Consider the following 54,612-nt stretch of genomic DNA (forward strand, 5'->3'; position numbering starts at 1 on the left):
TGCTCTTCGTCAAGGCGCGCTGCGGCGAAGCGGTATCATCGCTGTGGATGAAAAGCCGGAAAGCGAGGGTGCCGGGGGTTTGCCGCCGGGCGGAGATACGAGTCGGCGGTGCGGCGTGTTGAAGGGCGGGGCATCGCGCCGGGACCCGGGGGGACCGGGCGTGGAGCGGGGGTGGGCCGGGCAGCCGTGAGCCCGGCTATCGCATCCCGAGCCATGATTTCCGCTGAAACCCATCGGCTCCCGTTGCATGGGACCTTTCCCTCATTGGCTGCCTGATTGCGGGGCTCGGCTCGCCTAATGCCGTCAACCCCTTGGCAGGGGTTCGCCCTCGCATGCGCTCGGTGACGGCGGCTCACGGCCCCTCCTTCTGGCGCCATCGGGGATGGTCCCCGAGCATCAAAGGAGACTGAACATGGGTACCACCATCGGAAATCTGACCCTCAAGGATGACGGCAGCTATGAAGGCACGCTCGCGACCCTGATGGTCACCGTGCCGATCGCAATCGTCCCGAACGGCCGCAAGATGAAGGAAAGCGAGCCCGATTTTCGCGTCGTCAGCCGGCGGAACGGATTCGAACTCGGCGGCGGCTGGGTGAAGACCGCACGCTCGACCGGCGCCGAATATATCTCGGTGTCGCTCTCCGCCCCCGAACTCGGCGAGATCTTCTGCAACGTCGCGAACGCGCCGGGCGACGATCCCTCGAAGAAGGTGCTGATCTGGAACGCCCCCGGCAACTGACCGGACAGCATCGCGGCCCCGCCTTCGGGCGGGGCCGCATTCGCATGTTCGCATCACGCTTTGTCGGGCGCGGCCTCTATCGCGTCGAGAATACCTTCCAGCTCCTGCGACATATAGCCGCCTTCGTCGCTGGCGCGGTGGACCAGGTTGCCTTCGTCGCGGATGCGGACGAGCGAGCTGAGCGCCTGGCGCAAATTGTCATCCATCGGGTCGGCCTTTTCAGTCGAGCGGAGCGAAACAAGCCTGTGCGGCAACATCGGTCCGCCTCATCATCGGGCAGCCATCGCCATATTTCAACGGCAACCGGGAGGAGGGGCATGGCACGGCTACTGCCGCCGCGGCACCAGTCCCGCTCTCGATTGCCGCTATTCCCTTGGCCGAGGCCCGGCCTCCTACAGTCAACCCTTTCAGGGTCCCGGCGCAAGCTTGGGCCGCGGCTTTGCCGCGGTGACTGCGGCCTGTCCCCGTCCGGCGGGGCGACTGTCGAGCGGGAATGGTCCCGCTCCCGATGCAGGAGCCCCGATATGTCGCTTTCCACCGCCCAATCGCTTGGCTGGAACCTTGCCCGCACGATGATGACCATCATCGTCCTGATTGAAACATCGGCTGGATATTCGGTCATGCCGCTCGACGAGTTCGACGGCGATCCCGCTTGCATCGTCTGCGAATATGACCCGTTCAATCGCTGACATCGCGCAAGATTTCGCTCCAAGGTGGACCCGGTTCCGGTTTCACCTTCGGGGCGATTTCGCTATGCCCGCCAGGCAGATTGCGCTGTGGTGGTGGTGGAGAGCGCGTCCGACAGGAGGACGCCCGTGACCTTCATTCTCCTCCTCGGCGGCGCGGCCGCCATCTATATCGCCATGCTGATGTTTCGCCTCGCTGCGGTGGCGCTTCCGCTTTACGCCGGCATCGGCATTTCGATTTACCTCATCGGCCGCGACTTCGGCTATCCGGCCTCGATCGCGGCGGGATTGCTGGTGGGAGCTCTCATTCTCGTTGCCGGACGCGCACTTTGCGCTGTCCTGCCGCCCTACTATCGCGCGATCGTCGCGGGAGCATTTGCCGGTCCCGCCGGCTTTGCCGGTTATCAGGCCGCGAAGGGGCTGGCCGGGCTCGCGATCGGCGGAGGATATGCGCTTGAGGTGCTCGGATTTGCAGGCGCTCTCGCGGCAGCCGTTGCAGCCTGGCGGGGGCTCGGGACAGCTGGGAGGCATCGCACGCGCGACGGAGCGATCGGCACGACTTGAGCCTGATTTCATGAATCAAACCGGGTCCGCTCAAATACCCGAACTCGCGTCGAAGCCTCGCAGCATCACCGCACCAGCCCGGCCTCCGATCTGCGCCATCTGCCGGCAAGACGCTGACGCTGGATCGCTGGCCGCAACGGCGGGCCCGCGACTTTCTTCCCCCGGCGTTCCGCCGTTCCTCGCGAGCCAAGAAACTCTTTGCCCGCCGTCCTCCGCTTCGCTTCGGGCCTGGCGGCTGCGGCGCGCTCCCTTGCCGGCGGTCGATGCGCATCGAGGCCGCGCTGGTGCGGCCCGACATGCAGCAAAGGACATCGTCATGAGCAAGATCGGCAGCTTCAAACTCGCCTCGGGTGAATATCAGGGCGAGATCGTCACGCTTTCGGTGCAGGCCAGATCGGTCCGCATCACCCCCGAGCAGAACCACAGCGGCAACGCCCCGAGCCACCGCGTCTTCGTCGGCGACGCCGAGGTCGGTGCAGCCTGGGCGAAGACGAGCCAGGACAAGCGTCCCTATCTTTCGGTCAAGCTCGACGACCCGAGCTTCATCGCCCCGATCTTCGCGCAGCTCTTCGCTGGCGAAGAGGGCGAATATGACCTGGTCTGGAGCCGTCAGTCCCGCCGCGGCGACAATTAATGCCGCACCATCGCCCGGCTTCGGCCGGGCGATGTTACATCCAGATTGAGGGCTTTAGCGTGCGTAGCTCGGACATTTTTGCGCTAAGCCCATGATGTATGCGCCGGTAACCACGCCGCCATTGGCGGGCCAAAACCGGCCGAAAGCGGCGGTTTATTCTCCTCAAACGGGTCGGAGGTGCGAATGGATCAGGCAGTCGGATGGCAGTCGCCATATTTTCCGAAAATATTCGAGCGATATGATCGTGCGGACTTCGCGCAGGAATTCCTGCGGCGAAGCCCCGCCTATCGCAGCAGCTATGCCGCCGCCGCGGCGGCGCCGGGCGCCGACCGCGCGCGACTCTTTCGGCGGCTTGCCAGCCGCTGGGGGTTGGTCTTTCGCCTTCGATCCTGATCTTCCCGCCGCGGCCGCACCCGCCCTGTGGCGGCCGCAGGCCTGCGCCTTCGTCACGATCGCACGGCCGGCGCCCAAGGGCTTTGCCGCGCTGCGCCTCGCCGAGATCGTCGGCGGACCCGAGATTGCCGCCGAGCTGCTCTCGTACCGCGACTGGCATATCGTCCTGCTCGCCGGCGGACGGCGCTATCGTCTGCTGATCCGGCGCTGCCGCGCGAACGAGCGGCTGGCGTATCTCACACCCGCCGATGGGCAGGCCGGCCTCCGTGCCTCGCTGATCATGGCGCTGCACCGTGAACTTCTCGATACGGGTGGCACCCGTCCCGCGCCGGACAGCGTCCCGGGCGCGACCGAGCACTGGCGCCTCGTCCAATGGCTTCGCCTTCTCGACGCCATGGCCGAGGGCGCATCGGCCCGCGACATGGCGGCGGCGCTGCTGCTCGCCGAGGCGCGCGACTATTCCGCCGCCGAATGGGACGCATCGAGCGAACGTCGCCGCATTGCGCGCTGGCAGCGCGCCGCCGTTGCCATGCGCGACGGCGGGTTCAACGCGCTGCTCGGCGCAGCCTGATCGGGACATTCCGACGCCCTTCGCTTTGTCCGTTCCGAATCCTCCGCTTGATTTTCCAAGAACGCCTCCTCGTTCCTGAACCCTGATCCGGGTTCCGGTCCTTGGCAGGAGGCCCCATTGTCCGATCGTCCCACGCCCGTTGTCGCCCGCTATCTGAGGACACCGGAAGCAGCCGTCCACTTGAGCCTCTCGGCGGCGACCCTCGAGAAGCATCGCTGCTACGGGACCGGGCCGCGCTATCACAAGCTGGGCGGCCGGGTCGTCTATGCAATCGCCGACCTGGACGCCTGGGCGGCGATCGGACGCAAGACATCGACGTCGGATCCCGGCGTTGGCGATATCTCGCCGCTGCGCCCGGGTCGCCGCTGATGCGCGCGCGAATGGCCTCGGCTTTGCCGTCGCCCATGCCGGCGGCCGCCCCTCCGCCTGTCGGCTTCCGGTTGCCCGCAAGCGGCCTGACCGACGTCGAGCTGACCTGGATCGAGGGCCGTCTCGAACAGCAGCTCCGCTTCGGGCGGGTTGCCGCCGAGCGATCCGGCGGTCCGCACAAGCGCATCGCATCTTTCCGACCGGGGGCGAGCTTCGGGCTGATCGGCTGCACCGTGAACGATCTCGGATACGTGTTCTGGAGCCTTGCCATCATCAGGGCAGTCGCGCCCGGTGCGCCCTTTGGTACCCATCCGGGTGTTCGACCGGGAGGGGAAATTCTTCTCAGCCTTTCCAACCCCGAACTGATCCGCGCGGTGTGCCGCGAGATCGACATGATCGAGGCCTCGGGCGTCGATGTGTGCGACGTGTCGCCCGATCACTGGCGCCATATCGGGCAGCGGCTCGCCGCCGCGCTGCCGTTCCGCTCCTACTCGGCCGAACGCCATGCCGCGTGGCTGCGCCGCGGCGAAGCCCGGCCATGAACCGGCGGTGGCTCCGCACGACCGCGGCCTGCGGCGCGCTATCTTGCGGGCTGTTCGGCGCGGCCGCGATCCTCGCGCCGCAGCCGCGGCTCATCTGGAACGCGAGCGCCAGTGTGCCGACCGGGCTCTACGCCATCGACGTCGGCGCTCAGCCTTCGCGCGGCGACCTCGTCGCCATTGCGCCGCCCGCGCCGCTCTCTGCCTGGCTTTCGGAGCGCGGCTATCTGCCGCGCGGTGTGCCGCTTCTGAAGCGCGTCGCCGCAACGAGCGGCGCGTTCGTCTGCCGCAGCGGCGTATTCGTCACGATCGACGGCGCGCCTGCGGCGCGCGCGCGATCTGCCGACCGCATGGGACGAACGCTACCGCTCTGGCTCGGCTGCCGCCGGCTGGGGCGCGGCGAGCTCTTCGTCCTCGGCCTGTCTCCCGACAGCCTCGACGGCCGATATTTCGGGCCGCTCCCGGCATCCGCCGTCATCGGCACCGCGCATCCCATTCTCACCCGCGACGCCTCCGGCGCGCCGCTTCGCTGGCGCCGTAACGGCGCGCGGCATTCCACCAACTTGCCGGACAAGGAACAGACATCATGATGATCGGAAGCTTTCAGACCGCAGGCGACGGATATGCAGGATCGATCCGGACCCTCCAGCTCGACGCAATGATCGCGATCGTTCCGGCTGCGCCGTCCGACGCGGAAAACGCGCCCGGTTGGCGGGTGCTGCTCGTCGAGGCCGACGATGGCGTCGAGATCGGAGCGGGCTGGGACCGCAGCGGCGAGCGCGCCGGTTCCTATATCGCGCTGCAGATCGGCGACCCGGCCTTGCCCGCGCCGCTGCGCGCCAATCTCATTCGCTCCACGCGAAACGAGGATGAATATCATCTCCTGTGGTCGCGCCCGGCACCGCAGGCGAAGGGCTGAGTGATGCGGCCTTCGGCTCGCTCGGCGCGCTTCCGCGCCATGCGCCTCGCCGCTGCCGCCTTGCTGGCGCTCGCGGCGCTGCCTGCCGGTCCGGCGGCAGCCCGTGAGCAGGCTGCCGCCGCGCCTGCCGCTCATCCTTATGCACCGCATGTGAGCGAGGCTTCGCAGCGGTTCGCCATTCCCGAGGCATGGATATGGCGCGTCATGCACGTCGAAAGCCGCGGCCGATCGCGCGCTGTGTCGCACGCGGGGGCGATGGGATTGATGCAGATCATGCCCGCGACCTGGGCCATGTTGACTGCGCGATATGGGCTGGGACCGGACCCCTTCGATACGCGCGCGAATATCCATGCGGGTGCAGCCTATCTGCGCATGATGTGGGACCGATATGGCGACGTCTCGCTCATGCTCGCCGCCTATAATGCGGGTCCCGGCCGCGCCGACGCCTATGCGGCAGGACGGCGCCGACTTCCCGCCGAGACCATCGCTTATGTTGCCGCGATTGCTCCGGCGATCGGCGCATCGGGCGTCGCTTCGCTCGCCCCCGCGCCGACACCGACGGCACCGTCCTGGCGCAGCGCTTCGCTGTTCGCCGAACGCCCCGGCGACGATGCGGCTGCGCAGCCCGGTGCAGCTCCGCTGCAATCCGGGCGCAGCGCAAATGCAGCGGAAGCTGCATCACCTCGCGCGCCTGCGGCGCTCTTCGTTCCGCTTTCCGGCCGCGACCAATGACGCATCGCGCCTCGCCTTCGATGGCTTGCCGGGACCTGTTGGCTCGGGGGTTTTGGCTCGTCGGGGAGGAAAAGGGGGCATGGCAAGATAAAAGACCGGCCAGCTCGCTGGCGGTATGTGGTTGGTTTGTATCGGCTTTTGCGTATGGCACATCGTCCGCCGCGCCATATTTGATGCGGGATACGTCTTCCTTTCAACGGCTTGCCGTCTGGCACGCAGTCGATGAGCGGTGACGACAATGATTTCCGGGTCAGGCCGGGACGGGGGAGAGACGCGGGGGCGGGTTCTGCTGCCCGCGGCAAGCGGCTCGCGGCGGAAGTGCGGCGCGCGGCCGCGCGTTCCGGCGCCACGCGGCTCCGGCGCGCCGGGCCTTCGCGCGGCGGGACCGGCCGCCACGGGCGCGGTCGCCGGGCGCTTGCGGTCATCCGGCGCGGCGCGGCGATGCGCCGTGTCACCGTGATGGCGCGGATCGTCCGGCATCGCGGGGCGGGTTTTCGCGCCGCCCCGCTCGGACGTCACATAGCCTATCTCGAACGCGACGGCGTGACCCGTGACGGACGCGACGCCTCTATGTTCGATGCCGCCGGCGATGAGGCCGATCGCAGCGCCTTCGCTGAGCGCTGCGGCGGCGATCGTCACCACTTCCGTTTCATTGTCAGTCCCGAGGATGCGGCCGAGCTTGGAGACCTGCGCGGCTACACGCGCGACCTGATGCGCCAGCTCGAGATCGATCTCGAGACGCGCCTCGACTGGGTTGCGGTCGATCATTGGAATACCGACAATCCGCACATCCATGTCCTGGTGCGCGGCGCCGCCGCAGACGGCACCGATCTCGTTATCGACCGGGGCTATATGGCAGAGGGTGTGCGCGACCGCGCGTCGGAGATCGCGACTTTGGAGCTTGGCCCCAAGAGCGAGCTTCAGGTCGATGCGGCCCTGCGCCGCGAAGTCGAGGCCGAGCGCTGGACCAGCCTCGATGCCGAACTCGCGCGGCGATCGCGCGAGAATGAAATCGTCGACCTCCGTCCGATCGCGGGGCGCGAGGCGGGAACCAACCAGCACCTGTTGGGGCGCGTCGCGAAGCTCGAAGCGCTGGGGCTCGTATCCCGGGTCGGCCCCGCCCAATATCTCATCGATCCGGCGGCCGAGGAGAGGCTTCGCGCCATCGGGGAACGCGGCGATATCATCAAGACCATGCACCGCGAGATGTCGGCGCGCGGGATCGCATTCGATCCTTCGGCCCTGGCAATCGGCGAACAGGGCGAACGGGCAGTCATCGGCCGCCTCGTCGCACGCGGGCTCGACGACGAACTCGCGGGCTCCGCCTATGCGATCGTCGACGGGGTGGATGGCCGAACCCACCATATCCGCTTTCCAGACCTCGAGTGGACTGGCGACGCAAAGCCTGGCGCGATCGTCGAACTGAGGCACTGGGACGGCAGCGACGGCGCCCGCCACATGTCGCTCGCGGTTCGCTCGGATCTGCCGCTCGGCGAACAGGTCGAGGCGCGCGGCGCGACCTGGCTCGATCGGCAGCTTGCCGCGCCCGATCGGTCGATGCGCTCCCAAGGCTTCGGCCGCGAGGTCCGGGATGCGATGAAGGCGCGCACCGCCTTTCTCGAGCGCGAGGAATTATCGCCGCGCGGCATGGAGCGCCAGTCGTCCCGTGAGCGGATCGAGATGCTCCGCCGCAGCGAGATCGACGCAGCGGTGGACGCGATTGCGGCGCGAACCGGACTCGAGCATCGGCCATCGGCGCCGGGCGAGCATGTGAGCGGCATCTACCGCGAGCGCGTGCAGCTCGCCTCGGGACGCTTCGCGATGATCGACGACGGGCTCGGCTTCCAGCTCGTGCCCTGGCGGCCGGCGCTCGAGCCGCACCTCGGCAAGCATATCAGCGGAGCCGCGACGGCGACCGGCGGCATCGACTGGTCGCTCGGCCGCGGCCGCGGGATCGGCATCTGACCGGACAGGAGAAGACCCATGAACGACCGCATCCTCTGGGGGCAAATCACCGTCATCTTCCTGATCGTCCTTGGCGCGGTTTGGACCGCGACGCAGTGGACGGCATGGGAGCTTGGCTATCAGGCGGCGCTCGGCGACCCCTGGTTCTACCTATCGGGCTATCCCGTCTATCCCCCGCCGGCCTTCTTCTGGTGGTGGTTCGCCTTCGATGCCTATGCGCCGCCGGTCTTCTATCGCGGCGCGGCGATCGCCGCCTCGGGCGGCTTCCTGTCAATCATCGTCGCCATCTTCATGTCGATCTGGCGCGCCCGCGAGCGTCGCCGCGCCGAGACTTACGGCTCGGCGCGCTGGGCGAGCGAACGCGAGGTTCGCGCCGCCGGCATGCTCGGCGAGGACGGGGTGATCATCGGGCGGCTTGGCAAACGCTATCTGCGCCACGATGGCGCCGAGCATCTCCTTTGCTTCGCGCCGACGCGGTCGGGGAAGGGCGTCGGCCTCGTCATCCCGACGTTGCTGACATGGCCCGGCAGTTGCATCGTCCATGACATCAAGGGCGAGAATTGGGAGCTTACCGCTGGCTTCCGCGCGAAGCACGGCCGCGTGCTGCTCTTCGATCCCACCAACAAGGCCTCGGCCGCCTATAATCCGCTCTTCGAGGTCCGCCGCGGCGAGTGGGAGGTGCGCGACGTGCAGAATGTCGCCGACGTTCTCGTCGATCCCGAGGGCAGCCTCGAGAAAAGAAACCACTGGGAGAAAACGAGCCATGCGCTGCTTGCGGGCGCAATCCTCCATGTCCTTTATGCCGAGGAGGACAAGACGCTCGCGGGCGTCGCCGCCTTCCTGTCCGACCCGCGCCGCCCGATCGAGACGACGCTGCGGCGCATGAAGACGACGAAGCACCTCGGCACATCGGTCCACCCGGTGGTCGCGGCAGCGGCGCAGGAACTGCTGAACAAGAGCGAGAATGAGCGGTCGGGCGTGCTCTCGACGGCCATGTCCTTTCTCGGCCTCTACCGCGACCCGGTCATCGCCGCTGTCACCGGATCGTCCGAATGGCGGATCGCCGACCTCATGGAGGATGATGTCCCGGTCTCGCTCTATCTCGTCGTGCCGCCGGGCGACATCAGCCGAACCAAGCCGCTGATCCGCCTCATTCTCAACCAGATCGGGCGGCGCCTGACCGAGGAACTCAACCCCGCGGCGCGGCCGCGCCGGCTGTTGCTGATGCTCGACGAATTCCCGGCGCTCGGGCGGCTCGACTTCTTCGAAAGCGCGCTCGCCTTTATGGCTGGGTACGGCATCAAGGCTTTCCTGATTGCCCAATCGCTCAACCAGATCGAGAAGGCCTATGGCCAGAACAACGCGATCCTCGACAATTGCCATGTCCGCGTCAGTTTCGCGACCAACGACGAGCGAACCGCCAAGCGCATATCCGACGCACTCGGGACCGCCACAGAACAGCGCGCGATGAAGAATTATGCCGGCCACCGGCTCTCGCCATGGCTCGGTCACCTGATGGTATCGCGTACCGAGACGGCCCGCGCCTTGCTCACGCCCGGCGAGGTGATGCAGCTCCCGCCCGACGACGAGATCGTGATGGTCGCGGGTCTTGCGCCGATCCGGGCGAGGAAGGCGCGCTATTTTCTCGATGCCCGGTTTCGTGCGCGGATCATCGCGCCGCCGGACCGAAAGGACAGTCCAATGAAGCCGAATGATTGGAACGACCCGAATGCAGGGGCGACGGCGCCTGCGCGGCCTGCCTTACCAGCGCCCGCGGCGAAGGAAGAGCCCGATAGCGGGAGCGACGCGGCGAACGGCGGGATCCGCCAGGAGCCCGAGCTTCCCCCGCATGAGGATGTCTTACCGCCAAGCCGCCCGGTGCAGGGCGAGTTCGACTATGCGGACGACGACGCGCAGGCCGACGCAGCCCGCGCCCGGGCGGCTGCTGATCGCCGCCTGTCGCGCGCGGCGCGCAATGCCTCGCTCGATCCCGGTGACGGGATCGACCTGTGAGCCGCGCTCATATCAAGCAGACGTTCCGCCTCGACGCTGGTCTGGTGCGAAGCGTGGAAGATCGGGCCCGGCAGCGCGGCACCACCAAGACCGAGGTCGTGGAGGCCGCGCTTACCGCCTTGTTGCTACCCCAGGATCAGGACCGGGCCGAAGCGCTGCTGATCCGCCGCCTCGACCGCTTGGTCCGCCTCCTCGAACGCCTCGAATGGCATACCGACCTCACCAACGAGACGCTGGCGCTCTTTGTGCGGCATTGGCTGACCAGCACGGCTCCGCTCCCGGACGACGCGCTCGTTGCAGCGCAGGCGACCGGCAAGCGGCGGTGGGAGGGATTTATCGATGCGCTCGCAAAGCGGATGGACGGCGGCGCCAAGCTGGCGGCAGAGTTGAGCCGCGGAGATGCTCAATCGGACCCGGCGAGGAAATAGGCGCGGAGGCGGTGGGACACGTCGGGGTTGAGTTCGACGAAGACGCGGCGACCATCATAGAGATCCGGTTTGCGCCGGATGAGGTTGGCGTCGCAGAGCTTTTGACAGAGCCGAATGGCGCTGCTCATGGGAATGCTGGGTGTAACGCATAGCGAGGTCACCGAGATCGGCTTTCGCTCGCATTCGTGGATGAAGAGATCGATCAGCATCTCCCACGCCGGATCGCCGAAGAGCTCGGGCGCGCCGAGCAATTGTTGGCGGAGCAGCCGTCGCCGCATCGTCGCCCGTGCGTTGGCGAGCGCCAGGTCCTCGTCGTCCGAGGTCTGCTGGCTGCCAGGGCTTCGGAGGGTGAAAGGTGCCGCCGCCTCGCGAATGGCCGTCGGATCGCGACTGATGAGGTGATGTGCGTAGGCGGCGGTGACGATGATATGGTCGAGCACCTCGATCCCCAGCGATCTGCCAATCTGGTCAAGGCGCCTCGTCACTTCGATATCTTCCGCGCTTGGGCTCGGATCGCCGCTCGGGTGATTGTGGACGAGAATGATGGCGGCAGAGTTCACCTCGAGGGCACGGCGAAAGATGGTTCGCGGATAGAGGCTGATCTGGGAAGTCGTCCCGCGCTGCATCTCTTCGTCGGTGATCAGGCGGTGCGAAGAATCAAGAAACAGGATGCGGAAGCGCTCGTCCGCAAGGCTGCCCATCGACAAGATCAGATACTGTCTGACCTCAGCTGCGAACGGATCGATGCGAATTCCGCGGATGTCGGAACTCGCCGCCGCGATTGCGGCGTCGCGGGCGTGCAGGATGAGGGATGCCACGGGAGAATTGCTGCCGACGATTCTCGCTATGGCCTCGGGCTCTTGCGCCCACAGGCGGCCGAGCGACTGGAATTCGTCTAGGAGGGCGTTGGCGAGTGCTGCCCCTTGTCCCGGGGCTGCGATTTCCACGAGATGTGCCAGGACGGATCGCTGCCGCACTGCTTCAGGCGACGCTGGTGATGCCAGGTTGCAAGGATTAGCAGGGGTGGCACCAGCCAGGACGATGCCACCTGCATCGTCAGATACACGACAGGACTGATGGAGAGGTCCACGGCTCGGCTCAGGTGAGCGAGCAGGGGCAAAGCATGAAGTATCGCCGCGGGAATGGTCCAGAAGCGGTATGCGACCATCGCCAGGGCAAGCGTCGCTAGGGCTCCAAATGCGTCTTGCGCGAGATAACCAATATCGAGCACATGATAGGAGACCAGCCCAGAAGCGACCAACAAGCGATCCCAGACCACGATGGTAACGGCTATCCCGACCATCGCCCGCTCGGGTCCGCCACCCTTCCGCGCCGCATAGACGAGAGCGATCAGCAATATCGTGGCGAAAATGGCTATGCGCATTCTCGTGACTTTTCATGCGGATCGCTCTCGGTCAATTCGCTTCACGCAGCCGAAGAAAGCGGAACGACCTTCGTGCCGGCAACGGATGGGCATTCGCGCAGATCGTACCCGGCCGTTTCCTTGCCGATCTCGGCCAGCTCATTGTGCGCGCGAAGAATGCTGCCGCTGACCTTGACGAGCGACATCTGCGCCTCGACCAAGCGTATGATCGTTCCTTGGCCCGTTTTCGCCGGTGCGCCGATCGCGCGCCGGGCCATAACGACGCTGGTGGTGAGCGAAGCCACGGCAATCAGCGCGTCGTCGATACTTCCCTCGGCATTTGGGACGTCGCGATGCAGCCGGGCCGCCATTGCGGCAATATTCTCAGACATAGGTTCTCCTTCGCCGAAGCCGCAGAGCCTCAGCCAATTGGACCGATTTCAAGAGAGGTCAGTTCTGGATCAGCTGGTTCAGCGCTTGGGCAACGCCGAGACCACCCAGGACAATCCAGACCGCAGCGGCAAGTCCGGCGAGATAGATCCAAAGCCGGTTTGCCGAATTATGATCGCGCTTGAAAAGACCTCTGAACGGCGGGCGAATTCCCGATGACCCGCCCCGCAACGCCGAACTGTCGTGCAGTTCCATGAGGTTGGGCGAGCCGCCGTCCGGAAACTCGGATCGCACCAATGCCGGCGTCGCCGGAACCTCCACCGCGTCGTATGTCACTCGGTCGTATTTCTCCTTCATCTGACGGTAGATGAAGGCGGACTCGTTCCGGTCCTGCGCGCCAAGTGTGTCGCGCGCCAGATTCAACCGCTGATCGACGGTGTGCTTCGAAATATCGAGAAGCCGGGCGATCTCTTTCGAGGTCTTGTGCTCGATGAGCAGGTCAAGGCACGCGCGCTGCTTCTTTGTCAGGCGGTTCCATCGAGCTTCGTCGTCAAGTGGGTGCGACCCCGAATCATTCATGTTTACATGATTGTCGAAATAGCGCCGCGCGCAAGCATCATCGGAGTGAGTCGCGGTAAGATGGCTGCAGACCGAGCCGGCTGCATAGGCAATGGCTAGTCATTCTTTCCGATGGTTTGACGCGCGTAAATCCCTGTTGAAGCCGGGACTTTTCTGCGTCTCTTACTCGTCCCCGTCGAGCCGGGCGCCGTTGCCCGGACCAATGAACGGGGACTCCGATGGGCGCAGCATCGACCGGCAATGAGCCGCAGGCACGCGGCGCGCGCATGCTCCGGACCGCGCTTGGCGGCGCCATCGCCGAATGGCTTGCCGACCCCTCGGTCATCGAGATCATGCTCAACCCCGATGGCCGTCTTTGGGTCGACCGGTTGGGCATCGGCATCGCCGACAGCGGCATCCTTCTTGCCGCCGCCGATGGCGAACGCATCATTCGCCTCGTCGCGCATCATGTTGGCGCCGCGGTCCACGCTGGCTCGCCGCGCGTCTCTGCCGAACTCCCGGAGACCGGCGAGCGCTTCGAAGGGCTGTTGCCGCCGGTGGTGGCAGCGCCGACCTTCGCCATCCGGAAGCCCGCCGTCGCGGTGTTCACCCTTCACGATTATGCCACCGCCGGTATCATGTCGGACCTCTCGGCCGAGATCCTCCGCTGCGCAGTGTCCGAGCGGAAAAATATTCTGGTGGCCGGCGGTACCGGTACCGGAAAAACTACGCTTACCAACGCATTGCTCGCGGAAGTTGCGAAGACGTCGGATCGCATCGTTCTGATCGAAGATACTCGCGAGCTTCAATGCGCCGCGCCCAATCTCGTCGCGATGCGAACGAAGGACGGCGTGGCGACGCTCGCGGACCTCGTGCGCTCTTCGCTCCGTCTACGGCCTGATCGCATCCCGATCGGCGAAGTCCGGGGAGCGGAGGCGCTTGAGCTTCTGAAGGCGTGGGGCACCGGTCACCCTGGCGGTATCGGCACGATCCATGCGGGGACCGCACTCGGCTCGCTGCGCCGGATGGAGCAACTCATTCAGGAGGCCGTGGTGACGGTTCCGCGCGCGCTGCTCGCCGAGACGATCGACCTTGTCGCCGTGCTGGTACGCGACGGCACCGGGCGCCGCCTTTCCGAACTTGCCCGTGTCGATGGCCTCGACCCTGCGACCGGCCAGTTCTGCATCACCCCGCTCATCCCCGAAGGAGAAATATGATGACCCATGCCTTCCGGCATGGCGCCCGTCGCGCCTTGCTCTGCTCTACCGCGCTGTTCGTCGCGCTGGTCGTTTCCGCCCCGGCGCATGCCGGCGGTTCGTCGATGCCGTGGGAAGCGCCGCTGCAATCGATCCTCGAGAGCATCGAGGGGCCGGTCGCCAAGATCGTTGCGGTGATCATCATCATCGTGACGGGCCTCAGCCTCGCATTCGGCGACACGTCGGGCGGGTTCCGCCGCCTCGTCCAGATTGTGTTCGGTCTGTCGATCGCCTTCGCGGCGTCGAGTTTCTTCCTGTCCTTCTTTTCCTTCGGCGGCGGAGCGCTGATCTGATGGAGGAGGTTCCGGGCTTCTTCGCCCCGGTTCACCGGGCGCTCGCCGAGCCGATCTTGCTCGGCGGCGCGCCGCGGTCGCTCGCGATCGTCAACGGCACGCTTGCTGGGGCGATCGGACTCGGACTTCGCCTTTGGATCGCAGGCATTGCCATCTGGGCGATCGGCCATGCGCTCTCGGTCTGGGCGGCGCGCCGCGATCCCCTCTTCGTCGACGTCGCAAGGCGTCACCTCAAATATCCTGTCTGGATGCGGCCATGATGAACCTTGCCGAATATCGCTCGAAATCCGCCTGCCTTGCCGATTTTCTCCCGTGGGTCGCGCTGGTGGGCGAGGGAGTGGTGCTGAACAAGGACGGATCGGTGCAGCGCACGGCGCGCTTCCGCGGCCCCGATCTCGACAGCGCCACGCCCGCCGAACTCGTCGCGGTGACCTCACGGCTCAACAATGCGCTGCGGCGCCTCGGCTCGGGCTGGGCGGTGTTCGTCGAGGCGCAGCGCCTGCCCGCGAGCGACTATCCGCAATCGGAGTTTCCCGATCCGGCCTCGGCGCTGGTCGATATGGAGCGCCGCGAGCAGTTCCGGGAGGAAGGGGCGCATTTCGAGAGCCGCTATTTCCTGACCCTCCTGTGGATGCCGCCGGCCGAGGACGCCTCGCGCGCGGAAAGCTGGCTTTATGAGGGCATGGCGCGTTCGGGCGTCGCTCCGCGCGAGCATGTCGTGAGCTTCGTCGACCGGACGAACCGCGTCCTCCATCTCGTCGAGGGCTTCATGCCCGAGGCCGAGTGGCTGGATGACGGCGAGACGCTGACCTACCTCCACTCGACCGTCTCGACCAAGCGCCAGCGCGTTCGCGTGCCCGAGACGCCAGTCTATCTCGACGCGCTTCTGACCGATCAGCCGCTCGTCGGCGGGCTCGAGCCGCGGCTTGGGTCGGCGCATCTGCGGACGCTGACGATCACCGGCTTCCCGTCGTCGACTTGGCCGGGGCTGCTCGACGAGCTCAACCGGCTCGCCTTCGCCTATCGCTGGTCGACCCGCGCCATCATGCTCGACAAGACCGACGCGACCAAGCTGCTTACGAAGATCCGGCGGCAGTGGTTCGCGAAGCGCAAGTCGATCGCGGCGATCCTGAAGGAGGTGATGACCAACGAGCAGTCGGTCCTGATGGACAGCGATGCCTCGAACAAGGCGGCCGATGCCGATGTCGCGCTGCAGGAACTCGGGGCCGACCATGCCGGCATCGCCTATGTGACGGCCACCGTGACCGTGTGGGACGCCGATCCGGCGCTTGCGGCGGAGAAACTGCGTCTCGTCGAGAAGGTCATCCAGGGCCGCGACTTCACCTGCACGATCGAGGGCATGAACGCGATCGAGGCCTGGCTCGGGGGCCTGCCCGGCCATGTCTATGCCAATGTCCGCCAGCCTCCTGTTTCGACGCTCAATCTCGCCCACATGATACCCCTATCCGCCGTGTGGGCGGGGGCGGAACGGGACGAGCATTTCGGTGATGCCCCCTTGCTGTATGGCAAGACCGAAGGCTCGACCCCGTTCCGCCTTTCCCTCCATGTCGGCGATGTCGGCCACTGCCTCGTCGTCGGCCCGACCGGTGCGGGCAAGTCGGTGCTGCTCGCCACGATGGCAATGCAGTTCCGCCGCTATCTGCGGGCGCAGATATTCGCCTTCGACTTTGGCGGCTCGATCCGCGCTGCTGCGCTCGCGATGGGCGGCGACTGGCAGGATCTCGGCGGTGCGCTGCACGACGCAGAAGGCGGGGTGGCGCTGCAGCCGCTCGCGCGGATCGACGAAGCGGCCGAGCGGAACTGGGCGGCGGAATGGCTCGCCGCGATGCTCGCGGGCGAGGGCGTGGAGATCGATCCCGCGGCGAAGGAGCACCTCTGGACGGCGCTGACGTCACTCTCAACCGCGCCGGTCGGGGAGCGGACGCTCACCGGTCTGGCCGTGCTGCTCCAGTCGATCGAACTCAAGCAGGCATTGGCGCCCTATCTCGTCGGCGGTCCTTGGGGCCGGCTGCTCGATGCCGAAGAGGAAAGGCTCGGCGACGCGTTCGTGCAGGTCTTCGAGACCGAGGGACTCGTCGGCGCCTCGTCAGCGGGCGCTGTGCTCTCCTATCTCTTCCACCGCATCTCAGGGCGTCTCGACGGGTCCCCGACGCTGATCATCATCGACGAAGGCTGGCTCATTCTCGACAGCCCGACCTTCGCCGCGCAGCTCCGCGAATGGCTCAAGACGCTGCGCAAGAAAAACGCCAGCGTCGTCTTCGCGACGCAGAGCCTCGCCGACATCGAGACGTCGAGCATCGCGCCTGCGATCATCGAGAGCTGTCCCACCCGCATCTTCTTGCCGAACGAGCGTGCGCTCGAGCCGCAGATCGCCCGCATCTACGAACGGTTCGGGCTCAACGATCGGCAGATCGAGATATTGAGCCGGGCGACGCCGAAGCGCGATTATTATTGCCAGTCGCGCCGCGGCAACCGCCTCTTCGACCTGGGCCTCGGCGACATTGCACTCGCCTTCACGGCCGCCTCCTCGAAGACCGACCAGACCCGCATCGGCGAGCTCTTCGCCGCGCACGGCCGCGGCGGGTTCGCGGCCGCCTGGCTCTCCCACCGCAAGCTCGAATGGGCGGCCGAGCTGCTTCCCCCCACCGTCGCCCCCAACCAGGAGTACCCCCGATGAAGAAGAATATCGTCCGCGTTCTGGCTGCGGCGCTGCTCGCGTCCGCCGCCGGTCCGATGATCGCGGCGCCGGCGAGCGCGCAGGCCGGCGGTATCGTCCACGATCCGCGCAACTATTCGCAGAATATCCTGACTGCCGCGCGCACGCTCGAGCAGATCAACAACCAGATCAAGCAGCTCCAGAACCAGGCGACCTCGCTGCTCAACGAGGCGCGCAACCTGCAGAGCCTGCCGGTCTCGACGCTCGGCGAACTGCAGGCGCAGATCGACCAGACGAAGCAGCTGCTGAGCGAGGCCGAAGGCATTGCCTATGACGTCGCCGACATCCGCAAGGACTTCGAGCAGCGCTACAAGGGCACCGCCTTTTCGGGCCCGACGTCGGCGCTCGTCGCCAACGCCGAGGCGCGCTGGAAGGACAGCGTCGGCGCCTTCGAGGACGCGATGAAGGTGCAGGCCGGCATCGTTTCGAACATGGGCGGGACGCGGACGTCGATCTCGACTGTCGTCGGCGCCAGCCAGTCGGCCACCGGCGCGCTTCAGGCCGCGCAGGCGGGCAATCAGCTGCTCGCGATCCAGTCGCAGCAGATCGCCGACCTTGCCGCCGTCATGACGGCGCAGGGGCGCGCCGAGATGCTCGATGCCGCGCGCGCGGCCGCTGCCGAAGCCGAAGGCCGCGAACGCTTCCGCCGCTTCCGCAAGGGCAATTGAGATGGGCCGGGCGGGCGGGCTGGTGATGGCGGCAATCGTCCTGGGTCTTGCGCTGACCCTTGCCCTCATCGCCGCGCTCGAACCGCCCGCGCCCCGTGCGTCCGCTCCCCAGATCTCCGGAGCGGACGCCCCCCCCTACTATGGCGACACGCTGCGTCGCTGCCGAACCGCCACCCAGACCGATCCCGAGTGCGAGGCGGCGTGGGAAGCGAGACGGCGCCATTTCTTCCGTTCTGGAAAGCCCGAGCAATGAACGACACCGGTGTTATCGACAATTTCCTGTCGGTCTTCTCGACCTATATCGACAGCGGCTTTGGGCTGCTCGGCGGCGAGGTGGGCTTCCTCTCCTCGACGCTGATCGTGATCGACGTGACGATAGCCGCGCTCTTCTGGGCGTGGGGTACTGACGAGGATGTGCTGCAGCGGCTCGTCAAGAAGACGCTCTATATCGGTGTCTTCGCCTTCATCATCGGCAACTTCCAGGCGCTGAGCGTCATCCTGCTTGAAAGCTTCGCGGGCCTCGGATTGAAGGCGAGCGGCGGGGCGATGGCGATCGGCGACTTCATGCGCCCGGGCATGATCGCTGCGACGGGGCTCGATGCCGCCGAACCCTTGCTCGATGCAACCGCCGATCTCGTCGGCCCGGTCGGGCTTTTCACCAACTTCGTCCAGATCCTGATCCTGCTGATCGCGTGGGTAATCGTGGTGCTCGCCTTCTTTATCCTCGCGGTGCAGGTGTTCGTCACGATCCTGGAATTCAAGCTCGTGACACTCGCGGGCTTCGTCCTGCTGCCGTTCGCCTTCTTCAACCGCACGGCCTTCATGGCCGAGCGTGTGCTCGGCCATGTCATCTCGTCGGGTATCAAGCTGCTTGTCCTCGCGGTCATCACCGGCATCGGCGTCACCCTGTTCGAGCGCTTCATGGAGGCCGGACTCGGCACCGAACCCGACATTCGGGAGGTGATGGCGATCGCACTCGGCGCGCTGACGCTGCTCGGTCTCGGCATCTTCGGTCCGAGCGTCGCCAACGGCATCGTTGCCGGCGGACCGCAGCTCGGTGCAGGCGCCGCCGCCGGAACCACGCTCGCCGCCGGTGCGACGATCGCCGCCGGCGCCGCAGGGGCCACGCTTGCAACAGGTGCCACCGCGTCGATGGCCGGGAAGGGAGCGGCGGGAGCTTCTCGGGCCGCCGGTGCTGCCTCGGCCTCCTATGCCCGCGGCGCTGCCGGCAAGTCGGGGATGCGGGCCTTCGGTTCGGGCATGGCCAATTTCGCGCGCGACGCTGCGAGCAGCGCTGGCTCGCCGCTGCGGCAGGCGGCCGCCAAGCTCCGCCAGAATTATGGCGAGGGGCAGGCCGGGAAAGCCGCGCCCGCAGCTGCCGGGGCGGAGACCTCCGGTCAGCCGGCCTGGGCGGCCGCGATGAAGCGGCGGCAGGCGATCACCTCTGGCGCCACGATCGGCGCACAGACCCTGAAGCAAGGCGACAGCCATGGCGCCGGTTCTGCCCCCGACATCAGCCAGAAGGATTGAGATCATGTTCAGACGACCCCAACAACATTATGGCAAGTCGCCCGAGCCGGTGACGCCCTACCAGCGTGCCGCCCAGATCTGGGACGACCGCATCGGCTCCGCGCGGATCCAGGCGAAGAACTGGCGGCTCGCCTTCTTCGGCTGCCTCGCGCTCTCGGGCGGGCTCGCCTCGGCGCTCGTCTGGCAGTCGCTGCGCGGCACGATCACCCCCTGGGTGGTCGAGGTCGACAAGCTCGGCGAGGCGAGGGCGGTCGCGCCGGCTGTCGCTGATTATGCGCCGACCGATCCGCAGGTCGCCTTCCACCTCGCGCGCTTTATCGAGCACATCCGCTCGATCCCCGCGGATCCCGTGGTGCTGCGTGCGAACTGGCTCAGCGCTTATGATTTTGCCGCTACTTCGGGGGCGCAGGCGCTCAACGACTATGCGCGGCACAACGACCCGTTCGCCGAAGTCGGTAAGCGGCAGGTCGCAGTCGACGTATCGAGCGTGATCCGCGCGTCGAAGGACAGCTTCCGCATCGCGTGGACCGAGCGCCGTTATCAGGACGGCGGCCTCATCGAGACCTCGCGCTGGTCGGCGATCGTGACGGTCACGATCGTGCCGCCGCGCACCCCCGAAGCCTTGCAGAAAAATCCCCTCGGTCTCCGGGTGACCGCGATCAATCTTTCGAAGGAGCTCAATCAATGATGAGGATTTCCCTGCTTGCGAGTGCTGCCCTGCTCGCCATTCCGCTTCATGCCGCACCCGGCGATCCGCGCGCTCAGATCGGCCGCGCCAATGACGCGGCGCGCGTGCAGCCCGAGCGCACGACCTTCCTCAATGCGATTCAGCAATATGCCTGGGGCGAAGGCGCGCTGTTCCAGGTTTATACGGCACCGGGGCAGGTGACCGACATCGCGCTGTAGGAAGGAGAGGAATTGGTCGGACCCGGTCCGGTCGCCGCAGGCGATACGGTTCGGTGGATCATCGGCGACACGCTGAGCGGCGAGGGCGCGACGCGGCGCGTTCATATCCTCGTGAAACCAACGCGGCCCGACATTGTTACAAATCTGATCATCAACACGAGCCGCCGAACTTACCACATTGAACTGCGCGCGACGCCTTCGACCTATATGGCCGCAGTCTCGTGGCGCTATCCGCAGGACGAGCTGATCGCGCTTCGCGCGGCCGAAGCCGAGCGTGTGAGGGCCGCGCCCGCCGCCAGCGGGATCAATCTGCCGTCGCTTAACTTCGCCTACCGGATCAGCGGCGACAAGGCGCCATGGCGCCCGGTGCGCGCGTTCGACGACGGCCGACAGCTCTTTGTTGAGTTCAGCCCTTCGATCGCGACCGGCGAGATGCCGCCGCTCTTTGCGGTCGGCGAGAAGGGCGTGGCCGAGCTTCTGAACTACCGTGTCGACGGCCGCTTCATGATCGTCGACCGGTTGTTCGTTCGCGGCGAGCTTCGCTTGGGCGCCGGAAAGGCGGCGAAGAAGGTCCGTATCGTTCGCGATGCGTCGGCTGCGCGGGTACGCCCGTGAGCCGGCCCGAGGACGCCGAAGGCGAGGCTCCGACCGCTGAAATGGCACCTGACGCGGCAGTGGTAGCGCCTGCGAGCCCCGACGGTTTTCGTCTTGAGGGCGAACTGCCTCGCGTCATGCGCCTTTCGCGCAAGACGCTTGCGGTGCTCGGCGGCACCGCCGGGATCGCAATCGGCGGCGCGCTTCTCTGGGCGCTGCGCCCGGTCGATCCGAAGGCGGCGCAGGAGCTCTACGAGGTTACGTCGCCGAACCGGTCCGAGGCCGTGACCGGGGCGCCCGCAGACTATGGCGCCGTCCCCAAGCTCGGGCCGCCGCTCCCCGGGGACCTCGGTCGGCCGATTGTGTCGGCGCAAAAGGCGGGCGAGCCTGTTCCCGTCCCGGCGATGGGGCCGCCAACGCCTGATCCCCGGCAAATCGCGCGGGAGCAGGCGAGGCAGCGCGCACTGCAGGAGCGCGAGGCGGCCGAGGGAAGCCGCCTGTTTCTGGGCGGCGGCAGCGCAGTGGCCGCCGCGCCCGGAATTCTTGATGCCCAGCCGGCAGCCGCAGATCCAGCCAAGGAGGCGGGTACGCCTACGGCGGCGCGCAAAGCCTTTCTCGCCGGCGGGCCGCAGCGCGCGTTCGAAAGCTCCGAGCGGATCGTCGCGCCGAGTTCGGCGGCCGTGGTTCAGGCTGGCACGGTTATCCCCGCCGCTCTGATCACGGGAATCCGGTCCGACCTCCCCGGCCAGATTACCGCGCAGGTCACGCAGAATGTTTACGATAGCCCGACTGGGCGGCTGCTCCTCATTCCACAAGGTGCGCGGCTTGTCGGCGAGTATGACAGCGACGTGGCGGCGGGCCAGCGCCGCATCCTGCTTGCATGGGATCGTCTCATTCTTCCGGGCGGCGGGTCAATCCGGCTCGATCGCCAGCCGGCGGGCGACGCCTCAGGTATGGCCGGTGCCGAGGACCGGGTGAACAATCACTGGGGCCGGATGCTTCGGGCAGCGTTGGTGTCATCGTTCCTCGGGATCGGAACGGAGCTTGCCGCGGACGGCGATGGTGACCTCGTCCGGGCCCTACGCTCGGGTTTGCAGGACAGCACCAACGAGGCCGGGCGTCGGATAGTCGAACGCGAACTTTCCGTTCCGCCGACGCTCACAGTGCGGCCGGGCTTCTCCTTGCGAGTGATCGTGACCCGAGATCTTATTCTCGAGGAACAGCTGGCGACGAGCCGGCGATGAGCAAGCTGCGCCTCGGTCCGGTCGTCGAGGAGCGGCCGGTCAAGCTGACTGTCGAGCTGCCAGGATCCCTCGTGCGCGATCTTGCGGACTATGCGGCCATCCACGCAAAATTGACCGGGTTGGCGACCCCGCTCGCGCCCGAAAAATTAATCGCGCCGATGGTGGAACGGTTCATCGGAAGTGATCGGGAGTTCAGCAAGCAACGTCGGAGGAAAGCATGAGCGGAGGAACGGACAGACTCGTACGCCTCCCGACGGTTATTTCGCGAACGGGACTGTCGCGATCGACGATCTACGAGAAAATCGCTGAAGGGACTTTCCCGAAGCAAATCCGTCTGAGCAAAAGCTCGGTCGGCTGGCGTGAATCGCAGCTTGATGAATGGATTGAGGACCCACCTTCTTACCGAGCCGACACCTGAGAATGGGTTGCCGCGCGCCTTCTCACCCGCGTGGATAGTTGATTGGATTGACGATAAGGCTCGGCCATTGCCAAGCCGCACTCAAACAGCGTCTCGGCACCCGCGCGACAAGCGCTGCCCGACTGTCTCCATACGGCGCATCATCCGGTATGCGCGGTGGCCGCAACTCTCGGATCTGCCCGAATGGTCGCCGCAACACTCCCCAGCAGAAATCAATCGCAGGCTGTCGCTGCCCACTCCTCGACGGTGTTCCGGCCGGAGCAATGCTGTGACCGCTCCGGCTCATTCTCATCGTTTGCATTGATCAGACGAGCGAGTGTTCTCTCATTCGAAACGGGGGTTGATCGAGACGAGTTTTTCCACGAAAATGGATGCGCTTCTGAATACGGTCGTTCGAATCTTTTCGCCTAATGAACGAAAGTGTGGGGGAAAGTGTGGGGGAATTAAGCCCTCTTGACGACCTAACCTATTGTTAAATTAGACGCTAATTTCTGCGTTCGATACAAGCCCTGCCACCATCCTCCCTCAGAATAGCTTCCCCGCCCCGCTTCGCGCGGACTGCGAGGCGTGATGCCTTTCGTTCGATGCGAATTTGAATGACATCGATATCAATTTTGATTATGCGCGGCCCATAACGGGAGAGAGCGATGGATTCGACACAGGGCAGCGCGTCGCCGCGAACGGCTTCCGGCGGCGCCGATCCGGGCCGGCTCGGGTTCGGCGTGTCGGGTCTCTATCTCGCGCTCTATGTCCATTATGGCTTTTTCGCCTTCCTGCCGTTGTGGTTGAAATCCACCGGTGCCTCGGCCGAGGAAATCGGCGTGCTGCTGGCGATCCCGATGATCCTGCGGCTGCTGACCGTCGCGCCCTTTGCGGCCTTCGTCGGGCGGCGCGGATGGGTGCGCAATGCGATCGCTTATACCTCGCTCGCCTCGGCGGCGATCATCCTGTTGCTGCTCGGCGAGCCCGATCATGCCGGGCGTATCGTCATCGTCATCGTCTTTTCGATCATGTGGGACCAGATTCCGGTCCTCACCGACGCCTATGCGGTGATGGCGGTGCGCAGCCGGTCGCTCGATTTCGGGCGATTGCGCGTCTGGGGATCGATCGCGGTGGTGGTGTCGAACGCCGCCGCCGGCTGGGCGATCAGTATGTTCGGCCTCAAGATGTTGCCGTTGATGGTCGCGACACTGCTGATCGCGCCGGCGATCGTCGCGGTCCTGCTGCCCGCGGACCGCAAGCTGGCCGCCGTCGATGCGGCGGTCGGCGGGCGCTGGCGCGACCTGATCGGCGACGGGGGCCTGATTCTCGCGATGGTCGCGGCGTCGCTGATCATGGGCAGCCACGGCGTCCTGACGAGCTTTGGTGCGATTCAGTGGGAAGCGCAGGGTATTTCGACGACGGTGATCGGCCTGTTGCAAGCGCTGGCGGTCGCGGCCGAGATCGGCGCCTTCTGGTTCGGCGCGAAGCTGCTCGGCAACCGCGACCCGCGCCTGCTGATCGTGGCGGGGGCGATTGCCGGCGCGCTGCGCTGGGCGATCATGGCGACCAGTCCGGGCCTGCCGGTTCTGGTCGTGGGGCAGCTTCTCAACGGCATCACCGCGACCGGGACGATCCTGGGGATCATGCTGGTGATCGCGCGCCGGGTACCCAGCCATCTTACCGCCACCGCACAGGGGATGAACGCGGTCCTGCTCGGCGCGGTTCTCGCGGTCGCCATGGTCGGGTCGGGGCTGCTGTGGAACCAGGGTCTGGCGGTCGCCTATCTGGCCATGTCGGTGCTCGCGCTGCTCGGCGCGCTCTGCGCCTGGCCGGGGCGCAGGGCCATCGACACCCACCCCAATCAGGACGCCATGTCCGTATCGGGAGCCGAATGATGAAGCGCCGCATAACGATCCTTCTCGCCGCACTGTTGACCAGCGCGATGCCGACTCCCGTCGCCGCGCAGGTCGCGCCCGCCGCTCTGCCGACGCTGGGCCTGCAGAACTGGCCGCTGCCCGACACATTGAGCCCCGAAGGCAAGGCGGCGGCCGCCGCCGCGGCGGCGCAGGCGATGCCCGATCCGCTGCCGCCGCTCCCCGACATCCGCGCTTTCATCGGTGCGATGCAGGCGAGCATGGGGGCCGCGCTTCAGAAGCGGTACGAGGTGAGGGTCGAGGAAGCGACGATCGCCGGGGTGCGGGTGCGCATTATCTATCCCAAGGGAGTGAGCGCGCTCGGCAAGGGGCCGGTGCTGCTCAACCTGCACGGCGGCGGTTTTGCGATCGATTCGGGATCGCTGACCGAGACGATCCCGATTGCCGCGCGCACGGGTCTGCCGGTCGTCGCGGTGCTCTATCGCCTGGCGCCCGAGAACCCCTATCCGGCAGCGCTCGACGATGCGCTAGCGGTGTATCAGGCGCTTGAGAAGGAGCGGGGCGCGAAGCAAATCGCCGTGTTCGGGACGTCGGCGGGCGCGGTCCTGTCGGGGCAACTCGTCGCGAAGCTCGCGAGCAGCGGCCGGCCGATGCCGGCGGCGCTCGGCTTTCTCTCGGGCAGCGCGGACCTGGGGGTGCGCGGCGATTCCGAAAGCTGGATGCCGGGCCCGGGGTTCGACTGGGTCGCGGCCTATGCGGGCACGACGGCGATGACCGACCCGATCCTGTCGCCGATCCGCGGCGACGTGTCGAAATTTCCGCCGACGCTGTTGCTCACCAGTTCGCGCGATTTCTTGCTGAGCCCGACAGCGATCTTCGCGCGGGCGCTGACCGAAAAGGGCGTCGACGCGCGGCTGGTGGTGTTCGACGGGCTGCCGCACGCCTTCTGGGCCTATATGGCGGCGCCCGAGAGCGATCAGGCGAACGAGCTGGTTGCGCGGTTTTTGAAGGATAGGCTCGACGTGCCGGCGAAATGATCAGCCACCGGCGGCGAGATGATCGCGGTAGCGGTCGCGCAGCGTCTTTTTGTCGATCTTGCCCGTCGCGGTGAGCGGGACGGTGTCGAACAGGATATCGTCGGGCATCCACCAGCGCACCACGCGGCTTTCGAGATGGGTGCGGATTTGCGCGGCGGTGACCCGCTCACCGTCGTGCGGCTCGATGACGAGCAACGGTCGTTCCTCCCACTTCGGATGATGCACGCCGACGACCGCGGCGATGCGGACGCCGGGACAGCCGACCGCGGCATTCTCCAGGTCGATCGAACTGATCCATTCGCCGCCCGATTTGATGACGTCCTTGGCGCGGTCGGTCAGGCGCAGGAAGCCGAAGCGGTCGATCGTGCCGATATCGCCGGTGTCGAACCAGCCGTCGGCATGGGCGGCGGGCAAGTCGGGATAATAGCGATCGACGACCCACGGCCCGCGCACCTGCAGCGCGCCGGCCTGCTCGCCGTCCCACGGCAGCGGCAGGCCGTCGTCGTCGATGATGCGCAGCTCGATGCCGAACTGCATCCGGCCCTGCCGCGTCAGGATGGTTTCGGTCGCATAGTCCTCGCCCTCGGCCGCCAGCAGCGGGGTCGGGGTCGAGATCACGCCGAGCGGGTTGGTCTCGGTCATGCCCCAGATCTGGAGCACGGTGACGCCATATGTTTCGCGGAAGGTCTCGGCCATCGCGCGCGGTACCGCCGATCCGCCGATGACGAGGCGCTTCAAATCGCCGACGCCCTGGCCGCTGGCCTCGAGATGCGCGAGATACATCGTCCAGATCGTCGGGACGCCGCCCGAGAAGGTCACGCCCTCGCCGGCGATCAGTTCGGCGAGGCTGGCGCCGTCCATCCGGTCGCATGGGAGCACGAGCTTGCAGCCGTTGATCGCGGCGGTGAAGGGCAGGCCCCAGGCGGTCGCATGATACATCGACGAACAGGGCATGATCGTATCGAAGGCGCTGAACCCGAAGGCGCTGCTCAGCCCCGCCGCCATCGCGTGCAACACGATCGAGCGATGGCTGTAGAGCACGCCCTTGGGATCGCCGGTGGTGCCCGAGGTATAGCAGAGAAAGGCCGCGGCCTTTTCGTCGAAGCGCGGCCAGTCGAAATCGCCATTCTCGGCGGCGATCAGATTTTCATAGGCGTCGGCCAGCAGCACGAAATGCTCGATGGCGGGAAGCAAAGGTTTCAGCCGGTCGACGAGGTCGACGAGATTCGCCTCGAAGAATAGTATGCGGCTGCCCGCATGGTTGATCGTGAAGGCGATCTGCTCGTCGCTGAGCCGCGGATTCGCCGTATGGAGCACCGCGCCGATGCCGGGGACGGCATAGAAAAGCTCGAGGTGCCGGTGGGTGTTCCACGCCAGCGACGAGACGCGGTCGCCCCCGGCGATGCCGAGCGTGCCGAGCATCTGTGCCGCCTGCCGAGACCGCCGCTCGCAGCCGGCCCAGTCGTAGCGCCACAAGGGTTCGTCGACGCACTTTGAGACGATCGCGCGCGCGCCGTGGGCGCGGGCGGCGTGGGTCAGGATCGCGCTGATCTGCAGCGGGGCATCCTGCATCAGGCCGGGCAACATCGTCATTTCTCTCCCGCAGCGCGTCACTTGCCGGAGGGCAGGAGCGCGTAGCCGTCGATAAAATCGGCTGTCACGCCGTTCGTCCAGCCAAAACCGATCTGCGCCTCATATTCGCCGCCGCTGCCGACGGTGGCGGCTTCGATGTCATATTTCTCGAACAGCAAGCCGGTGCGGGCGAAGGTCGCGCCGACTGTGTCGACCCAGCGGCTGGCGATGTCGAGCGCCAGCGCGTCATGGCCATAGCGTTTCAGCCCCGCCACGCCGATCCATTGCAGCGGCGCCCAGCCGTTCGGGCGGTCCCATTGCTCGCCGGTCTCGACGAGCGTCGTGCGCAGGCCGCCGGGCGCGAGAAGGTGGCTTGCGACCACGCGGGCGGTGCTGTCGGCTTGCTCCTGCGTCGCGGCACCGACGGCGAGCGGGGCGAGCGCGGCGGCGGTGAGCGGCGTGCGCAATGCGCCGCTGTCGATGTCATGGTCGGCGAAATAGCCGCCCTCGGCGTCCCACAAGTGGCGGTTCATCGCGTCGCGCCGCTGCTCCGCCAGTCGGGCGTAGCGACCGGCCTCGGCGTCCGGGCTCGCGGCGATCGCGGTTTCGAGACCGAACAGAAAGGCGTTGAGGTCGACCGGGGCGATCGCCGTCGTCCGGATCGACGCGAGCGTGCCGTCGCCCAGCCAGCGCGACGAGAAATCCCAGCCGCTTTCGGCCCCGGCGCGCAGGTCGCGGTAGACCTCTCCGGCAGGGCGGCCGCTTTTTGCGGCGGTCGCGACATCTTCGCGCCAGCTTTCGTCGCGCGGTGTGTCGCGCGGATCCCAATAGCGGTTGAGCAGCCGCCCGTCCGCCAGCCGCGCGCCGCGCGCCGCGCACCGACCGGGCGCCAGTTCGTCGGTGCCGGCCATCCACCAGCCATGTTCGCGCTTCATCGCCGACAATCGCCGCGCGGCGACGTCGGGACGGCGGTCGTCGAGCAGTTCGACCATCATGTGAAACAGCGGCGGCTGCGACCGGCCGAGATAATAGGTCCGCGTCCCGTTGGGGACATGGCCATGCGCCTCGATCAGGTCGGTCATCGCGTCGACGATGCCGTTGGCGAGTTCGAGCTCGCCGTCGCGGACGAGGCCGAGCATGGTAAAGAAGCTGTCCCAATAATAGATTTCGCGGAAGCGTCCGCCCGGTACGACGTGCCGGTGCTGGACGGGCAGTGCCGACCCGCCTGTGACAAGGTCATCGGGTGCGCGCGCCAGTTCTTTCCACATCGCGCCGATCCGCGCGCGGACGGGTTGGGCGGACGCCGTGCGTCCCGCGGTTTCGGTCGTCGCGGGCAGGTCGAAATTGTCCGCGATAAAGGCGCGCAGCGCGTCGTCGCCCGGCGCCAGGCCGGCGAAATCGCGCATGATCTCGGCGACTGGCCGCTTCGGCAGCGCGTCGACGAAGGTCTTGCCGTCGGGCAGGATCGCGCGCTCCTGCACCTTGGCGAGGAGCGGGCCGAACAGGTCGGCGGGACTGGGGTCGGGGCGCATGGGCGATCGGATCAAGGGTCAGCGGACCAGATGGCGGCTGAAGAAGGCGGCCTGCGCCGCGAGCGCGTCGTCGGTTTCGGGGCACTCCATATAAGCCCAGAAGGCATGGAGCATGCCCTCATAGACCATCAGGTCGGCATCGACCCCGGCCTTGCGCAGCGCGAGATGGAAGCGCACCGTTTGACTCAGCAACTGGTCGCGGGTGCTGGTCATCAACAGCGTCGGCGGCAGGCCCGACAGGTCGCCATAGAGCGGCGACAGCAAAGGGTCGGTGCGCTCGGTCCCGGCGCTGTAATCGGCCAACGTGTCGGGCGCGGTCCGTGCGCCCATGATCGACGGCAGAAAGGCTTCGCAATCGCTGACCAGCGCGAGGTCCGCCGACCCGGAAAAGACGCCCGCCGCCGCGGGCATCGGCAGGCCTTCGGCCTTGATCCGTGCCAGAAGCTGTCCCGTCAGAACGGCGCCGGCGGAGGTGCCGTAAATACCGATCGCGGTCGCCGGTCGCTGCGAGAGAGCGTCGGTGTAGACGGCGAGCGCATCGTCGACCGCGGCGGGGAAGGGGTGTTCGGGCGCCATGCGGTACATCACCGTGACGACCGATATCCCGGTCAGCCCGGCGATGGGGATCGTCTCGGTCTCCGACCCCGAATCGACCATGAAGCCGCCGCCGTGGAAGTTGATCAGCAGCCGCTGGTCCGCGGCCGCATCGCTTGCCCGGCGCCGGACGAGCTTGACCGGCACGCCCGCGATCTTGTCCTTGCTCACCTCGACGTCGAACCGCCTGGCGCGGCTCTTGTTCAGCGGCCTCAGATGATTGGCGGCGGCGGCGCGCACCGCCTTGCGCGTGATCGCGTTGCGCATCAGCGTCGCGGTCATCTCGGGTGCCGAGCCGGCCGCCAGCAACGGCGCCATGGTGGCGCGGGCTTCTTCGCTGACGGTCGGCGCGAAGGGTGGTTGCACGGGGCGGTCTGCCATCGGATCAGTTCCCGAACCGATAGCCGATCCGCACCCCGTACATGCGCGGTTCGCTATAGGTCAGCCCGACCATGCCCGACGATTGCGCATATTGGTCGAGCACCCCGACCGGCTTTGCCTCGTTGGTGAGGTTGTTGACGAAGAAGCTGAGGTCGATCGGCCGCCCGCCGACGTCCTTCAGCCCGATGCTGCCGTTGAGCAGGCCATAAGCGGGCAGGAAATTGTAGAAGCTGCTGTTGGTCTGCGCGGTCGAAACCTTGGTCTGACGCACATAATTGGCCGCGAGCACCAGGTCGCCCACGCTGCCGAGCGAGGTCTCGTACGAGCCGCCGACCGAGAATTTATGCTTGGGGGTGTAGGGGAAGGGCGCGCCGTTCAGGATCGCCCCCGCGCTCGCATCCGCCACTTCGGTGTAGCGTGCGTCGATGTAGGAATAGCTGCCGTTGAGCGTCAGCCCCTGCACCGGCATGACCGCGATGTTCAATTCGCCCCCCTGAATCTTGCCCTTCGCCGCGCTGCGGGTGACGTTGAGCAGCACGGTGCCCGCGGGCGTCTGCACCGCCTCCGCGGTGGTGCGCTGGATATTGTCGTAGATGCCGCGATAGGCAGCGACATTGGCGCGAACGTCGAAGTCGCCGAGCGAGAATTGCGATTTCAGCCCGACCTCGATGTCGGAGAGGCGTTCGGGTGCATAGGTGCGGAATGCCGACCCGATCGGCACCGGGCCGTTGACGCCGCCCGACTTATACGCGTCGCGCGCGGTGACATAGACATGGACGCCGGGTGTCACATCATAGTCGAGGGTCGCGGTGTAGCTCGGATAATCGCTGTCGACCGACCCCGAGACCGCCGGCGGGCCACCGATCGTCTGCGAGGTGAAGCTATGCTCCCAGGTGTAGCGCAGCCCGCCGGTGACGCTGAGTCCGGTCAGCGCGGGGGACAGCTTGCCGAGGTCGACGGTCGCCTGCCCGAAGACCGCCTCGCTCTTGTTCGTCTGGGTGAAGAAGCCCGAGATCGTCGGGACCAAAGTGCCGAGCGGGAAGAAGAAATATTGCTCGATCCCTGCTGGATCGCTCCAGCTCTGGCGATCGAGATAGCCGCCGATCGAGAAATCGACCGCATCGTCGAACAAAGTGCCCTGCAGCTGCAGTTCCTCGGTGAAGAAATTGGGTGCGACGGTCGGGATGCGCCCGCGCTGCCCGGCGATCGGGAAGGGCATCGCGTCATAATCATAGCCGTAGATCGTGCGCAGCTCCGAATAGCTGATGATGTTGCGCAGCTTGATGGTGTCGGTCAGCTGGACCGATACCTGGTTGATGACCTGCCAATATTTCGTCTCCGAGAATTGGTCGAGGTCATAGGAGACACGGCGCGGACCGCGCGCCTGCTGTTCGGCGACCGCGGTCAGCACGCCCGGATAGAAGGCCGCCACCGGCAGGAAGCCCAACCCCAGCGGCGTGGCGTCGAAACCCGCCGCCGGGTTGTACGCGCCGAGCACGGTGCCGCCGCCATTATTGTCCGAATGATAATAGCGCAGCATCGTATAGAGTTCGACATTGTCGGTCGGGCGCAGGGTCAGGCCGAAGCGGAAGCTTTCATAGGCGAGATTGTCGTAATCCTTGCCCGCGAAGAACGGGCCGACGTCCTTGGTATAGCCGTCGCGGCGGCCGACCTCGCCCGCGATGCGCAGCAGCACGCGGTCGGGAACGATCGGCGTGTTGAGCGCGCCCTCGATCCGGCGGTCGTCATAATTGCCGAGCTGGACGCGGACATAACCCTCGAACTCGTCCTGCGGCTTGACCGGTTCGAACAAGATGTTGCCGCCCGTCGCATTCTTGCCGAACAACGTACCCTGCGGCCCCGCGAGCACCTGGATGTTGGCGAGGTCGAAATAGGTGCCGACGCGGCCGTCGACGTTGACGCTGTTCGGGACCTCGGCGAAATAATTGACCACGCCGGGGGTCGAGCCGAACGCCGGCCCCTGGCCGCGCAGCGCAAAATAGGCGAACTCGCGCGGGTAGCCGCCGCTGATCGTGAACAGCGAAGGCGTGTTGTCGGCGAGCGAGGTGCGGTCGGTGACCCCTTTTTGCTCGAGCGCTTCGTCGGTAAAGGCGGTGACGGCGATCGGCACGTCCTGCAGCTTTTCTTCGCGGCGCCGCGCGGTGACGATGATGTCGTTGAGGCCGCGACCGTCTTCGGCCGACGTGTCCGGCTGGTCGGCGGGGGCCGCCTCGGTCTGCGCGAACACGGCGGCAGGCAGCAAGCTGGCGCTGCAAGCCAGTGCGACAAGAAAGGCGGAACGCATCGACATCATCTCTTCCCTCCCAAAGGATAGCCGGATTCATCCGGTCGAGACAGCGGATGAAGGAAAATGATATCGATGTCAATAGCGCTTGCTTCAAGCCGCCGGCGCGCTATCAATAGGGCAAGTCGATAGCTGATATCGATAACAGGATGAGGACGTCATGAGCGATATCGAGCAATTCGGCCCGTGGGTCAGCAAGGAAGCGCAAGCGCGGTTCGCCGCTTTCCTGACCGAATCCGCGACCCCGGCGGACCTGTCGGAAGCGCGTCCCTATTTTGCCGCCTATAATCAGCGCCTGCTCGACAAGGCGACGGCCAGATATGCCGTCGATATTGCCGAGCGCGAGATCGCCGGGGTGAAGGTTTATGACGTCGTGCCGTCGGGCGGCGCCTCCGAATCGCCGGTGCTGCTCTGCCTGCACGGCGGCGCGTTCATGTGGGGCGAGGGACCGGGGGCGCTGCTTGAGGCGGTGCCGATCGCGGCAGCATCGGGCATGCGCGTGCTCGCGATCGATTACCGCCTCGCGCCCGACCATGTCTATCCCGCCGCGGTCGACGATATCGTCGCGGTCTATCGCGCGGTGACCGAAACGGTCGATCCGGCGAGCATCGGCTTCTATGGCTGTTCGGCGGGCGCGGTGCTGACGACGCAGGCGGTGGCGCATTGTCTCGATCAGGGCCTGCCGCCTCCCGGCGCCATCGGGCTGTTCCATGGCGCGCCGGTCCCCTTTGCGGGCGATGCGGCGCTGGCGCAGGCCTTGTTCGATCCGCGCGTCCGCTCGGGTGCGATCCCGAAGATCGAAGACCTGCCATATTTCTCGGGCGCCGACCTTTCGGACCCGCTGGTGCTGGCGGCCGGGCACCCCGACCTGCTCGCGCATTTCCCGCCGAGCCTGCTGATCTCGGCGACGCGGGATTTTGCGGCGAGCGCGGTGTCGGTCATGCACCGCCGTCTGCTCGCGGCGGGCGTCGACGCCAGTTTCGTCCTGTTCGACGGCCTGTGGCACGCGCATCATATGGACGTCGACCTGCCCGAATCGGTCGAGACCTATAAGATCGTCGCCGGCTTCTTCCGCAAATATCTCGGCTGAGACGTCAGCGGCTCGTTTCGCGCGCGACGAGTTCGACGGGAAGCGCATGCGCGGTCGTGCCCGTATTTCCCTCGATCAGCGCGACGATCGCCGCGCCGAGGGTGCGGCCTGCGGCGGCGCCGTCCTGCCGGATCGAACTGATCGACGGGCGGTGGACGCTGGCGATCGGCGCATCGTCGAACCCGACGATCGCGACGTCGCCCGGCACCCTCGTGCCGTGCGCCAGCAGCGCGTCGCACGCGCCGGCGGCGATGAAGTCGCTCGCGGCGAAAATGGCGTCGAAGGCGGTTCCGTCGTCGAGCGCGCGGCGGACGACATCGGCCGCGCCTTCGGGGGTGAATGGGCAGGGCAGCGCACCGACCAGCCGCGCTTCGCTGGCCGCCAGCGCCTCGCGAAAGCCTTCGAGGCGGGCGGCGATCTCGGGATGCTGCATGTCGCCGAGGAACAGCAGGCGCGATGCGCCGCGTGCGACGAGATGCTCGGCGGCGAGCTTGCCGCCCATGCGGTTGTCGCTGCCCACGACCTTGATGCCGACGCCAGGCACCGGCTCGCCCCAGGCGACGATCGGCAGGTTCATCGCGGCGACCTCGGTCACCCGCTGCGCGCCTTCGCCCTGACCCAGCATCACCGCGCCGTCGGCGCCGACCGCGTTCGACGACAGGAAATGATCGTTCGTCGTCAGCAGGATCGAATAGCCCGCGGGCGTCAGCGCCTCGAGCAGCCCGCCGATGATCGCGAGGATCAGCGGATCGGTGTGCGACTGGTGGTCGGGATCGCGATGATCGATCACCACCGCGATCGTCCGCGTTTCGCGCGTCCGCAGGCTGCGCGCCGCGACGTTCATGCGATAGCCGACCTGCTTCGCCACCTCTGCAATGCGTTCGCGCACCTCGGGACGGACGAGGTCGCTGCCGCGCAGCGCGCGCGACACGGTGATCTTCGAGACACCGGCCAGCGCCGCGACCCTTTCCATGGTCGGTCGTTCGCCCTTGCCGATTCTGCTCATCGCTGCACGTCCCCTTAAACCCGGCCCCTATCTACAGGCGAAGTAGCGGCGGACCAGCCCTCCGATCAAGTCATTGGCGGCCGCGACCGCCGCGATGGTGATGGGGAGGAACTGAAAGCCGTGCGGCAGGCCGGGAAGGCGGCAGGCGAGCGTTTCGACCCCGCTCCGGACCAGCGCCGCGGCATAATATTCGCCGTCGTCGCGCAGCGGGTCTTCGGACGCGGTGAGGACGATCGCGGGCGCGAGGCCCGTATGGTTGGTGGCCAGCAGCGGCGAGACGAGCGGATCGGATTCCGGCGTATCGCCCAGATAATATTCGCGGCACGCATCGAGATAGGGTTTCGACAGCCCCGGAGCGGCGACTTCGGCGAACGATGGCAGGGAAAAGCTCATATCGGTCGCGGGGTGGATGAGCAGCTGGAACAGCGGTTGCGGTTTGCCATCGTCGCGGAGCCGCAGGGTCGCCGCGGCGGTCAGGTTGCCGCCGGCGCTTTCGCCGCCGAGCGCGATGCGAGCCGGATCGCAGCCGAGGTCGTCCGCCGATCGGCGCGCCCAGTCGAAGGCGGTCATCGCATCGTCGAGCCCGGCCGGAAATTTATGCTCGGGCGCGAGGCGATAACCGACGCCGAGGACCGCGCAGCCGCTCGCCGCGGCGAGGTGACGGGTCATGGCGTCATGCGTATCGAGGTCGCCGAACATCCAGCCGCCGCCGTGGAGAAAGACGAGGAGCGGCAAGGGGCGGTCGGAAGCGGGGCGGTAGAGACGAACCGGAACGCCGTCGGCGTCGAAATCCTCGACCCGATCGATATCAGCCCCCGGCATCGCCGCCGCCATCATCGCCATGTTCGCGCGAAGCAGCGGAATCAGTTCGGGCGTGAGCGGCGGCATCTCCTGCGGCGGACCGGCGAAGGCGGCAATATCGGAATCGAGCATCGAATATCCTTCCTATGACATCGATAACAACGCGAAGGGCATTTGTCCAACGACCTTTCGGGGAGGATCATCGGCCTGCCGGTTTCGGTCCATCATCCACGCGATAATCGCGCACGGCGGGGAGCGATGTTCGCCGGGCGCGGCGCCGGCGTCTAGCGTCGGCCTTTGGGGCGCAAGGCGCCCGATTGGCGCGAAGAGGAGATGGACATGTCGGCGCAGACGATTGCCGCGCTTTGGGATCGCGAGATGATCCGCGATTGCCTGTTTCGCTATTGCCGCGGGATCGACCGGTGCGACGAGGCGATGTTGCGGTCGGCCTGTTGGCCCGGGGGCACCGACGATCATGGCGCCTATAATGGTACCACCGACGGCTTTGTCGACTGGGCGATGCAGGCGCTGCCGTCGATCGAGCGCGGCATTCACCAGATCCACAATATATTGATCGAGCTGCGCGGCGACGAGGCGGCGGTCGAAAGCTATTTCACCGCGTTGCAGCGCCAGCCGGGCGGCGAAGGCGCGTTGGTCGAGCTTTACATGGCGGGGCGCTATGTCGATCGCTTCGAGAAACGCGCGGGCGAATGGCGGGTCGCCGACCGCGTGGTCGTCTTCGACTGGGTCGACGAACGCCCGGCGCCCGACAAGAGCGAGGCCGAACGGTTCGCGCATCGCAAGTCGGTCGGCAGGCGCTGGCCTGCCGATCCGGTCTACGCGCTGTTCGGTACCACCGCGAAGGGAGAGGCATGATGGGGATCGAAACACTGGCGTGGGAGCCGCTGTTCGTGATGCGACTGAACGTCGCTTATGACAAAGCGCAGCCGATCGGCGGCGAGGGCCGGATGGGGATTTTCCCGGTCCACGGAGGCACGTTCGAAGGGCCGCGCCTGCGCGGGCGGGTGATGCCCGATGGCGCCGACTGGGTGACCTGGCGCGGTGACGGCACGATGATCATCGATGTGCGCACATCGCTGGAAACCGACGACGGCGCGCGGATCGCGATGCAGTATACCGGGCTGATGGCGCCGACCTCGCCCGAGGCGGCCGGGCGTTTCGCGCGGCGCGAGCCGGGGCCTTATGAGGATCTCTATCTGCGCACGACGCCGCGCTTCGTCACCGGCCACCCCGATTATGACTGGCTCAACCGGACCGTCGCCGTCGCCAATGGCATGCGCACCGACGACGGCCCGATGTATCACGTCTTCGCGATCAGCTGACCGCGTCCGCTGCCGCGGCGAAATGATCGCCGTGGCGCTTGCGGAGTTCGGTCTTGAGCAGCTTGCCCGTCGCGGTGTGCGGCAATTCCTCGACGAAAATTACGTCGTCGGGTAGCCACCAGCGCGCGACCTTGTCGGCGAGATGCTCCATGACCTCTTCCTTCGTGCAGGTTTCGCCGGGGTGGAGTTGGACCAGCAATAGCGGGCGTTCCTGCCATTTGGGATGCGCGACGCCGATCACCGCCGCCTCGGCGACTTTCGGATGCGCGACGGCGGCATTTTCGAGATCGATCGAACTGATCCATTCGCCGCCCGACTTGATGACGTCCTTGGCGCGGTCGGTGATCTGGAGGAAACCGTCGGGATCGATCTTCGCGACGTCGCCGGTGTCGAACCAGCCGCCTGCGTCGAGCGCGCTGCCCGCCGGCTGGCCGTGATAGGCATTGAGCACCCACGGACCACGGACCTTGAGCAGTCCCGCGGCTTCGCCATCGCGCGGCAGTTCGTGGCCATCCTCGTCCTCGATCCGCAATTCCACCCCGAAGACCGAGCGGCCCTGCAGCGCGCGGAGGTCGATCTGGTCGGCGTCGGACAGGTCGGCATGGTGCGCGAGCGGGCGGCACACGGTCGCGACCGGGCTGGTTTCGGTCATCCCCCACGCCTGCATCGTCTCGACCCCGAGCAGGCTGCGGAAGCGTTCGATCAGCGAGCGCGGGGTGGCGGCACCGCCGGTGAAGATGCGGTCGAGCTTGAGCGCCTGCCGATCCTCGATCGCGCGTTCGCGTTCGAGATGGTCGAGAAAGGCGAACCAGATCGTCGGCACGCCGAGCGAGAAGGTCACGCCTTCGTCGCGCATCAGCTCATAGAGCGAGACGGGATCGAGCGCCGATCCGGGCAGGACCAGCTTCGACCCCGCCATCGCGGCCGAATAGGGGATACCCCACGCGTTGACGTGGAAGAGCGGGGTGACGACGAGGATCGAGTCCGCGGCGCCGAGTGACATGCTGTCGTTCGCGAGCGCGCTCATCGCGTGAAGCACGGTCGAGCGGTGACTGTAGAGGACGCCCTTCGGGTTGCCCGTCGTCCCGCTGGTATAGCAAAGCGCGCTGGCGCTGTTCTCGTCGATATCGGGCCATGCGGCGATCGCGCTCGGGCCACCGATCAGGCTCTGATAGGATATCGGATCGGCGATGCGCGTTTCGGGCATGTCGGCCTGATCGGCGAGGACGATTACGCGTTCGATCTTCGGCAGGTCGGCGAGAAGCGGTTCGATGATCGGCAGCAGGTCGGCGTCGACGCACAGGATGCGGGCGCCGCCATGGTCGATGATGTAACGAATCTGCTCGGGGAAGAGGCGCGGGTTGACGGTGTGGAGAACCATCCCCGCGCCGCTGACGCCATAATAGAGTTCGAGATGCGGCAGGCGGTTCCATGCCAGCGTCGCGACCCGGTCGCCGGGCTTGAGGCCGAGGTCGGCAAGGCCCGCCGCGATGTGGCGCGCGTGGCGTTCGACCGTCCGCCAGTTCGAGCGGGCGAGCGCGCCATCGGCGCCGCGCGAGACAATTTCACGCTGCGGATGGTTGGTCGCCGCATGGCGGATCAGCATCGCCGTCGTCAGCTGCTGCGCCTGCATCAGGCCGTTCATCAACTCTCTCCCTTTCGATCCCTTGATTGCCGCGACGATTGCCCAGACCGCGAGCGGCGCGAAGCGCGGCGACCGGCGCACCTCGACAATCACATTTGGGAAAGTCGCACGATCCCGCCCCGCTAGCGCGCCAGCCGCGCGTTGCTGCGGCTAGGTCCGTCGCAATCGATGGGAGATGCGATCATGAATCTGGACCTGGCACCCGCAGACCGGGCGTTTCAGCAGGAGCTACGCGAGTTTTTCGCGAACTCGATTCCCGAAGAGTGGAAAAAGACCGTGCGCGCCGGGCTGCGCCTGTCGCCCGAAAATCTGGTCGCCTATCAGCGCCGCCTCGCCGATCGCGGCTGGGGTGCGCCGACCTGGCCGAAGCGATATGGCGGCACCGGCTGGACGCCGCAGCAGCTTCACATCTTCTGGTCGGAGGCGTCGGCGGCCGATGCGCCCGCGCAGTTCCACCAGGGGCTCGAACTGATCGGGCCGATCATCTTCACCTATGGCAGCGAGGCGCAGAAAGATTTCTACCTGCCGCGGATCATCAGCGGCGAGGATTGGTGGTGCCAGGGCTATTCGGAGCCGGGGGCGGGGTCGGACCTTGCGGCGCTGCGTACGCGTGCCGATCGCGACGGCGATGAGTATGTGATCAACGGACACAAGATGTGGACGAGCTATGCGCATGTCGCCGACCGCATGTTCGTGCTCGCGCGCACGTCGAACGAGGGGCGGCGCCAGCAGGGCATTTCGCTGATGCTCGTCGACATGGACACGCCCGGTATCCGGGTGAGTCCGATCCACACGCTCGATGAGAAGCATCACACCAACGAGGTGTTCCTCGACGACGTCCGCATTCCCGCCGCCAATGTCGTCGGCGAGGAGGGCATGGGCTGGAATTACGGCAAGGTGCTGCTCGACCGCGAGCGCATGGTCGCCGCGGCGACCGCGATGTTCCTGCCGCAGACGCTGCGCGCGGTGCGCGAGGCCGCGACGCGTCGCAAGACCGCGCACGGCCTGCTGATCGACAAGCCCGAGTTCAAGGCGAAGCTCGCGCAGGTCGAGATCGAGGCACTGGCTGTGCAGGCGATGGTGTTGCGGCTGATGGCCGATGCCGCGGCGGGCGCCGACTCCGGGCCGCGCGGATCGATGGTCAAGCTGCGCTGGTCCGAACTGACGCAGCAGGCGACTGCTTTGTGGGTCGAGGCGCTGGGACCGAAGGCGCAGCATTTCGCGGCGCTCGACGATGCGAGCGTGCTGCCCGAGGATATGCCCTTCGCACTGAAAGGCGCGCTCTATGCGCGTGTCACCACCATCTACGGCGGGTCGAGCGAGATCCAGCGCAACATCATCGCGCGCCGCGCGCTCGGGCTTTGAGGGAGATTAGCGATGCAGTTCGCCTTTAACGACGAGCAGCAGATGCTGCGCGACAGCGCCGAACGCTTCGGTGCGGAGGAATGGAATGCCGCCGAGCGGTTGAAGCGGCTGGCGGAAGTTGGCGAAGGTGCCGCGCAGCGTTGGGGCAAGATGGCCGAGCTGGGGTGGCTGATGCTGCCGATCGCCGAGGAAGACGGTGGGCTCGGCGGCGGGCCGGTCGAGGTGATGGCGATCATGGAAGCTGTCGGTCGGCACCTGATGACCGATGCCTATGTCAGCCATTGCGTGCTGCCGGCGGCGCTGCTGGCGGGCGGGGGCGAGCATTGCGCGGCGCTGCTCGAGCAGGTCGGGGCGGGGCAGGTACGCATCGCCGCGGCGCTGGTCGAGGAAGAAGGCTTTGATATTGCGGCCATTTCGACTCGTGTGGTTGCTGACGGCGATGGCTTCAGGCTGACGGGGGCCAAGGCGCATGTCGAGGATGGCGCCGACGCCGACTGGTATCTGGTGTCGGCGCGTAACGCCGGAACTTCGGGCGAGCGCGACGGCGTCGGCCTGTTCCTCGTCCCGCGCGGCGCCGAGGGGCTGAGTGTCCAGCGGTTCCGCGCGGTCGACAGCCATCGCCATTGCAGCCTCGATCTCGAAGGTGTCGCGGGCATTCCGGTCGGCGCGGTCGGCGAAGCGGCGGAGCGGATCGAGGCGGCGCTCGACCTTGCGATCGTCGCGCATCTGGCCGAGGCGGTGGGGTCGATGGAGGCGGCGGTCGAGGCGACGCTCGACTATGTTCGCACGCGCCAGCAGTTCGGCGCGCCGATCGGCAGCTTCCAGGTCGTCCAGCACAAGGTCGTCGACATGAGCGTCGCGTGCGAGGAAGCGCGCGCGCTGATGATGGTCGCGGCGTCGCAGCTCGCGGGCGGGGGCGACGCGAGGTCGCTCATCGCGGCAGCCAAGGTCCGCGTCGCGCAATGCGGTATCGCGGTGGCGCAGCAGGCGGTGCAACTCCATGGCGGGGTTGGGACGAGCGAGGAACTGATCGTCAGCCATCATTTGCGCCGCCAGATGATGCTCGACCTAGCGCATGGGGATCGTGATTATCACAAGGCGCGGTTTGCGGAGATGACGCGCTAGCGCGCGATGACATGAGATTGAATCGTCATTGCGAGGAACGAAGCGACGCGGCAATCCAGAGTGGCGTAATCCGCTCTGGATTGCTTCGCTGCGCTCGCAATGACGAGGTGTATTAATCCAATGTCATCAATATTCTAGGCGCCCTGCTTCGCCTCGTCGGCCTCGATCCGGCGCCCCGCCAGCCAGAACAGCAGCGACCCGACCGCGAGCGGCAGCGCGACGAGCGCCATCGCGGCGCGCAGGCCTTGCTCGGTGCCGAGCGAGGGGGCTAGCAGGTCGCTCGCGATGCCGACGAACAGCGGCCCCAAGGCGAGGCCGATCGCGTTGGTGACGAACAATTGCACCGCCGCCGCCATCGCGCGGACGCGTGCGGGGACGAGCGTCTGCACCGAGGCGAAGACCGAGCCATAGTTGAGCGCGTGGACGAAGATCGCACCGCTCAAAAAGGCGAAGGACAAAGACACGGTCGGGGAGAGCGCGGCGCCCGCGAACAGCGGCGCCGCGATGACGAGCGAGGTCGACGGCACCAGCGTATAGCCCCTGATCCCGCGCCTCGCCGCGCTGTCGGCGAGCTGGCCGCCGACGAAGGTGCCGACCATGCCGACGAGCCCGACGATCAGCCCGAGGCTGAGGCCGAGGAAGACCGTCGACGGCACGCCCCAGCCCGCCGCCATCGCATCGATGCCGGCGACATGGGTGCGCATGTAGAGCGAGCCGAAGAAGGAGGCCTGGCCATAATAGCCGAAGGCCCCCATCGCGGTGCCGAAGGAGATGAGCCAGAAGCTGGGCAGGCGGCGCAAGGTTGCGAGCACCTGGCTTAGCGGCATATGCGGGACCGCTGTTTGTGTCGTGATCGCACGCTTGCGCGGCTCGTCGAGGGTGAACCAGACGATGAGCGCGAGCAGGATGCCGGGCACGCCGGCGATCAGGAAGGCGGCGCGCCAGCCCAGCGTCGCGAGCAGGATGCCGCCGAGGACGAGCCCCGCGAGCGAACCGACGGGCACCCCCAGCGAATAGAGCGCGAGCGCGCGGCCGCGTTGTTCGCGCGGGACATAGTCGGTGATCAGGCTGTGCGCCGCCGGGGTGCAGCCGGCTTCGCCGACCCCGACGCCGATGCGTGCGAGCAGCAATTCGGTGAAATTGCGCGCGAGGCCGCAGAGCGCGGTGAAGCCGCTCCATACCGCGAGCGCGATGGCGATCATGCCGACGCGGTTGCCGCGATCGGCGATGCGCGCGAGCGGGATGCCGAGCAGGGTGTAGAAGAGCGCGAAGGCGAGGCCGCTGATCATCCCGATCTGCCAGTCGGCGAGTCCGAGGTCGGCCTTCATCGGCTCGACGAGGATGGTCACGATCTGGCGGTCGAGCATGTTGAAGGCGTAAACCGTCATCAACAGGAACAGCGCGCCATAGGGCATGGACGCGGGGCGGGCCGTGTCGGGGGTGATCGTGTCGCTGGTCATCGGCCTCTCCATGGCGGGCGCTTTGCCCGTTCTTCGCAGACGCCACTCTAGGCACAGCCTGGCCAGACGGCGGGGCGGGAGCGCGGTGAAGGGCCATTATCCCCATGCTGATTTGTCGCCCCGCGCGAGCATCGCGCTCGCCGAGGTGTCGTGCGGCGCGCAGACGGGCGAGCGAGGAGAAGCAGCCATGGCCTTCGCAACGAACGGTGCCGCCACCATCCATTATGAGCGCATGGCGGCGGGCGATGGTCCGGTCGTCATCCTGCTGGCTGGGGCGGGGCGTCCGTCGACCGATTTCGACTATAGCTTTTGCGCGCCGCTCGTCGCGGCGGGTTTCGTGCCGATCCGCATCGACAGCCGCGATACCGGGCGATCGACCGCGCTGGCCGGCGATGTGCCCGACCTGCACGCGATCAAGGCGGCGGCGCTGGGGCAGGGCGATGCGCCTCCGCCCTATGGCATCGCCGATATGGTGGCCGATGTGCTTGCGGTGATGGAAGCCGAGAAGATCGGTGCAGCGCATCTGGTCGGACGCTCGATCGGCGGGCTGGTCGCGCAGCAACTGGCGGTGCAGACGCCCGGGCGCGTGCTCAGCCTGTCGCTGGTGATGGCGATGAGCCGGTCGATGGCCGACGCGGTTCCCGATGCGGCGCTCGACCGGCTTGCCGCCGACCATATCCCCGACGAGGATGCCTATGTCGCGCGCCAGCTCGGCGTCGCGCAGGCGAACGGCATGGTGGCGGATTTCGACGCGGGGCGCGTTGCCGAGGAGGCGCGGACAGCCTGGCGCCACGGCGTGCATCGCGGCGGCACCGCGCGCCATTTCGCTGCCAGCCTTGCGGCGCCCGACCTGCGCCCCGCGCTCGGCGCGCTGCGCGTGCCGACGCTGATCCTCCATGGCCGCCACGACAAGGTCATTCCGGTCGCGCGCGCGCTCGAGACGGCGGAGGCCATATCGGGTGCGATCATCGAGATCGACGAGCAGATGGCGCATGACGGACCGCCGCGGCTGCGCGCCGCCTGGGGGACGCGGATCGCCGCGCATCTGGCGGGTTCGCCGAACACTACCTGAGCTTCACCGGATATCACATATGTGATATGACCGATCGAAGTCACGCTTTTGCCCGTCCGGCGGAGGCGGGTCGCTATCGTGCGCGCAGCAGAGACCGCCCGCAGGCGGCAGATTGACCGGCCACAGATGGCTTCAGCGCTGTCGTTGTTGGGGTGGAGAGATGAAGAGAAAACCCGTCAAATCGGCATCGCGCACCTTTGAAGTGCTCGAACTGTTCCGCGACCGCCGCGAGCCGTTACGGCTCAACGAGATTTATTCGGCGCTCGGCTATCCGCAGTCGAGCACGACCAACCTGCTCAAGAGCATGGTGATCGAAGGCTATCTCAACTATAATCGCAAGACGCGGACCTATCTGCCGACGCTGCAGGTCGCCTCGCTCGGCAGCTGGCTTTACGGCCATGTCGCCTATGGCAATGGCTATAACTGGCTGATCGACGAGCTGTTCCGCAAGACCGAGGAAACCGTCGTCCTCGTCACGCAGAACGACCTGTTCATCCAATATGTGACGATGCGTACCCCCGACCATCCGCACAAGCGCCCGCCCAATCCGGGCGAGATGCGGCTGATGCTCGACGCGACCGCGGGCATGGCGCTGATGAGCCGGATGCGCGACCGCGAGATCGACAAAATCTATCGCTATTCCAACTATTATGAGCTCAATCCCGACAAGGCGATCACGCTGGAGGATGTGATGAGCCGGATCCGCTGGATCCGCCACACGGGCTATTGTTACTGGCCCGAGCATCCGGTGCCGGGGATCGCGTCGATCGCGATGCCGCTGGGCAACAGCAGCCATGGCATCCCGCTGGTGATCGGGATCGGCGGCACGACCGAAAGGCTGTCGCCGCGCCGCGCCGAGTTCGTCGAGATCATGCGCGAGACGATCGCCGAATTCCACCATCGCTTTCCGCAGGATTATCGCGGCGACGATGCCGCCGACGAGGGCGAGGATTTCGCTATCGCGGCCGAATGAACAATCGCATCTGAAATAAGCGGCGGCGCCGGGCCGATCGGCGCCGCGCGGTCCGGCGCAGCGGCTATCCTCTGCCGTCACAAGAGGAGAAGATCATGCCCGTCGCCATCGACCTGTTGCCCGCCGGCGTCGCCGGGCTGGGCGAAAGCCCGCTGTGGGATCATCGCAGCGAACGGCTTTACTGGGTCGATTCGATCGCGCCCGAAATCCTGTCGAGCGATGCGGAAGGGGGCGATGTGCGCCGCTGGACGCTCGAACAGCCGGTCGGCAGCATCGGGCTGGCATCGGACGGCCTGATCGCCGCGCTGGCGGACGGTTTTTACCGGTTCGATCCCGAAAGCGGTGGCGTGGAGGCGATCGCGCATCCGGTAATGGCGCCCGCGACGCGGCTCAACGACGGCAAGGCCGACCGTCACGGCCGCTTCCTGACGGCTTCGATGCGCACGGGTTATGACGATGACGCGGGGGCGCTGTTCCGGCTCGATGCCGACGGCGGCTGGGCGGAGATCGAGCGCGGGGTGGCGATCGGCAATGCGATCAGTTTCTCGCCTGATGGCGCGACGCTCTATTTCGCCGACAGCCTCGACGGGCATTTGCGGCGTTATCGCTACGATGTCGAAAGCGGGGTGATCGGGCCGCGCGAGGATTTGGTCGATTGCCGCGAGCAGGGATCGGGGCCCGACGGCGCGACGGTCGATAGCGAGGGGCGGATCTGGGCGGCGCTGGTGCTGGCGCAGGCGGTGGCCTGTTATTCGCCGCAGGGTAAATTGCTGCGCTCGATCCCGCTGCCGCTGCCGTTCCCATCGTGCCCGGCGTTCGGCGGGCCGAACCTCGACACGCTGTACCTGACGAGCATCGCCAATTCGGGGCATCGGCTGGTCGCCGATCATCCCGATGCCGGGCGGATCACGGCGATCCGCGGGCTCGATGCGCGGGGGATTGCCGAGGGGGTTTACGCTTAGCTGCGTTTTGAACCGTAGCCCTGAGCCTGTCGAAGGGCGCCTGTCAGAGAAGCGCCCTTCGACAGGCTCAGGGCTACGGTAATATCCTCAGCGCAAGGCGATCGAGATGCCGCCGTCAACGAGGAGCGACTGTCCGGTGACGAAGCCCGAGCGGGTGCTGTCGGCGAAGAAGAGCACCGCCTCGGCGATGTCCGAGGTTTCGCCGAGACGGCCGAGCGGCGTGCTCGCGACGCGCGCCGCGAAGGTCGCGTCGTCGAGCATCGCGCGCACGCCTTCGGTCGCGACGGTCGAGGGGGCGACGGCGTTGACGCGGATCGCCGAGGGGGCAAGTTCGATCGCCGACGAGCGCGTCATGCCCTCGACCGCCGCCTTGATCCCGCAGTAGACCATCGCATTGGGCAGCCCCATGTGCGCCGACACCGAGGCGATGTTGACGATCGACCCGCCGCTGCGCGTCCGCATATGCTTCGCCGCGGCCTGGGTACCCCAGATAATGCCCGCGATGCCGACCCCGAGCATCTTGTCGAGGCTTTCGGCGTCGATGCCGTCGATCGGCGAATATTTGGTCCACATCGCGTTGTTGACGACGATGTCGATGCCGCCGAGGTCGGCCGCGGCGCTGTCGAACGCCTCATGCAGCGCGTCGCGATCGGAGACGTCGCAGCCAAGCGCGACGGCTTTGCCGCCATCGGCCTCGATTTGCTGGACGAGGTCTTCGGCCCAATGCGCCTTGCGGTCGAGCAGCGCTACGGCCGCGCCATTGGCGGCGAGCTTGAGCGCGATGTCGCGGCCGAGGCCGCGCGATGCGCCGGTGACGAGCGCGACGTGCCCTTCAAGAGATTTGGTCATAGGAGAACCCATAAAAATGGAGCCCGCTTTTGGGGCGGGCTCCAGTGGGAGAGAGATCAGAATTTGTAGCCGACTTCGACCCCGTAGACCCTGCCCTTGTTGAGCGGGGAGAAGGTCGAACCGGCGAAGAAGGGCAAAGGTGCCTCGGTGCCGAAGGTCGCTTCGTTGAGCAAATTGTTGCCATAGACCGAGACTTTGACCCGGCCATGGGTGACCGCGAGGCTGGCATCGACCATCGTCGCGGCGCGGAGCAGGCCGGTGTTCTGGTCGTTGTAGAAGGCGGCATCGCGGTGGTTGGCACCGACACGCGCTTCGGCATCGAAATCGCCGCCGACATTGGTGGCATAGGTGATCGATCCGCCATAGCTCCACGGCGACAGGCGCGGCAATTTCAGGGCGAAATCGCGGTCGTTGATGACGCCGTCGGCGTTGAGATCGAACAGGATTTTTTCGTACTTGCCCTTGGTGTAGCCGAACTGGCCGGCGATCGTCAGGCCCGAGACGGGCTTGACCAGCAATTCGCCCTCGAGCCCCTTGATCGACACATCGGCGGCGTTGGTGATGATCTGGAAGTTGCCGAAGGGCGCGAAGGGCGCCTGGAATTCGCGCTGGGTGCCGTTGATGCGGTTGTAGAAGCCGGCGAGATTGATCCGCGCGACATTGCCGAATTCCTGCTTCAGCCCGACTTCATAGGCGTCCTGCTTTTCCTGGTCGAACGGACCCGGCGCGACATTGGGGTTGAGGTTGCGGAAGTTGTAGCCGCCGCTGCGGAAACCCTGTGCGAAGGAGGCGTACAGCAAGGTGTCCTCGGTCGGCTTGAACTGGACGCCGACGCGGGGGGTGAAGCCGCTCCAATTGTCCTTGTCGACGAAGTCGTAGGAACAGCGCAGCGTGTCGAGGTTGCAGCCGCCGACGCCGATCGAGCGGACCTGCACGGCCTTTTCTTCGGCCGAATAGCGCGCGCCGACGCTGACCGTCAGCATGTCGGTGATGTTCCAGTCGATTGTCGCGAAGACGCCGCCGGTCTTCTGCTTCTGACGCCCGCCGCCCGAAACGGTGAGCGCGCCGCCCGAGAGCAGGCGCTGTTCGGCGTAGTTGATGTCCTGGTCGAAATAGAAGAGCCCGGTCGTCACGTCGAAGGCGCCGAAGGTGCCCGCGTAGCGCAGCTCGTTGCTGATCTGCCACTGCTCGATATTGTTGCGCGAGTGGAGGCTGGTGACGGGCGAGCCGTCGACGTCGGCGCCGCTGTCGTTGCTGAGCGCGCGGACCGCGGCGATGTTGGTGATCGTGCCGTCACCGAAGGCGGTGTCGATGTTGATCTCGGCGATGCCCTGATCCCAGTCGGTCCTGGTGAAGCCCGCATAATTCTGGTTCACGCGGAAGCTGTCGCGCGGGAAGAGGCCGTGGTTGGTGACCGCCGGGCCGTCGCCGCGGATGCGGCCATGTTCGTAGCGCAGGATCAGGTCGAAACTGTCGTTGGGCTGGAAGCGCAGGGCAGGGCGGACGATCAGCGTTTCGCTGCCGCCGAGCTTCTTGCCGTCGAAGTCGTTTTTGAACCAGCCGGCGTCGTCGTTGTAATAGACCGCGATCTTGCCGCTGAGCACGTCGCCGACGAGCGGGCCCGACACCGAAATGCTCGCGCGCTTTTCGAGGCCGGTCGACAGCGCGGCCTTGGCATCGAGGCGGAAGCGGTTGGTGGGCGTGGTGGTGCGCAGCAAGACCGCGCCGCCGGTGACGTTGCGCCCGAAGAGCAGACCCTGCGGCCCGCGCAGCACTTCGACGCCCTCGAGGTCGAAGGTGTCGAACAGAACGCCAGCGCTGACGCCGAGATAGACCCCGTCGACGAACACGCCGACGGTCGGGTCGATCGAGGGGATCGAGCTGTTGATGCCGAGGCCGCGGATCGAGAAATTGGCGTAGCCCGGGGTGGTGCCGACGCTTTCGAGCGAGGCGTTGGGGACCGCATAGCTGACGCTGGCGATCGAGCGCGCGTGGATGCTGTCGAGTTCGTTGCTGCCGAAGGCGGTGACCGCGATCGGCACGTCCTGGACATTCTGTGCCGAGCCGCGCTTGGTCGCGGTGACGACGATCGCGGTGAGGCCGCCCTCATCGGCCTGCGCCTCGTCCTGTGCGACGTCGTCCGATGCGTCCTGCGCGAAGGCGGGGGCCGCGGTCAGGAGGGCGGCGATACCGGCGCCCGCCAAAAATATGCTGTGCTTCTTCATCGTCCACTCCCTGATGAATCGCGCTTTTCTTGTCATCCCTCGATGGCGTTCGCCTCGAAGGGGGTGCGCGGGGTTTTAAAGGTCTTGGTGCAGCCCGTCGGGCAGGTTGCCCGGCCCCGTTCGTGGGTTGCGGGGCGAAGGGCAATGCGGGCGGCCGGGCCGCCCCCGATAATCACAAGCGCGATTCCGGAAGCGAGCGCTTCAATCGCGAATGAGATTTTTGGCGCCATGGACGGCTTTCGCGTCCGGTGGCCGCCGCCCGATGCCATGGAGACGGCAACTGGGAGAAACGGATATGAGCAACATTCGCACCGAAGTCGAAAACCATGTCGCGCTGGTCACGCTCGACAATGCGCCGGTCAACGCCGCCGCGCTGGACATGCTGCAGGAACTGACCGACGTCTTCGACAGCTTCAACGACCGCGACGATGTGCGCGTCGCCGTCCTCACCGGCGCGGGCAAATGCTTCAGCGCCGGCGCCGACCTCAAGAACCGGCCCGACCTGTCGATCCCCGGCAAGCGCTGGAACCGCAACCGCGTCGTCCGCGAAGTCGCTTACTCGATCGCCGATTGCGCCAAGCCGGTGATTGCCGCGGTCAACGGCCCGGCGCTCGGCGCGGGTTTCGGCCTCGCCGCGAGCTGCGACATCATCGTCGCCTCCGAAAATGCGGTCTTTGGGCTGCCCGAGATCGACGTCGGCCTGATGGGCGGCGGCAAGCATACCTCGCGGATCGTCCCGCACTCGCTGGCGCGGCGCATGATGCTCACCGGCTATCGCGCCCCGGCATCCGAAATGTATCGCCGCGGCATCATCGAGGCCTGCCTGCCCGTCGACGAACTGTTGCCCTATTGCCTGGAGATGGCGGCGGTGATCGCGTCGAAGAGCCCGCTCGCGACGCGCTATGCCAAGGACAGCATGCGCACGATCGAGAATATGACGCTGCGCGACGGCTATATCTATGAGCAGGGCAACACCGCCAAGCTGTCGACCTCCTATGACGCGCAGGAAGCGGTCGCGGCGTTTGTCGAAAAGCGCGCGCCCGTCTTTCAGGGCCGCTGAGCGGAGCCGCCGTCATGGACTGGAATTTCGGCGACCTGCTGGACGCGACCGCGGCGCATGTGCCCGGCGACCGCCCGGCAATCATTCGCGGCGACCATGTCACCAACTGGGCGGATTTCGATGCCCGCACCAACCGGCTGGCGCGCGCGATGCGGACGGCGGGGCTTTCCGCCGGTGCGCGTATCGCGATCCTGGCGCGCAACATCCCCGAGTTCATCGAGATCGCGGCCGCGGCGTTCAAGGCGCGGCTGACCCACGTCAATCTCAACTATCGCTACACGACGTCCGAGATCGAATATGTGCTGCGTGACTGTCAGGCGGCGGGGCTATTCTATCAGGACGAGTTCGGGCCGGTCGTCGCATCGCTGATCGGCGGCGCGATCGACCATCTGATCTATGCCGTGCAGATCGGCAGCGACGGGGCCTATAACGGCATCGTGGCGGAGGGCGACGCGTCGCCGCTGGGCATCGCGCGTTCGCCCGACGACGGCTATTTGCTCTACACTGGCGGTACCACGGGGCGGCCCAAGGGCGTGATGTGGCGTTCGGCCGATGCGCGGCGCTCGCAGCTCGAATCGCCGGTCGCGGTGTCGACCCCCGCGAGCATGGACGACCATATCGCGCAGGTGCTCAAAGGCGCCGCGGGTCGCGTCATGCCCGCCTGTCCGCTGATGCATGGCGCGGGGCTCAACAGCTCGCTCGCCGAGCTGCTCGTCGGCGGCACCGCCGTGCTGCTGCCCTCGGACCGGTTCAGCGCCGAGGAATTGTGGAGCGAGGCCGAACGACATCGGGTGACGCGCATCCTGATCGTCGGCGATGCCTTTGCGCGCCCGATGGCCGATACCTTGCTCGCCCATCCGGGGCGCTGGGACCTGTCGGCGCTGCGGCTGATTTCGTCGGCCGGGCTGATGTGGTCCGAGCAGGTGAAGGCGGCGCTGCTCGACGCGCTGCCGCAGCTCACTTTGCTCGACATTCTCGGCGCATCCGAAGCCTCGGGTTTCGGCTATGCGATCACCAACAAGGACCGCGCCACGCCGACCGGGCTGTTCGAACCGGGGCCGCAGACGGTGATCGTCGACCATGACGGGGGCCGCGTCCTCGCCGACGATGAGGTCGGCTCGGGCTGGCTCGCGCGGCGTCCGCCGTTCGGTGCCGGCTATCATGGCGACCCCGAAAAAACCGCGAGCGTCTATCGCATCATCGACGGCCAGCCCTATGCGGTACCCGGCGACATGGCCGAACGCCTGCCCGACGGGCGGCTGCGGCTGCTCGGCCGCGGCAGCATGTGCATCAACACCGGCGGCGAAAAGGTCTTCGTCGAAGAGGTCGAGGAGGCGCTGAAGCGCGTCGACGGCATCGCCGATGCGATGGTGTTCGGGCTGCCCGATCCCAAATGGGGCAGCGTCGTCACCGCGTTGATCGAGGCGGGCGAGGAACCCGATGACGCAGCCTTGCGTGCCGCGCTGTCGCACGACCTCGCCGCCTATAAGCAGCCGCGCACGATCATCCGCGTCGCGGTGCTGCCGCGCCATGCGAGCGGCAAGAGCGACTATCGCACGGGGATGGACATCGCCCGCGCGCAACTCGCCGATGCGGGCTGACCCGCGCCGCACCCGATACAAGAATCCCCGGAAAGACTATCATGCAACAGGCTGAAAATATGAGCGCAACCTCTCCCCGTCGTCTCGACGCGCTGATCATCGGCGCAGGCTTCGGCGGCATGTATGCGCTCCACCGCACGCGCGGTATGGGGCTCGACGTGCATCTGATCGAGGCCGGCGACGATGTCGGCGGCACCTGGTACTGGAACCGCTATCCGGGCGCGCGCTGCGACGTGATGAGCATCGATTACAGCTACTCCTTCTCGGACGAGATCCAGCAGGAATGGACCTGGAGCGAGCAATTCGCGGCGCAGCCCGAAATCCTGTCCTATGCGCGTTTCGTTGCCGACAAGCTCGACCTCAAGCGCGACATCAGTTTCGAGACGCGCGCGACTGCGGTGCAATATGACGAGGACGCCGCGCTGTGGCGGATCGAGACCGATGGCGGGGTCGTCTATGAGGCGAACTATTGCCTGATGGCGACGGGGCCGCTGTCGGTGCCGAAGCAGGTCGACATACCGGGTGCCGCGAAGTTCAAGGGCGAGCTTTATCTGTCGGGCAAATGGCCGCACCATGACGTCGACCTCAAGGGCAAGCGCGTCGCGGTGATCGGTACCGGATCGTCGGGAATCCAGATCGTCCCCGTCGTTGCCGAGCAGGCCGAGCATCTCACCGTCTATCAGCGCACCCCGAGCTTCACTTTGCCGATGCGCAACCGCAAGCTCGACGAAGACTATGTCTCGCATATCAAGGCGCATTATCCGGGGCTGCGCGCGGCGGCGCGTCACTCGCTGACCGGCGGCGTCCGTCCGATCACCCACCGCCCGGTGTTCAGCGTGACCCCAGCCGAATCAGAAAAGCTGATGGAGGACGCCTGGCAGCAGAGCGGGCTGTCCTTCCTCGGACTCTTTTCCGACCTGCTGACCAACCGCGAGGCGAACGAGGTTGTCGCCGAATTCGTGCGCGGCAAGATCGCCGAAACGGTGAACGACCCCGAAACGGCGCGCAAGCTGACCCCGCGCGGTTACCCGATCTTCGCGCGGCGCCCGTGCCTCGATACCGGCTATTACGAAGCGTATAACCGCGACAATGTGACGCTGAAGGACTGCATCGAGCATCCGATCGTCGAGATCACCGAAAAGGGCATCCGCACCGCCGAAGGTGAGGTCGAGGTCGACATCATCATCGCCGCGATCGGTTATGACGCGCTGACCGGCGCGATGCTGTCGATCGACATCACGGGCAAGGATGGCCGCGCGCTCAAGGACAAATGGGCCGATGGCGGGCGTTCGCACCTCGGCCTGATGATCGAGGGCTTTCCGAACCTGTTCGTCATCGCCGGGCCGAACGGTCCGTCGGCGCTGGCCAATTTCATCATTCTGAACGAGCAGAATGTCGACTGGGTGTGTGATTGCATCACCCATATGCGCAGCGAGGGCATCCGCTCGATCGAGGCGAATGCCGACGCCGAGGACGGCTGGATGCAGAAGGTGACGACGCTCGGCTCGCTGTCGCTCTATCCGACCGCCAACACCTGGTACACCGGGGCCAATGTGCCGGGCAAGCCGCGCACATTCCCGGTTTATATCGGCGGGCTTGGCCGCTACCGCGAAATCTGCGCCGATGCGGCCGCCGAGGGATATCGGGGCTTCACGCTGCGATAACCGGCGCCCTGCGTCCCCGTCTGGAAAGGTCCCTCCTGTTGTCCGATCGGCTGTTCGAACCGCTGTCGCTATCGCGCGGTCCCGCGCTGAAAAACCGTTTCATGCTCGCGCCGCTGACCAACCGGCAGAGCCATGCCGACGGTCGCTTGTCGGACGCCGAACACAAGTGGCTGGAGATGCGCGCGGCGGGCGGATTCGGGCTGACGATGACGGCGGCGGCGCATGTGCAGCCGGTGGGGCAGGGCTTTACCGGGCAGCTCGGCGTTTTCGACGAGGAGCATGTGGCGGGACTGACCGCGCTCGCTGACGCGATCCGGGCGAAGGGCTCGCTTTCGTCGGTGCAATTGCATCATGCCGGCAGCCGCGCCGAGACGGCGCTGGTGGGCGCGCCGGTCGCGCCGTCCGCAGTGCCCGACCGCGGCGTGCGCGCGCTCACCGAGGCCGAGGTCGAAGCCCTGCGCGACGATTTTATCGCGGGCGCGGTGCGGGCCGAGCGGGCGGGGTTCGACGGCGTCGAGATTCATGGCGCGCATGGCTATATCCTGGCCGAATTCCTGTCGGCGGAGTCGAACAGCCGCGGCGATGATTACGGCGGCAGCCTGGAAAACCGCGCGCGCATCCTGTTCGAGATCGTCGACGGCATTCGCGCCGCGACGCGGCCCGATTTCCAGCTCGGCCTGCGCCTGTCGCCCGAACGCTTCGGGCTGGTGCTCGAGGAAATCCGCGATGTGGCGGTGCAGGCGATGGCCGGAGGCAAGATCGACTATCTCGACATGTCGCTGTGGGACGTCCGCAAGGAACCCGAGGATGACAGGCTGAAAGGGCGCTCGCTGCTGAGCTATTTCGCCGAATTGCCGCGCGGCCCGGTTCGCCTTGGCGCCGCGGGCAAGGTAATGACCGCCGAAGACGCGCGCGATGTGCTCGACGCCGGTTGCGATTTCGTCGTCATCGGGCGCGCCGCCATCCTGCGCCACGACTTCCCCGAACGCGTCCGCCGCGACCCGGCCTATCGCTCGCCGCCGCTGCCCGCGTCGGTGCCGCACCTGCTCGGCGAAGGGCTCAGCGATGAGTTCGTCCATTATATGCGGCGCTGGCCGGGATTCGTCGAAGAGGAAGCGGCGGGATAATCTTTCGCAGGCGAATGACTCGCCGCTCCCATTTTTGCTGATGTCCCGCCGTCGGTCCCCGCGATACTCTCTCCTTCAAAATCACAAGAGGAGGATGCGATGGATCTGGGTCTCAAGGGCAAGAAAGTCATCATGAACGGCGGCGCGCACGGCCTGGGGCTGGCGTCGCTCAAGATTTTCGCCGCCGAGGGCGCCGATGTCGCCTTTTTCTCGCGCGATGCCGAGAAGGTCGCGGCGGCGGTCGCGGCGATCGACGCGGCGGGGCCGGGCAAGGTGTTCGGCGAGCAGTTCGACATGACCGGCAATCCCGACGGCTATCGCGCCTGGCTGGAGAAGGCGCGCGATACGCTCGGCGGCTGCGACATCTTCATCCATACCGCGAGCTCGTCGGGGCAGGGTGCGACCGGCGACTGGCAGCGCGGGCTCGACATGGACGTGATGGGCGCGGTCCACGGGGTCGAGGTGCTGACCGAGGCGCTGGCAGCGTCGGGTTCGGGATCGATCATCTTCATGTCGTCGACCGCGGCGGTCGAGACCTTCATCGTGCCGCAGGCGTTCAATGCGCTGAAGGCGGCGCTGATAACCTATGGCTCGCAATTGAGCCAGTCGCTCGCGGCGCAGAATATCCGCGTCAACATCGTCTCGCCCGGCGCGATCTATTATCCCGGCGGCAATTGGGAGGTCATCAAGTCGGCGGTGCCGGCGCTCTATGAAGGCACGCTGGCGCAGATGCCGCTGGGGCGCTTCGGCGAGCCCGAGGAAGTGGCGAAGGGGATCGTGTTCATGGCGTCGCCCGCCTGTCCGTACATGACCGGCGCGCATCTCGTCATCGACGGCGGTTTCACCAAACGCGTCCAGTTCTGAGGGTCGCACAATGAAGCTCTCTCAGTCGCTCGGCCCCAATCCGCGCGTGGTGCTGATGTACCTTGCCGAGACGGGGGTCGCGGTCGAACGCCGGTTCGTCGACATTATGACGGCCGAAAACCGCCAGCCCGATTTCTGCGCGAAAAGTCCGCTCGGGCACACGCCCTTGCTCGAACTCGACGATGGGCAGTGTATCGCCGAGAGCATTGCGATCTGCGAATATCTTGACGAGACGCTGGGCGGTCATGCGCTGCTGGGCGCGACAGCCGAGGAACGCGGGCGGACAAGGATGCTGGCGCGGATCGTCGACCAGCTTGTCGTCGTGCCGATGACCGGGGGCTTTCGCGGCGCGGAGGGACTGCCGATGTTTCAGAGTCGGCTGCTCTGCCTGCCCGACGCGGCGGCGGACCTGAAGCGGCTCGCCGCCGACGGGCTGGCGCAGCTCGACCGGATTGTCGGCGCGGGGCCGTGGGCCCTGGGCGAGCGGTTCAGCCTTGCCGACATCCTGCTGTATAGCTTCGTCGAGTTCGGCGCGATGGTCGGGCAGCCACTCGATCCGGCGCTGACCAATCTTGCTGCCTGGCGCGACCGTGT

The 54,612-nt window shown here is 66.5% G+C and carries 56 protein-coding genes and 1 pseudogene (1 of these 57 running past the window's edge); 42 read left to right on the forward strand and 15 right to left on the reverse strand.

Going from position 1 to position 54,612, the window contains the following annotated elements; all coding sequences use genetic code 11:
- Nucleotides 1-412 precede the first annotated feature (412 nt).
- On the forward strand, nt 413-739 hold the full coding sequence (locus ASD67_RS18385) for a DUF736 domain-containing protein (protein WP_056350326.1): 327 nt from the start codon (nt 413-415) through the stop codon (nt 737-739).
- A gap of 53 nt (nt 740-792) precedes the next feature.
- Here ASD67_RS18385 and ASD67_RS23200 read toward each other — a convergent pair whose 3' ends face one another.
- Nucleotides 793-945, reverse strand: a complete 153-nt coding sequence (locus ASD67_RS23200) for a hypothetical protein (RefSeq protein ID WP_156377782.1) — start codon at nt 943-945, stop codon at nt 793-795.
- Between the two features lie 318 nt (nt 946-1,263).
- On the opposite strand from ASD67_RS23200, the gene ASD67_RS23525 reads away from it, so the two are divergent.
- From ASD67_RS23525 to ASD67_RS18440, 13 genes are all read left to right on the forward strand, one after another.
- On the forward strand, nt 1,264-1,428 hold the full coding sequence (locus tag ASD67_RS23525; RefSeq protein ID WP_200938066.1) for a hypothetical protein: 165 nt from the start codon (nt 1,264-1,266) through the stop codon (nt 1,426-1,428).
- Nucleotides 1,429-1,554: 126 nt separating this feature from the next.
- Nucleotides 1,555-1,989, forward strand: coding sequence for a hypothetical protein (locus ASD67_RS18390; protein ID WP_056350328.1), 435 nt, complete (start codon nt 1,555-1,557; stop codon nt 1,987-1,989).
- 316 nt (nt 1,990-2,305) lie between these two features.
- The gene (locus tag ASD67_RS18395; RefSeq protein ID WP_056350330.1) at nt 2,306-2,623 is read left to right on the forward strand and encodes a DUF736 domain-containing protein; all 318 of its coding nucleotides are present in this window, start codon (nt 2,306-2,308) and stop codon (nt 2,621-2,623) included.
- 183 nt (nt 2,624-2,806) lie between these two features.
- Nucleotides 2,807-3,016, forward strand: a complete 210-nt coding sequence (locus ASD67_RS23810; protein ID WP_082545170.1) for a transcriptional regulator domain-containing protein — start codon at nt 2,807-2,809, stop codon at nt 3,014-3,016.
- Complete coding sequence (locus tag ASD67_RS18400) at nt 2,976-3,587, forward strand: DNA -binding domain-containing protein (protein WP_235535735.1); 612 nt, start codon at nt 2,976-2,978, stop codon at nt 3,585-3,587. Before ASD67_RS23810 ends, ASD67_RS18400 begins: the two co-directional genes overlap by 41 nt.
- Before the next feature lie 117 nt (nt 3,588-3,704).
- The gene (locus ASD67_RS18405; RefSeq protein WP_054727809.1) at nt 3,705-3,956 is read left to right on the forward strand and encodes a helix-turn-helix transcriptional regulator; all 252 of its coding nucleotides are present in this window, start codon (nt 3,705-3,707) and stop codon (nt 3,954-3,956) included.
- 35 nt (nt 3,957-3,991) lie between these two features.
- Nucleotides 3,992-4,498 carry a DUF2840 domain-containing protein gene (locus tag ASD67_RS18410; protein ID WP_056350332.1) on the forward strand — a complete coding sequence of 169 codons (507 nt, stop codon included), beginning with the start codon at nt 3,992-3,994 and terminating at the stop codon, nt 4,496-4,498.
- The gene (locus tag ASD67_RS18415) at nt 4,495-5,085 is read left to right on the forward strand and encodes a S26 family signal peptidase (protein ID WP_056350334.1); all 591 of its coding nucleotides are present in this window, start codon (nt 4,495-4,497) and stop codon (nt 5,083-5,085) included. Before ASD67_RS18410 ends, ASD67_RS18415 begins: the two co-directional genes overlap by 4 nt.
- Nucleotides 5,082-5,414: a DUF736 domain-containing protein gene (locus ASD67_RS18420; RefSeq protein ID WP_056350336.1), complete on the forward strand. Its 333-nt coding sequence runs from the start codon at nt 5,082-5,084 to the stop codon at nt 5,412-5,414. Before ASD67_RS18415 ends, ASD67_RS18420 begins: the two co-directional genes overlap by 4 nt.
- A gap of 3 nt (nt 5,415-5,417) precedes the next feature.
- Nucleotides 5,418-6,146, forward strand: coding sequence for a lytic transglycosylase domain-containing protein (locus tag ASD67_RS18425; protein WP_200938067.1), 729 nt, complete (start codon nt 5,418-5,420; stop codon nt 6,144-6,146).
- Between the two features lie 222 nt (nt 6,147-6,368).
- Nucleotides 6,369-8,111, forward strand: a complete 1,743-nt coding sequence (locus tag ASD67_RS18430) for a relaxase/mobilization nuclease domain-containing protein (RefSeq protein WP_056350338.1) — start codon at nt 6,369-6,371, stop codon at nt 8,109-8,111.
- Between the two features lie 18 nt (nt 8,112-8,129).
- Nucleotides 8,130-10,124 carry a conjugal transfer protein TraG gene (locus ASD67_RS18435; RefSeq protein ID WP_056350340.1) on the forward strand — a complete coding sequence of 665 codons (1,995 nt, stop codon included), beginning with the start codon at nt 8,130-8,132 and terminating at the stop codon, nt 10,122-10,124.
- Nucleotides 10,121-10,552 (forward strand): hypothetical protein, encoded by a 432-nt coding sequence (locus ASD67_RS18440; protein ID WP_056350343.1) that lies wholly within the window; start codon nt 10,121-10,123, stop codon nt 10,550-10,552. The genes ASD67_RS18435 and ASD67_RS18440 overlap by 4 nt, the downstream gene beginning before the upstream one ends.
- Here the strand turns inward: ASD67_RS18440 and ASD67_RS23530 are convergent.
- The 4 genes from ASD67_RS23530 to ASD67_RS18460 are packed head-to-tail and all read right to left on the reverse strand — an operon-like array spanning nt 10,528 to nt 12,884.
- Entirely contained in the window at nt 10,528-11,499 is a 972-nt protein-coding gene (locus tag ASD67_RS23530) for a JAB domain-containing protein (RefSeq protein WP_200938068.1), read from the reverse strand. The two genes, ASD67_RS18440 and ASD67_RS23530, sit on opposite strands and share 25 nt — an antisense overlap.
- Entirely contained in the window at nt 11,448-11,936 is a 489-nt protein-coding gene (locus ASD67_RS23535) for a hypothetical protein (RefSeq protein ID WP_056350344.1), read from the reverse strand. The genes ASD67_RS23530 and ASD67_RS23535 overlap by 52 nt, the downstream gene beginning before the upstream one ends.
- 41 nt (nt 11,937-11,977) lie before the next feature.
- Nucleotides 11,978-12,307, reverse strand: coding sequence for a hypothetical protein (locus tag ASD67_RS18455; protein ID WP_056350346.1), 330 nt, complete (start codon nt 12,305-12,307; stop codon nt 11,978-11,980).
- Nucleotides 12,308-12,365: 58 nt separating this feature from the next.
- Nucleotides 12,366-12,884, reverse strand: coding sequence for a helix-turn-helix transcriptional regulator (locus tag ASD67_RS18460; RefSeq protein WP_056350349.1), 519 nt, complete (start codon nt 12,882-12,884; stop codon nt 12,366-12,368).
- Nucleotides 12,885-13,102: 218 nt separating this feature from the next.
- On the opposite strand from ASD67_RS18460, the gene trbB reads away from it, so the two are divergent.
- From trbB to ASD67_RS18525, 14 genes and pseudogenes are all read left to right on the forward strand, one after another.
- A complete protein-coding gene (gene trbB / locus ASD67_RS18465) occupies nt 13,103-14,080 on the forward strand; it encodes a P-type conjugative transfer ATPase TrbB (protein WP_056350352.1) in 978 nt (325 codons plus the stop codon).
- Entirely contained in the window at nt 14,080-14,412 is a 333-nt protein-coding gene (locus ASD67_RS18470) for a TrbC/VirB2 family protein (RefSeq protein ID WP_056352144.1), read from the forward strand. The genes trbB and ASD67_RS18470 overlap by 1 nt, the downstream gene beginning before the upstream one ends.
- A complete protein-coding gene (locus tag ASD67_RS18475) occupies nt 14,412-14,672 on the forward strand; it encodes a VirB3 family type IV secretion system protein (protein ID WP_054727787.1) in 261 nt (86 codons plus the stop codon). Before ASD67_RS18470 ends, ASD67_RS18475 begins: the two co-directional genes overlap by 1 nt.
- Nucleotides 14,669-17,110 carry a conjugal transfer protein TrbE gene (gene trbE, locus ASD67_RS18480; RefSeq protein ID WP_056350354.1) on the forward strand — a complete coding sequence of 814 codons (2,442 nt, stop codon included), beginning with the start codon at nt 14,669-14,671 and terminating at the stop codon, nt 17,108-17,110. Before ASD67_RS18475 ends, trbE begins: the two co-directional genes overlap by 4 nt.
- Complete coding sequence (gene trbJ / locus ASD67_RS18485; protein ID WP_056350356.1) at nt 17,107-17,817, forward strand: P-type conjugative transfer protein TrbJ; 711 nt, start codon at nt 17,107-17,109, stop codon at nt 17,815-17,817. The genes trbE and trbJ overlap by 4 nt, the downstream gene beginning before the upstream one ends.
- A gap of 25 nt (nt 17,818-17,842) precedes the next feature.
- Nucleotides 17,843-18,070 carry a putative entry exclusion protein TrbK-alt gene (gene trbK-alt / locus ASD67_RS18490; RefSeq protein ID WP_162248612.1) on the forward strand — a complete coding sequence of 76 codons (228 nt, stop codon included), beginning with the start codon at nt 17,843-17,845 and terminating at the stop codon, nt 18,068-18,070.
- A complete protein-coding gene (trbL, locus tag ASD67_RS18495; RefSeq protein WP_056350359.1) occupies nt 18,067-19,347 on the forward strand; it encodes a P-type conjugative transfer protein TrbL in 1,281 nt (426 codons plus the stop codon). Before trbK-alt ends, trbL begins: the two co-directional genes overlap by 4 nt.
- A gap of 4 nt (nt 19,348-19,351) precedes the next feature.
- On the forward strand, nt 19,352-20,035 hold the full coding sequence (trbF, locus tag ASD67_RS18500) for a conjugal transfer protein TrbF (protein WP_056350361.1): 684 nt from the start codon (nt 19,352-19,354) through the stop codon (nt 20,033-20,035).
- Nucleotides 20,032-20,868 (forward strand): annotated as a pseudogene (gene trbG, locus ASD67_RS18505) (P-type conjugative transfer protein TrbG). The gene trbF and the pseudogene trbG overlap by 4 nt, the downstream one beginning before the upstream one ends.
- A gap of 41 nt (nt 20,869-20,909) precedes the next feature.
- Entirely contained in the window at nt 20,910-22,091 is a 1,182-nt protein-coding gene (locus ASD67_RS18510; protein WP_082545174.1) for a TrbI/VirB10 family protein, read from the forward strand.
- Nucleotides 22,088-22,312 carry a DUF2274 domain-containing protein gene (locus tag ASD67_RS18515; RefSeq protein ID WP_056350365.1) on the forward strand — a complete coding sequence of 75 codons (225 nt, stop codon included), beginning with the start codon at nt 22,088-22,090 and terminating at the stop codon, nt 22,310-22,312. The genes ASD67_RS18510 and ASD67_RS18515 overlap by 4 nt, the downstream gene beginning before the upstream one ends.
- Nucleotides 22,309-22,509 (forward strand): helix-turn-helix transcriptional regulator, encoded by a 201-nt coding sequence (locus ASD67_RS22755; RefSeq protein ID WP_082545175.1) that lies wholly within the window; start codon nt 22,309-22,311, stop codon nt 22,507-22,509. Before ASD67_RS18515 ends, ASD67_RS22755 begins: the two co-directional genes overlap by 4 nt.
- A gap of 647 nt (nt 22,510-23,156) precedes the next feature.
- Nucleotides 23,157-24,386 (forward strand): MFS transporter, encoded by a 1,230-nt coding sequence (locus ASD67_RS18520; RefSeq protein WP_056350367.1) that lies wholly within the window; start codon nt 23,157-23,159, stop codon nt 24,384-24,386.
- On the forward strand, nt 24,386-25,402 hold the full coding sequence (locus tag ASD67_RS18525) for an alpha/beta hydrolase (protein WP_056350369.1): 1,017 nt from the start codon (nt 24,386-24,388) through the stop codon (nt 25,400-25,402). The genes ASD67_RS18520 and ASD67_RS18525 overlap by 1 nt, the downstream gene beginning before the upstream one ends.
- Here ASD67_RS18525 and ASD67_RS18530 read toward each other — a convergent pair whose 3' ends face one another.
- Genes ASD67_RS18530 through ASD67_RS18545 form a run of 4 tightly spaced genes read right to left on the reverse strand, consistent with a single transcriptional unit; the run spans nt 25,403 to nt 31,792 of the window.
- Nucleotides 25,403-26,995: a long-chain fatty acid--CoA ligase gene (locus ASD67_RS18530; RefSeq protein ID WP_235535736.1), complete on the reverse strand. Its 1,593-nt coding sequence runs from the start codon at nt 26,993-26,995 to the stop codon at nt 25,403-25,405.
- Between the two features lie 17 nt (nt 26,996-27,012).
- Complete coding sequence (treF, locus tag ASD67_RS18535; protein ID WP_056350370.1) at nt 27,013-28,506, reverse strand: alpha,alpha-trehalase TreF; 1,494 nt, start codon at nt 28,504-28,506, stop codon at nt 27,013-27,015.
- An 18-nt stretch (nt 28,507-28,524) separates the two neighbouring features.
- The gene (locus ASD67_RS18540; protein WP_056350373.1) at nt 28,525-29,481 is read right to left on the reverse strand and encodes an alpha/beta hydrolase; all 957 of its coding nucleotides are present in this window, start codon (nt 29,479-29,481) and stop codon (nt 28,525-28,527) included.
- 4 nt (nt 29,482-29,485) lie between these two features.
- Nucleotides 29,486-31,792, reverse strand: coding sequence for a TonB-dependent receptor (locus tag ASD67_RS18545; RefSeq protein ID WP_162248613.1), 2,307 nt, complete (start codon nt 31,790-31,792; stop codon nt 29,486-29,488).
- 154 nt (nt 31,793-31,946) lie between these two features.
- On the opposite strand from ASD67_RS18545, the gene ASD67_RS18550 reads away from it, so the two are divergent.
- A complete protein-coding gene (locus ASD67_RS18550; RefSeq protein WP_056350376.1) occupies nt 31,947-32,876 on the forward strand; it encodes an alpha/beta hydrolase fold domain-containing protein in 930 nt (309 codons plus the stop codon).
- A 4-nt stretch (nt 32,877-32,880) separates the two neighbouring features.
- Here ASD67_RS18550 and ASD67_RS18555 read toward each other — a convergent pair whose 3' ends face one another.
- A complete protein-coding gene (locus ASD67_RS18555; RefSeq protein WP_082545177.1) occupies nt 32,881-33,882 on the reverse strand; it encodes a LacI family DNA-binding transcriptional regulator in 1,002 nt (333 codons plus the stop codon).
- Nucleotides 33,883-33,909: 27 nt separating this feature from the next.
- Nucleotides 33,910-34,815, reverse strand: coding sequence for an alpha/beta hydrolase (locus ASD67_RS18560; RefSeq protein WP_056350380.1), 906 nt, complete (start codon nt 34,813-34,815; stop codon nt 33,910-33,912).
- 207 nt (nt 34,816-35,022) lie between these two features.
- Between ASD67_RS18560 and ASD67_RS18565 the strand changes: the two genes are divergently transcribed.
- Nucleotides 35,023-35,559, forward strand: coding sequence for a nuclear transport factor 2 family protein (locus ASD67_RS18565; RefSeq protein ID WP_056352151.1), 537 nt, complete (start codon nt 35,023-35,025; stop codon nt 35,557-35,559).
- Nucleotides 35,559-36,026: a DUF3237 domain-containing protein gene (locus ASD67_RS18570; protein WP_056350382.1), complete on the forward strand. Its 468-nt coding sequence runs from the start codon at nt 35,559-35,561 to the stop codon at nt 36,024-36,026. Before ASD67_RS18565 ends, ASD67_RS18570 begins: the two co-directional genes overlap by 1 nt.
- Here ASD67_RS18570 and ASD67_RS18575 read toward each other — a convergent pair.
- A complete protein-coding gene (locus tag ASD67_RS18575; protein ID WP_056352154.1) occupies nt 36,019-37,671 on the reverse strand; it encodes a long-chain fatty acid--CoA ligase in 1,653 nt (550 codons plus the stop codon). The two genes, ASD67_RS18570 and ASD67_RS18575, sit on opposite strands and share 8 nt — an antisense overlap.
- 183 nt (nt 37,672-37,854) lie before the next feature.
- Between ASD67_RS18575 and ASD67_RS18580 the strand changes: the two genes are divergently transcribed.
- Entirely contained in the window at nt 37,855-39,036 is a 1,182-nt protein-coding gene (locus ASD67_RS18580; RefSeq protein WP_056350384.1) for an acyl-CoA dehydrogenase family protein, read from the forward strand.
- 12 nt (nt 39,037-39,048) lie between these two features.
- Entirely contained in the window at nt 39,049-40,161 is a 1,113-nt protein-coding gene (locus ASD67_RS18585) for an acyl-CoA dehydrogenase family protein (protein WP_056350386.1), read from the forward strand.
- 134 nt (nt 40,162-40,295) lie between these two features.
- Here the strand turns inward: ASD67_RS18585 and ASD67_RS18590 are convergent, their stop codons facing one another.
- A complete protein-coding gene (locus tag ASD67_RS18590) occupies nt 40,296-41,621 on the reverse strand; it encodes a spinster family MFS transporter (RefSeq protein ID WP_056350388.1) in 1,326 nt (441 codons plus the stop codon).
- Between the two features lie 187 nt (nt 41,622-41,808).
- On the opposite strand from ASD67_RS18590, the gene ASD67_RS18595 reads away from it, so the two are divergent.
- The 3 genes from ASD67_RS18595 (at nt 41,809) to ASD67_RS18605 (ending at nt 44,628) form a co-directional block, all read left to right on the forward strand.
- Nucleotides 41,809-42,693, forward strand: a complete 885-nt coding sequence (locus ASD67_RS18595) for an alpha/beta fold hydrolase (RefSeq protein ID WP_162248614.1) — start codon at nt 41,809-41,811, stop codon at nt 42,691-42,693.
- Between the two features lie 160 nt (nt 42,694-42,853).
- Nucleotides 42,854-43,666 (forward strand): IclR family transcriptional regulator, encoded by an 813-nt coding sequence (locus ASD67_RS18600; RefSeq protein WP_056350392.1) that lies wholly within the window; start codon nt 42,854-42,856, stop codon nt 43,664-43,666.
- Between the two features lie 95 nt (nt 43,667-43,761).
- Nucleotides 43,762-44,628 carry an SMP-30/gluconolactonase/LRE family protein gene (locus ASD67_RS18605; protein ID WP_056350394.1) on the forward strand — a complete coding sequence of 289 codons (867 nt, stop codon included), beginning with the start codon at nt 43,762-43,764 and terminating at the stop codon, nt 44,626-44,628.
- Between the two features lie 87 nt (nt 44,629-44,715).
- Here the strand turns inward: ASD67_RS18605 and ASD67_RS18610 are convergent, their stop codons facing one another.
- Nucleotides 44,716-45,477: an SDR family NAD(P)-dependent oxidoreductase gene (locus tag ASD67_RS18610; RefSeq protein ID WP_056350396.1), complete on the reverse strand. Its 762-nt coding sequence runs from the start codon at nt 45,475-45,477 to the stop codon at nt 44,716-44,718.
- 56 nt (nt 45,478-45,533) lie between these two features.
- Entirely contained in the window at nt 45,534-47,702 is a 2,169-nt protein-coding gene (locus ASD67_RS18615) for a TonB-dependent receptor (protein ID WP_056350398.1), read from the reverse strand.
- Nucleotides 47,703-47,997: 295 nt separating this feature from the next.
- Between ASD67_RS18615 and ASD67_RS18620 the strand changes: the two genes are divergently transcribed.
- The 6 genes from ASD67_RS18620 to ASD67_RS18645 all read left to right on the forward strand — a co-directional run.
- Nucleotides 47,998-48,762, forward strand: a complete 765-nt coding sequence (locus ASD67_RS18620) for an enoyl-CoA hydratase/isomerase family protein (RefSeq protein WP_056350400.1) — start codon at nt 47,998-48,000, stop codon at nt 48,760-48,762.
- A gap of 14 nt (nt 48,763-48,776) precedes the next feature.
- The gene (locus tag ASD67_RS18625) at nt 48,777-50,363 is read left to right on the forward strand and encodes an AMP-binding protein (RefSeq protein ID WP_056350402.1); all 1,587 of its coding nucleotides are present in this window, start codon (nt 48,777-48,779) and stop codon (nt 50,361-50,363) included.
- 59 nt (nt 50,364-50,422) lie between these two features.
- Nucleotides 50,423-52,027, forward strand: a complete 1,605-nt coding sequence (locus tag ASD67_RS18630; protein ID WP_235535737.1) for a flavin-containing monooxygenase — start codon at nt 50,423-50,425, stop codon at nt 52,025-52,027.
- Nucleotides 52,028-52,065: 38 nt separating this feature from the next.
- Nucleotides 52,066-53,154: an NADH:flavin oxidoreductase gene (locus tag ASD67_RS18635; protein ID WP_200938069.1), complete on the forward strand. Its 1,089-nt coding sequence runs from the start codon at nt 52,066-52,068 to the stop codon at nt 53,152-53,154.
- Between the two features lie 99 nt (nt 53,155-53,253).
- Entirely contained in the window at nt 53,254-54,018 is a 765-nt protein-coding gene (locus ASD67_RS18640) for an SDR family NAD(P)-dependent oxidoreductase (protein ID WP_056350405.1), read from the forward strand.
- A gap of 10 nt (nt 54,019-54,028) precedes the next feature.
- Nucleotides 54,029-54,612, forward strand: the 5' portion of a protein-coding gene (locus ASD67_RS18645; RefSeq protein WP_056350407.1) for a glutathione S-transferase family protein. Its footprint extends 64 nt past the window's final position; the window shows 584 of its 648 coding nt (coding positions 1-584); its start codon is at nt 54,029-54,031; the stop codon falls past the right edge of the window.

The sequence above is a fragment of the Sphingopyxis sp. Root1497 genome, assembly GCF_001427085.1.
Classification (GTDB): domain Bacteria; phylum Pseudomonadota; class Alphaproteobacteria; order Sphingomonadales; family Sphingomonadaceae; genus Sphingopyxis.

What these genes read in the sequence shown, in the direction of transcription:
- ASD67_RS18385 (WP_056350326.1), top strand. Translation starts at nt 413, where the DNA reads ATGGGTACCACCATCGGAAATCTGACCCTCAAGGATGACGGCAGCTAT.
- ASD67_RS23200 (WP_156377782.1), bottom strand. Translation starts at nt 945, where the DNA reads ATGGATGACAATTTGCGCCAGGCGCTCAGCTCGCTCGTCCGCATCCGC.
- ASD67_RS23525 (WP_200938066.1), top strand. Translation starts at nt 1,264, where the DNA reads ATGTCGCTTTCCACCGCCCAATCGCTTGGCTGGAACCTTGCCCGCACG.
- ASD67_RS18395 (WP_056350330.1), top strand. Translation starts at nt 2,306, where the DNA reads ATGAGCAAGATCGGCAGCTTCAAACTCGCCTCGGGTGAATATCAGGGC.
- ASD67_RS23810 (WP_082545170.1), top strand. Translation starts at nt 2,807, where the DNA reads ATGGATCAGGCAGTCGGATGGCAGTCGCCATATTTTCCGAAAATATTC.
- ASD67_RS18410 (WP_056350332.1), top strand. Translation starts at nt 3,992, where the DNA reads ATGCCGGCGGCCGCCCCTCCGCCTGTCGGCTTCCGGTTGCCCGCAAGC.
- ASD67_RS18415 (WP_056350334.1), top strand. Translation starts at nt 4,495, where the DNA reads ATGAACCGGCGGTGGCTCCGCACGACCGCGGCCTGCGGCGCGCTATCT.
- ASD67_RS18420 (WP_056350336.1), top strand. Translation starts at nt 5,082, where the DNA reads ATGATGATCGGAAGCTTTCAGACCGCAGGCGACGGATATGCAGGATCG.
- ASD67_RS18425 (WP_200938067.1), top strand. Translation starts at nt 5,418, where the DNA reads ATGCGGCCTTCGGCTCGCTCGGCGCGCTTCCGCGCCATGCGCCTCGCC.
- ASD67_RS18430 (WP_056350338.1), top strand. Translation starts at nt 6,369, where the DNA reads ATGAGCGGTGACGACAATGATTTCCGGGTCAGGCCGGGACGGGGGAGA.
- ASD67_RS18435 (WP_056350340.1), top strand. Translation starts at nt 8,130, where the DNA reads ATGAACGACCGCATCCTCTGGGGGCAAATCACCGTCATCTTCCTGATC.
- ASD67_RS23535 (WP_056350344.1), bottom strand. Translation starts at nt 11,936, where the DNA reads ATGCGCATAGCCATTTTCGCCACGATATTGCTGATCGCTCTCGTCTAT.
- ASD67_RS18455 (WP_056350346.1), bottom strand. Translation starts at nt 12,307, where the DNA reads ATGTCTGAGAATATTGCCGCAATGGCGGCCCGGCTGCATCGCGACGTC.
- ASD67_RS18460 (WP_056350349.1), bottom strand. Translation starts at nt 12,884, where the DNA reads ATGAATGATTCGGGGTCGCACCCACTTGACGACGAAGCTCGATGGAAC.
- trbB (WP_056350352.1), top strand. Translation starts at nt 13,103, where the DNA reads ATGGGCGCAGCATCGACCGGCAATGAGCCGCAGGCACGCGGCGCGCGC.
- ASD67_RS18470 (WP_056352144.1), top strand. Translation starts at nt 14,080, where the DNA reads ATGACCCATGCCTTCCGGCATGGCGCCCGTCGCGCCTTGCTCTGCTCT.
- ASD67_RS18475 (WP_054727787.1), top strand. Translation starts at nt 14,412, where the DNA reads ATGGAGGAGGTTCCGGGCTTCTTCGCCCCGGTTCACCGGGCGCTCGCC.
- trbE (WP_056350354.1), top strand. Translation starts at nt 14,669, where the DNA reads ATGATGAACCTTGCCGAATATCGCTCGAAATCCGCCTGCCTTGCCGAT.
- trbJ (WP_056350356.1), top strand. Translation starts at nt 17,107, where the DNA reads ATGAAGAAGAATATCGTCCGCGTTCTGGCTGCGGCGCTGCTCGCGTCC.
- trbK-alt (WP_162248612.1), top strand. Translation starts at nt 17,843, where the DNA reads ATGGCGGCAATCGTCCTGGGTCTTGCGCTGACCCTTGCCCTCATCGCC.
- trbL (WP_056350359.1), top strand. Translation starts at nt 18,067, where the DNA reads ATGAACGACACCGGTGTTATCGACAATTTCCTGTCGGTCTTCTCGACC.
- trbF (WP_056350361.1), top strand. Translation starts at nt 19,352, where the DNA reads ATGTTCAGACGACCCCAACAACATTATGGCAAGTCGCCCGAGCCGGTG.
- ASD67_RS18510 (WP_082545174.1), top strand. Translation starts at nt 20,910, where the DNA reads ATGGCACCTGACGCGGCAGTGGTAGCGCCTGCGAGCCCCGACGGTTTT.
- ASD67_RS18515 (WP_056350365.1), top strand. Translation starts at nt 22,088, where the DNA reads ATGAGCAAGCTGCGCCTCGGTCCGGTCGTCGAGGAGCGGCCGGTCAAG.
- ASD67_RS22755 (WP_082545175.1), top strand. Translation starts at nt 22,309, where the DNA reads ATGAGCGGAGGAACGGACAGACTCGTACGCCTCCCGACGGTTATTTCG.
- ASD67_RS18520 (WP_056350367.1), top strand. Translation starts at nt 23,157, where the DNA reads ATGGATTCGACACAGGGCAGCGCGTCGCCGCGAACGGCTTCCGGCGGC.
- ASD67_RS18525 (WP_056350369.1), top strand. Translation starts at nt 24,386, where the DNA reads ATGAAGCGCCGCATAACGATCCTTCTCGCCGCACTGTTGACCAGCGCG.
- ASD67_RS18530 (WP_235535736.1), bottom strand. Translation starts at nt 26,995, where the DNA reads ATGACGATGTTGCCCGGCCTGATGCAGGATGCCCCGCTGCAGATCAGC.
- treF (WP_056350370.1), bottom strand. Translation starts at nt 28,506, where the DNA reads ATGCGCCCCGACCCCAGTCCCGCCGACCTGTTCGGCCCGCTCCTCGCC.
- ASD67_RS18540 (WP_056350373.1), bottom strand. Translation starts at nt 29,481, where the DNA reads ATGGCAGACCGCCCCGTGCAACCACCCTTCGCGCCGACCGTCAGCGAA.
- ASD67_RS18545 (WP_162248613.1), bottom strand. Translation starts at nt 31,792, where the DNA reads ATGTCGATGCGTTCCGCCTTTCTTGTCGCACTGGCTTGCAGCGCCAGC.
- ASD67_RS18550 (WP_056350376.1), top strand. Translation starts at nt 31,947, where the DNA reads ATGAGCGATATCGAGCAATTCGGCCCGTGGGTCAGCAAGGAAGCGCAA.
- ASD67_RS18555 (WP_082545177.1), bottom strand. Translation starts at nt 33,882, where the DNA reads ATGAGCAGAATCGGCAAGGGCGAACGACCGACCATGGAAAGGGTCGCG.
- ASD67_RS18560 (WP_056350380.1), bottom strand. Translation starts at nt 34,815, where the DNA reads ATGCTCGATTCCGATATTGCCGCCTTCGCCGGTCCGCCGCAGGAGATG.
- ASD67_RS18565 (WP_056352151.1), top strand. Translation starts at nt 35,023, where the DNA reads ATGTCGGCGCAGACGATTGCCGCGCTTTGGGATCGCGAGATGATCCGC.
- ASD67_RS18570 (WP_056350382.1), top strand. Translation starts at nt 35,559, where the DNA reads ATGGGGATCGAAACACTGGCGTGGGAGCCGCTGTTCGTGATGCGACTG.
- ASD67_RS18575 (WP_056352154.1), bottom strand. Translation starts at nt 37,671, where the DNA reads ATGAACGGCCTGATGCAGGCGCAGCAGCTGACGACGGCGATGCTGATC.
- ASD67_RS18580 (WP_056350384.1), top strand. Translation starts at nt 37,855, where the DNA reads ATGAATCTGGACCTGGCACCCGCAGACCGGGCGTTTCAGCAGGAGCTA.
- ASD67_RS18585 (WP_056350386.1), top strand. Translation starts at nt 39,049, where the DNA reads ATGCAGTTCGCCTTTAACGACGAGCAGCAGATGCTGCGCGACAGCGCC.
- ASD67_RS18590 (WP_056350388.1), bottom strand. Translation starts at nt 41,621, where the DNA reads ATGACCAGCGACACGATCACCCCCGACACGGCCCGCCCCGCGTCCATG.
- ASD67_RS18595 (WP_162248614.1), top strand. Translation starts at nt 41,809, where the DNA reads ATGGCCTTCGCAACGAACGGTGCCGCCACCATCCATTATGAGCGCATG.
- ASD67_RS18600 (WP_056350392.1), top strand. Translation starts at nt 42,854, where the DNA reads ATGAAGAGAAAACCCGTCAAATCGGCATCGCGCACCTTTGAAGTGCTC.
- ASD67_RS18605 (WP_056350394.1), top strand. Translation starts at nt 43,762, where the DNA reads ATGCCCGTCGCCATCGACCTGTTGCCCGCCGGCGTCGCCGGGCTGGGC.
- ASD67_RS18610 (WP_056350396.1), bottom strand. Translation starts at nt 45,477, where the DNA reads ATGACCAAATCTCTTGAAGGGCACGTCGCGCTCGTCACCGGCGCATCG.
- ASD67_RS18615 (WP_056350398.1), bottom strand. Translation starts at nt 47,702, where the DNA reads ATGAAGAAGCACAGCATATTTTTGGCGGGCGCCGGTATCGCCGCCCTC.
- ASD67_RS18620 (WP_056350400.1), top strand. Translation starts at nt 47,998, where the DNA reads ATGAGCAACATTCGCACCGAAGTCGAAAACCATGTCGCGCTGGTCACG.
- ASD67_RS18625 (WP_056350402.1), top strand. Translation starts at nt 48,777, where the DNA reads ATGGACTGGAATTTCGGCGACCTGCTGGACGCGACCGCGGCGCATGTG.
- ASD67_RS18630 (WP_235535737.1), top strand. Translation starts at nt 50,423, where the DNA reads ATGAGCGCAACCTCTCCCCGTCGTCTCGACGCGCTGATCATCGGCGCA.
- ASD67_RS18640 (WP_056350405.1), top strand. Translation starts at nt 53,254, where the DNA reads ATGGATCTGGGTCTCAAGGGCAAGAAAGTCATCATGAACGGCGGCGCG.